The following is a 54,063-nucleotide window of genomic DNA, read 5'->3' on the forward strand; positions in this document are numbered from 1 at the left end:
ACCTGGGGGGGGGGCCATCTCGCGGTGGGACTGCAGCGACGGGTGGCTGCGGCTTACAAAACGATCCGGCGCATGCTGTCGGCCGCGCCCCCCTGGGCCGCCGCGCCCGACTGCAGGAGTACTGCGGGAGTTGCGCTCAGCCCTTGTCGGACTTGAGGGCTTCCATCGCCCGCTCGGTCACGTCGGTGACCTTGCCGAGCGCCGAGATGGTGACCACCAGGTTCTGGGCCCGGTAGTAGTCGATGATCGGCTCGGTCTGCGTGTGGTAGACCTCCAGCCGGGTACGAACCGTGTCCTCGGTGTCGTCGTCGCGCTGGAACAGCTCGCCGCCGCAGGTGTCGCAGACACCCTCGGTCTTCGGCGGGTTGTACGCCACATGGAAGACGTGCGACCCGTCGTTCCGGCAGATCCGGCGGCCCGCGATGCGCTTGACCACCTCGTCCTCGGGGACCTCCAGGTCCAGGACGGCGTCCAGCTTGGTGCCCTCGTCCTTGAGCATGGCGTCAAGGGCCTCGGCCTGTCCCACATTGCGGGGGAAGCCGTCCAGCAGGAAGCCGTTCTCGGCGTCGGGCTGGGACATGCGGTCCTTGGCCATCCCGATGGTGACCTCGTCCGGTACCAACTGCCCCGCGTCCATGTAGGCGCGGGCCTGCCTGCCAAGGTCGGTGCCCTGGCTGATGTTGGCGCGGAAGAGATCGCCCGTGGAGATCTGCGGAATCGACAGGTTCTTGGCAAGGTACGCAGCCTGCGTTCCCTTGCCGGCACCGGGCGGCCCGACGAGGACGATTCGCATCAGCGGAGGAACCCTTCGTAATTGCGCTGCTGGAGCTGACTCTCGATCTGCTTCACGGTCTCCAGCCCCACACCCACGATGATCAGGATGCTCGTCCCGCCGAACGGGAAGTTGGCGTTCGCACCACCGAAGCCGGCCAACGCCATCGTCGGCACAAGAGCGATCAGACCCAAGTACAGCGAGCCCGGCCAAGTGATCCTGTTGAGCACGTAGCTCAGGTACTCGGCAGTAGGTCGACCAGCCCGGATACCCGGGATGAACCCACCATACTTCTTCATGTTGTCCGCGACTTCCTCGGGGTTGAACGAAATCGCCACATAGAAGAAGGCGAAGAAGACGATCAACAGGAAGTACGCGGTGATGTAGTACGGGTGGTCGCCCTTGACGAAGTTGTCCTTGATCCAGGTCGCCCAGCCCGCGGTGGAATTGGAGAACTGGACGATCAGGGCCGGGATGTAGAGCAGCGAAGAAGCGAAGATGACGGGGATCACACCCGCCTGATTCACCTTCAGCGGAATGTACGTCGAGGTGCCGCCGTACGACCTGCGGCCGATCATGCGCTTCGCGTACTGCACCGGGATACGGCGCTGGGCCTGCTCGACGAAGACGACGAGGCCCACCATCACGAAGCCGATCAGGATGACGGTGCCGAACTCGATCCAGCCGTCGGCCAGCTTGCCGCTGGTCTTGATGGCCCACAGGGCGCCGGGGAAGCTGGCGGCGATCGAGATGAACATCAGGATCGACATGCCGTTGCCGATGCCGCGGTCGGTGATGAGCTCACCGAGCCACATGACGGCGGCGGTACCCGCGGTCATGGTGATCACCATGACGATCGTGGTGAAGATCGACTGGTTCGGCACGATCTGGTCGGCGACCGGGCAGCCGCTGAACAGTGCGCCACTGGTGGCGGTGGCCACCAGGCCGGTGCCCTGGAGGATGGCGAGTGCGACGGTCAGATAACGCGTGTACTGCGTGATCTTGGCCTGGCCGGACTGCCCCTCCTTCTTGAGCGCCTCGAGTCGGGGAATGACCACGGTCAGCAGCTGAAGAATGATGCTGGCCGTGATGTACGGCATGATGCCGAGCGCGAAGATCGTGATCTGCAGCAGTGCACCACCGCTGAACATGTTCACCAGGCCGAAGAGGCTGTTGTTGCCCTTGCTGGCCTGATCAACACACATCTGGACGTTCTCGTAGCTCACTCCCGGTACGGGGATGTGTGCCCCGAGCCGGTAGATCACGATGATGCCGAGCGTGAAGAGCAGCTTCTTGCGCAGGTCGGGCGTCTTGAACGCCCGGGCGAACGCGGTGAGCACGGTGCCTCCTGCGACCCCCGCGCAATGCGTAGAGGTGACGGTCTTGAGGATCGACGAATACGTAACGGTCAAAGATCCCCGGGCGGGAGCCCAGGGGGTTACCACACAACAACGCACGCCACCTTACCGGCGACCATGCCCCCCTAGGAACGACCAACCGGGGATGCCCCAAATGAGAGGCATCCCCGGTCGGATGTTCAGGCCATCGAGTTGTCTCAGACGAGCTCGGTGACGGTGCCGCCGGCGGCGGCAATCTTCTCCTTGGCGGAGCCGGAGACGGCGTCAACCGAAACCTGCAGCGCCACGGAGATCTCGCCCTGTCCGAGGACCTTGACGAGGTGGTTGTTGCGCACCGCACCCTTGGCGACCAGGTCGGCCACGGTGACCTCTCCACCCTCGGGGTAGAGCGTCGCGAGCTTGTCCAGGTTCACGACCTGGTACTCGGTGCGGAACGGGTTCTTGAAGCCCTTGAGCTTCGGGAGGCGCATGTGGAGGGGCATCTGGCCACCCTCGAAGCGCTCCGGAACCTGGTAGCGGGCCTTGGTGCCCTTGGTGCCACGACCGGCGGTCTTACCCTTGGACGCCTCACCACGACCCACACGGGTCTTGGCGGTCTTGGCGCCCGGGGCGGGCCGGAGGTCATGGGCCTTCAGCGGCTTGTTCTCCGCCATGTCAGTCGACCTCCTCAACCGTCACGAGGTGGCGGACGGTGTGAGCCATGCCGCGGAACTCGGGACGGTCCTCCTTGACAACCACGTCGTTCAGGCGCTTGAGCCCGAGCGAACGCAGGGTGTCGCGGTGGTTCTGCTTGCTGCCGATGTACGACTTCGTCTGCGTGATCTTGAGGCGAGCCATTACGCACCCGCTCCCGCACGCGCACGCAGCAGGGCCGCGGGGGCGACGTCCTCGAGCGGCAGACCGCGGCGGGCCGCGATCTCCTCGGGACGCTGCAGGCCCTTGAGGGCCTCCACGGTCGCGTGCACGATGTTGATCGCGTTGTCGGAGCCGAGCGACTTCGACAGGATGTCGTGAACGCCGGCGCACTCCAGAACGGCGCGCACCGGGCCACCGGCGATCACACCGGTACCGGGGGAAGCAGGCTTCAGCAGGACGACGCCCGCAGCCTTCTCGCCCTGGATCGGGTGAGGAATGGTGCCCTGGATACGCGGAACCTTGAAGAAGTTCTTCTTGGCTTCTTCCACGCCCTTGGCGATGGCCGCGGGAACTTCCTTGGCCTTGCCGTAGCCGACACCGACGGTGCCGTCACCATCGCCCACCACGACCAGCGCGGTGAAGCTGAAGCGACGACCACCCTTCACAACCTTGGCGACGCGGTTGATCGCGACGACGCGCTCAACGTACGCGGTCTTCTCGGCGGCAGCTGCGCCGCCGTCACGGCCCTTCCGGTCCCGCCGCTCGCCGCCACCGGCACCGCTTCCGCGGCGCTGGGGTCCAGCCATTGGATTTACCTCTCTCTGTTACGTCCGCTGTGCGTAGGAACCGGGGCTTAGAACTTCAGCCCGGCTTCACGGGCGGCGTCAGCCAGAGCGGCAATCCGCCCGGCGTACTGGTTACCACCGCGGTCAAACACGACGGCCTCGACGCCTGCGGCCTTGGCGCGCTCAGCGACCAGGGCGCCGACCTGCTTGGCCTGGGTGCTCTTGTCGCCCTCGCCACCACGGATGGAGACGTCCAGGGTCGACGCCGACGCGAGCGTGTGGCCCGCGATGTCGTCGATGACCTGAGCGACCATGTGGCGGTTGGACCGCGTCACGACCAAGCGCGGACGCTCCGGCGAACCGGAGATGTGCTTGCGGACACGGATGTGGCGACGCTTGAGGGCGGCACGCTTGTAGGCGTCGCCCTTGGCGATCTTCACGCCGTATGCCATGGCTACTTACCAGCCTTTCCGACCTTGCGGCGGATGACCTCGCCGGCGTACTTGACGCCCTTGGCCTTGTACGGGTCAGGCTTCCGCAGCTTGCGGATCTTGGCCGCGGTCTCGCCGACCTTCTGCTTGTCGATGCCCTCGACCGAGAACTTCGTGGGGGACTCCACCTTGAAGGTGATGCCCTCCGGTGCCTCGATCAGGATCGGGTGGCTGTAGCCCAGGGCGAACTCCAGGTTGGAGCCCTTCGCCTGGACGCGGTAACCGACACCGCTGATCTCGAGCGCCTTGGTGTATCCCTGGGTCACACCGGTGATCATGTTCGCCACCAGCGTGCGGGACAGGCCGTGAAGGGCCTTGTTCTGACGCTCGTCGTTCGGGCGGGTGACGCTGAGGAAGCCGTCCTCGCCCTTGGTGACCTCGATCGGCGACGCGACGGTGTGCGTGAGGGTGCCCTTGGGGCCCTTCACCGCGACCGTGCGGCCATCGATGGTGACGTCCACACCGGCGGGAACCTGGATGGGGAGCTTGCCGATTCGCGACATGAGCTATTCCTCCGTTCCCGACTACCAGACGTAGGCGAGGACTTCCCCACCTACGCCCTTCTTGCTGGCCTGCTGGCCGGTCAGGAGACCGTGGGACGTGGAGATGATCGCCACGCCCAGGCCGCCGAGGACCTTCGGCAGGTTGGTGGACTTTGCGTACACACGCAGACCCGGCTTCGAGATGCGCTTGATGCCGGCGATCGAACGCTCGCGGTTCGGGCCGAACTTCAGCTCCAGGACGAGGTTCTTGCCGACCTCGGCGTCCTCGACCTTCCAGCCGGTGATGAAGCCCTCCTGCTGGAGGATCTCCGCGATGTGCGACTTGATCTTGCTGTGCGGCATCACGACGGAGTCGTGGTACGCCGAGTTCGCGTTGCGCAGACGCGTGAGCATGTCTGCGATGGGATCAGTCATGGTCATGAATTGGCCTTCGGCCTCTCTCGCCGGGGTTTCCTGTATGCGCCATCCCTCTCCCCACTCAGTGGCGGGACGGGTGCGGTGCGGGGACCTACGGCGTAGTAAGTCGGTCTTGGGCGGCAGGCGCCCAACCCCACAAGCCTACGGCATGTGAGGGCGGGCTCCTGCCGACCAGATGCTTACCGAGAGCTTCCGTCAATTCCCAACGCCCGGAGGGCGAAGGAGAATTACCAGGAGCTCTTGGTCACGCCCGGCAGCTCGCCGCGGTGAGCCATCTCACGAAGGCACACGCGGCACAGGCCGAACTTGCGGTAGACGGAGTGGGGCCGGCCGCAGCGCTGGCAGCGGGTGTACCCGCGAACGCCGAACTTCGGCTTACGGGCGGCCTTAGCGATCAGAGCCTTCTTCGCCACGGTCAGTTCTCCTTGAACGGGAAGCCGAGGTGACGAAGGAGGGCACGACCCTCGTCGTCATTGGTCGCCGTGGTGACCACGGTGATGTCCATGCCCCGGACCCGGTCGATCTTGTCCTGGTCGATCTCGTGGAACATGACCTGCTCCGTGAGACCGAAGGTGTAGTTGCCACGGCCGTCGAACTGCTTCGGCGACAGACCACGGAAGTCACGGATACGCGGCAGCGCGAGCGACAGCGTACGGTCCAGGAACTCCCACATCCGGTCACCGCGCAGGGTGACGTGGCAGCCGATCGGCTGGCCCTCGCGCAGCTTGAACTGCGCGATGGACTTGCGGGCCTTGGTGACGGCCGGCTTCTGGCCGGTGATCGTGGTGAGGTCGCGCACGGCGCCGTCGATCAGCTTGGAGTCGCGGGCGGCGTCGCCCACACCCATGTTGACCACGATCTTGATCAGGCCGGGGATCTGCATGACGTTCTCGTAGGAGAACTCCTCACGCAGCTTGCCGGCGATTTCCTCGCGGTACTTCGTCTTCAGACGCGGAGTGGTGGTGGTAGCCATCAGATGTCCTCACCCGTCCGCTTGGCAACGCGGATCTTGTTGCCTTCGTCGTCGAAGCGGTAACCGACGCGCGTGACGACCTTGTTGCCGTCCTTCTCCACGACGAGCTGAACGTTGCTCACGTGGATGGGGGCCTCGGTCGTGACGATGCCACCGGTCTGCGAACCGCGAGCGGTCTGGCCGGCCTTGGTGTGCTTCTTGACCCGGTTGACACCCTCGACGAGGACGCGGTCCTGAGCGGGGTAGGCCACGATGACCTTGCCCTGCTTGCCCTTGTCCTTACCGGTGATGACCTGTACCAGGTCGCCCTTCTTGATCTTCATGCTTACAGCACCTCCGGCGCGAGCGAGATGATCTTCATGAACTTCTTCTCGCGCAGTTCCCGGCCCACCGGGCCGAAGATGCGGGTGCCGCGGGGGTCACCGTCGTTCTTCAGAATGACGGCGGCGTTCTCGTCGAAGCGGATGTACGAGCCATCCTGACGGCGACGCTCCTTGACGGTGCGAACGATGACGGCCTTGACGACGTCACCCTTCTTCACGTTGCCACCGGGGATCGCGTCCTTGACGGTGGCGACGATGACGTCACCGATGCCCGCGTAGCGGCGACCCGAACCACCGAGAACACGGATGGTGAGGATTTCCTTCGCACCCGTGTTGTCGGCGACGCGAAGTCGCGACTCCTGCTGGATCACGTCTATCTCCTGATCGTCTGCCGGTTCCCGGCGGGGAGTTCCGTGAGTGCTTCACGAAACTCCCCGCCGAGCCTGGCGGAACCTGCCCGAGGGGAATGCCCCTCAGGAATTACTTGGCCTTCTCGAGGATCTCGACGACGCGCCACCGCTTCGTGGCGGACAGCGGCCGGGTCTCCATCAGGAGGACGCGGTCGCCGACGCCTGCGGCGTTCTGCTCGTCGTGCGCCTTGAGCTTGTTCGTACGGCGGATGACCTTGCCGTACAGCGCGTGCTTGACACGGTCCTCGACAGCGACGACGACGGTCTTGTCCATCTTGTCGCTGACGACCAGACCCTCACGGGTCTTGCGGAAACCGCGGTCGCCCGCGACAGCGTCGCTCTTGCTTGCAGTCGTCTCAGTCACAGTCTTCTCGCTCATCAGACGCTCTCCACCGTCTCGATGCCCAGCTCGCGCTCGCGCATCAGGGTGTAGATCCGGGCGATGTCCTTACGGACGGACTTGAGCCGGCCGTGGTTCTCGAGCTGTCCCGTCGCCGCCTGGAAGCGGAGGTTGAACAGCTCTTCCTTGGCCTCGCGGAGCTTGTTGAGCAGCTCCTCGTTGCCCAGCTCGCGCAGCTCGGACGCCTTGGTTCCGGCCGACATCACGCCTCACCTGCCTCGCGCCGAACGATGCGGCACTTCATCGGAAGCTTGTGAGCTGCGCGGGTGAGCGCCTCACGAGCAATCTTCTCGTTCGGGTAGGACAGCTCGAACATCACCCGACCCGGCTTGACGTTCGCGATCCACCACTCGGGAGAACCCTTACCGGAACCCATGCGGGTCTCGGCCGGCTTCTTCGTCAGGGGACGGTCCGGGTAGATGTTGATCCAGACCTTGCCGCCACGCTTGATGTGACGGGTCATCGCGATACGAGCTGCCTCGATCTGACGGTTCGTCACGTACGCCGGGGTCAGCGCCTGGATGCCGTACTCGCCGAACGCAACCTGCGTGCCACCCTTGGACATACCGCTGCGCTTCGGGTGGTGCTGCTTGCGGTGCTTGACCCTACGGGGGATCAGCATTTCGGTCAGGCCTCCGTTCCGGTGCTCTCGGCAGCCGGAGCGGCAGCGGCGGGAGCCTCGGCCTTGGGGGCCTCGGCAGCCGGAGCCGACTGCTGCTGCGGCTTGCGACCGCGACCGCCACGCTCGCCACCACGGCCACCGCGGCCGGCCGGGCGGTCAGCGCCGCCACGGGCCGGGCGGTTGCCGGCGCGGGCAGCGGCGTTCTCGGCGCGGACCTCGGCGATGTTCTTGACGTCGCCCTTGTAGATCCAGACCTTCACGCCGATGCGGCCGAAGGTCGTCTTGGCCTCGAAGAAGCCGTAGTCGACGTTCGCGCGGAGCGTGTGCAGGGGCACACGGCCCTCGCGGTAGAACTCCGAGCGGGACATCTCGGCGCCGCCGAGGCGGCCACCGCACTGGATCTTGATGCCCTTGGCGCCGGCCTTCATCGAGCTCTGCATGCTCTTGCGCATGGCACGACGGAAGGAGACGCGGGAGGAGAGCTGCTCGGCGACGGCCTGGGCCACCAGCTGAGCGTCCACCTCGGGGTTCTTGACCTCGAGGATGTTCAGCTGGACCTGCTTGCCGGTCAGCTTCTCCAGCTCGCCACGGATGCGGTCGGCCTCGGCGCCGCGGCGGCCGATGACGATGCCCGGGCGGGCGGTGTGGATGTCAACGCGGACGCGGTCGCGGGTGCGCTCGATCTCGACCTTCGAGATGCCGGCCCGCTCCATGCCCTTCGTCATCATGCGACGAATGGCGACGTCTTCCTTGACGTAGTCCTTGTACAGCTTGTCGGCGTACCAGCGGGACTTGAAGTCCGTGGTGATGCCGAGCCGGAACCCGTGCGGGTTTACCTTCTGGCCCATTACCGGGTTCCTTCCTTGCTGCTGACGACCACGGTGATGTGGCTGGTCCGCTTACGGATCCGGTAGGCACGGCCCTGAGCACGCGGACGGAACCGCTTCAGGGTCGGGCCCTCGTCCACGTACGCCTCGCTGATGACCAGCGAAGAGGCGTCGGTGTGGTCGTAGTTGTGTGCGGCGTTGGCGATGGCGCTGTCCAGCACCTTGCCAACCGGCACGCTCGCGGCCTGCGGGGCGAAACGCAGGACCGCCTGAGCCTCCGTGGCATCCATGCCACGGATGAGGTCCACCACGCGGCGGGCCTTCATGGGCGTGACGCGGATGTACCGCGCCTGGGCCCTGGCTTCCATGGTTGTCCCTTCGGTGTAAGTCATAGTCGTTTCCACCCCGCGGTTAGCGGCGCTTCGACTTCCGGTCGTCCTTGACGTGGCCGCGGAAGGTGCGAGTCGGCGAGAACTCGCCGAGCTTGTGGCCGACCATCGACTCGGTGACGAACACCGGGACGTGGATCTTGCCGTTGTGCACCGCGATGGTGTGACCCAGCATGGCCGGGACGATCATCGAGCGACGGGACCAGGTCTTGATGACGTTCTTGGTGCCTGCCTCGTTCTGTACGTCCACCTTCTTGATGAGGTGGCCGTCGACGAAGGGCCCCTTCTTGAGACTGCGCGGCATCTAAACCCGCTCCTAGCGCTTCTTGTTCGTCTTGCGGCGGCGGACGATGTACTTGTTCGATGCCTTCTTCGGCGAACGAGTACGACCCTCCTTCTGACCCCACGGCGAGACCGGGTGGCGACCACCGGAGGTCTTGCCCTCACCACCACCGTGCGGGTGGTCAACCGGGTTCATCGCGACACCACGGACGGTCGGGCGGACGCCCTTCCAGCGCATGCGGCCGGCCTTGCCCCAGTTGATGTTCGACTGCTCGGCGTTGCCGACCTCACCGATCGTGGCGCGGCAGCGGGCGTCGACCAGGCGGATCTCACCCGACGGCATACGAAGGTGGGCCATGGTGCCCTCCTTCGCCAGCAGCTGCACGGAGGCACCCGCGGAACGGGCGAACTTCGCGCCGCCGCCGGGCCGCAGCTCGATGGCGTGGAGGGTCGTACCGACCGGGATGTTGCGCAGCGCCAGGTTGTTGCCGGGCTTGATGTCGGCGGCCGGGCCGTTCTCGACACGGTCACCCTGCGACAGGCCACGCGGCGCGATGATGTAGCGCTTCTCGCCGTCCGCGTAGTGCAGGAGCGCGATGCGCGCGGTGCGGTTCGGGTCGTACTCGATGTGCGCGACCTTGGCCGGCACGCCGTCCTTGTCGTGACGACGGAAGTCGATCACGCGGTAGGCGCGCTTGTGGCCACCGCCCTGGTGGCGAACGGTCACACGACCGGCGTTGTTACGGCCGCCCTTGCTGTGCAGGGGGCGGACCAGCGACTTCTCCGGCGTGGACCGCGTGATCTCGACAAAGTCGGCGACGCTGGAGCCACGACGGCCCGGGGTCGTCGGCTTGTACTTGCGGATACCCATTTCTCAGTCCTCGTCCGATTCCGGACGATCCAGACCGCCCTTAGGCGGTCGGACCGCCGAAGATGTCGATACGGTCGCCCTCGGCGAGGGTCACGATGGCGCGCTTCGTGTCGGCGCGCTTGCCGAAACCGGTCTTGGTGCGCTTGCGCTTACCCTGCCGGTTGATCGTGTTGACCCCGGTGACCTTGACCGAGAAGACCGCTTCCACGGCCTGCTTGATCTGGGTCTTGTTGGAGCCGGGCGCGACGATGAACGTGTACTTGTTCTCGTCGAGCAGCGCGTAGCTCTTCTCGGACACAACCGGCTTGACGAGAACGTCGCGCGGGTCCGAGTACGTCTTGCTGGTAACGGTCGCCTCGCTCATCAGGCGTCGCTCCCTTCGGTCTCAGCGGTCTGGGGGCCAGACACGAAGGACTCGAAGGCGGCCTGGGTGAAGACCACGTCGTCAGAGACGATCACGTCGTACGTGTTCAGCTGGCCCGGCTCCAGGATGTGCACCTGGGGCAGGTTGCGGGCGGACAGCCACGCGGCCTCGTCGGCACGGTCGACGACCAGGAGCAGGTTCTTGCGCTCCGAGATCTTGCCGAACAGCGTCTTCGCGGCCTTCGTGGAGACTGCACCGTCGACCACGCCGGTGACGACGTGGATACGGGAGTGGCGTGCCCGGTCGGAGAGGGCACCGCGCAGGGCGGCGGCCTTCATCTTCTTCGGGGTCCGCTGCGAGTAGTCACGCGGCTGCGGGCCGTGGACGACGCCACCGCCGGCGAACTGCGGCGCACGGGTCGAACCCTGGCGCGCGCGGCCGGTGCCCTTCTGGCGGTACGGCTTGCGGCCACCACCACGGACTTCGCCGCGGGTCTTGGTCTTGTGCGTGCCCTGGCGGGCAGCAGCCAGCTGAGCGACAACGACCTGGTGGATCAGCGGAACGCTGGTCTTCGCGTCGAAGATCTCCGAGGGGAGCTCGACGGTACCGGCCTTGTCGCCTGCCGGCGAAAGGATGTCAATGGTGCTCATTACCTCAAGCCCCCTTGGCCGCGGTACGGACCAGGACGAGGCCGCCGTTCGGACCGGGGACTGCGCCCTTGATGAGGAGCAGACCCTTCTCCGCGTCAACCGCGTGGATGGTCAGGTTCTGGGTGGTGACACGCTCGTTGCCCATGCGACCCGCCATGCGCATGCCCTTGAAGACACGGCCGGGGGTGGCACAGCCACCGATGGATCCGGGCATGCGGTGCACACGGTGGGCACCGTGGGACGCCTTGCCACCCTTGAAGTTGTGACGCTTCATCACACCGGCGAAGCCCTTGCCCTTGCTCTTGCCCGTGACGTCAACCTTGACGCCGGACTCGAACACCTCGGCAGTAACCTCCTGGCCCAACGTGTACTCGCTGGCGTCAGGGGTGCGGAGCTCCACCAGGTGGCGGCGCGGGGTCACGTCGGCCTTGGCGAAGTGGCCCTTGAGGGGCTTGTTCACCTTGCGCGGGTCGATCTCGCCGAAGGCGATCTGGACCGCCTCGTAGCCGTCGCTGTCATTGGTGCGGACCTGGGTGACGACGCAGGGCCCGGCCTTGACGACGGTCACCGGGACGACCCGGTTGTTCTCGTCCCAGACCTGGGTCATGCCGAGCTTCTCGCCCAGGACGCCCTTAATGTTCTTAGCCATCTCGCGCGTCACCTCAGAGCTTGATCTCGATGTCGACGCCCGCCGGCAGGTCGAGACGCATCAGCGAGTCAACCGTCTTCGGCGTGGGGTCGAGGATGTCGATGAGGCGCTTGTGCGTGCGCATCTCGAAGTGCTCGCGCGAGTCCTTGTACTTGTGCGGCGACTTGATGACGCAGTACACGTTCTTCTCAGTGGGCAGCGGCACCGGGCCCGCGACCGACGCACCAGTGCGGGTCACCGTCTCGACGATCTTCTTCGCCGAGGAGTCGATGACCTCGTGGTCGTAGGCCTTGAGCCGGATGCGGATCTTCTGTCCCGCCATGGCTACTAGTAGTCCTGTCTCTCGTAACGCTCTGGAACCCGGGGGTTCTCAGGACTCCGTCTCCGACCCACGCGGTCGGGCGTGTCGCATCCCCTCTACGCAGATCTCCCGAAGGATTTCCCAACCAAGGGGGTGCGGGCCCGAGGACCGCGAGACCGGGGGCGGAACACCCACCGGGTGCCTGGCCGGTGCCCCACTGACGCTTCCCGGAAGATTCCCGTACGTCCGACCCGCATGGGGTCGACGAGTACTGTGGGACTCGCTTCCGGTCCTCCCGGCGGGAGGCGCGCAGCATTGACACTCAACCGAGCAACCTGAGCAGTGTGCCACACGGGGTGTGAGCCTGGCCAATCGGGCCGAGAATCTTACCCCGCGTGACCGCTCGGTCAAACGCGGGCGCGCAGCGGGAGCAGTGCCGGGCACCGCTCATCGTAATTCGGTCGAGCGCCGTACGACCCCGCCCCTACAGTGACCGGCCGGGCACGCCGTCGTCGTACGGCCCGCCGACGGCTTCGACGCACCGGACTTCGGGCGCCAGGTGGCGAAGTGGGTGCGGCCCGGCCACGTACGGACCAGTACGCACTGGATGCACGCCTCCGTCGTGGAGAACGGGCTCGGCCCGGCCGCCGCCCTGTGGGCCGTACGGTCGGGGGCACCGGTCGACGCGGCGGCACTGGCCGCCGCGACGGGTGCGGCACCGGGGGACGCCAGGGCTGCCGTGGCGATAGGCGATTCCCTCGACGCGTCGGGCCGGACCAGCGACGACCGGCTGACCGGCGTACTGGCCGCGCTGCTGCACCGCGGACGGCGTACGGAGCTGATGCCCGCGCTGGCGGGGACGCTGGGGATGCCACTGGCCCGGCGCATCGCGGATCTCGTCGGCCTGCACCCCGCACTGCTCCGCCCGTACCCGGACGAGGAGCGCCGGACCGGCCTGGTCCGGATGTCGTTCGCCGCCGATCTGCCGCTGCTGCACGCCCTGGCCGCCGCGGTGGCCGACACCGACGGGGCGCGCGAGCAGGTGGCGTGGTCGGCGCTGCACGCGGAGGACGTACGGGAACCGGACGGGCTGCGCGAGGCATTCGCCGATCTGGAGCCCGCGGCCGCCGACCGCTGCCGGGCGCAGGCCCGTGAGGCGTACGCGCTGGGCCGGGTCACCACCGCCGAGGAGGCCGTCGCCGCGACCTGGCGCTGGCGGACCGGGCACTTCCCTCGCCTCGTCCACCTGATCGGCCCGTCCGGCAGCGGCAAGAGCACCTTCGCCCGCGCCCTGCCCGGCACCGACACGTACCTCTCGCTCGACGACCTGCGCCAGGCCAGGGGCTCGCGCGCCGACCAGAAGGCCAACGGAGAGGTGCTGCGCGGAGGGGCTTGACCGGCTGGACGCGGCTCTAGCTGCGGGCTCCACGGTCGTCTGGGACGCCACCTCGCTCAACGTGCACCAGCGCTCCCTGGTGCACGCGGTCGCCCGGCGCAGGGACGCCCTGCTCACCCATGCCGTGGCCCTGGTCGACGAGGCGGAGAATGCGTACCAGCGAGGAGATCTACCACCGGGTCCGCTGGGACTCCCGGTTCGACCCGGCGCGCTTCGTGCTGGGCGTCGCGCAGCGCGGGACCGTGCCCAAGCGGGTGCCGCTGCCCCGGTTCACGCCCGGCGGGGACATTCCCTGGCACCGGGTGCTGTTCTTCGAGGCGGACGGCGAGGTGGTATGAGACCGGTCCTCGGGCGTGGACCGGATCGACGCGACGGATGCGGGGCGGGTACGCACCCGGCGCAGGCTGCCGTCCCCGTACTTCACCTCTCGTACGCCGCACGCGTTCTCCGGACCGGCCGGGGCCTGGACGCAGGTGCCCGAGGACGCGTCGGCGCCAATGCAGTTGCTTTACGCGCCCGCCCAGTTCACAGGGCTCCTCTGCGCTTCGGCTTCGCCGCCGCAGGCGCTCGTCGCCATAACCCGCAGCTGCCAGGCCCCGGGATACACTGCTCCGCCCCACCCGACCGGAGGTCATTTCAGTGTTCCCCGCACGGGTACTTGCCGGTGCCCCGTTGGCTCTGGTGGTTCTCGCCCTGTCCGGCTGCTCTTCACTCTGGCACTGCACCGACACGACGGCGGAGCGCAGTGAGGCCGGTGCCAGGGTGCAGGTCGAGGACACATCTGGGCAGCCTCTCGGTGTAACCGCCGAGGTCGTTGACTGGCGCCTTGAGCCCCACCCGCAAGTGCGCTCCGAAGGTGACCGGGTCCACTTCCACTACCGCTTCGACGGCGCCGACGAGAGATCCGGCCCTGCAGTGGATGCCTGCGCGGTCGACAATGAGCGCATGGCGTTGGGGTGTCAGACGGTTTATTCGTCCCAGGCGTTCGGGCCGGATGGTGCCCTCACGGGCGACGACTGGCTGGCCGTCGAGCACCCTGAGCAGGTTGCCGGAGTGCTATTGATTCCCAATGACCAGTCCTACGACGGACGAACCTGCGAGACGGACATCAAGGACGGTGGCGGGCCGCATCCTCCAGAACGAGCCAGCACGGGGGACCAGCTGTAAGGAGGTCAAGGCGGCTGAGCGCGAGGCACGGGTCTGCCGGCGCCCCGGTGTTTGCGCTGTTTGGTGGTCTGGTTGTGTGCCCATCGCCCCGGTCGACCTTGCTGCGGCCGCTCCGAGTCCTCAAGATCGGCCACCGCATCGGCTTCTTGATCGCTCGGGGCCAGTCCCGGCCAGACCGCGCCGAACGGCGTCCCGCCTGTGGAGGGACCGTCGAACGTGTTGCCGTTGCTCACCGAGTCCGGCACGTCGAACTGCGTGCCGTCCAGCGCCAGGAGGCGCAGGCGGGCGCCCCGGACTCCCGTATCTGGCCGCGCCCGCTCACCGCCGACGATCTGGCGGGATACGCGATCGGCTGGGCACCACGCCGCCCGGCAGGCACCGGCTGGCGGAGATCGAGGCGGAGCTCTTGCGCGGCATCCCGGACGCCTCGCTGACCCGGGTGGAACTGTCCGCTCTCCGGCCGACCGGAGACCCGGCGTTCGCCCTCTGATGGACTGGTCGACGGCCCCTCCCGTACCGCGGGAGTGCGATCGATGACGGACATGGCCGTGGGAACAGACTGGACTGAAATCGATTCGGACGGTGCCGCTCCGGCTCATGGCCAGCTCGTCACCGTACGAAATCGCCCTTGGGTGGTCACCGAGGTCACCCGCTCCGCGGTGAGAACGGCGTCCAGGACGGGATCTTCTGACAGCAACTCGCCCTCGCCCAGGCGTTTGCCCAGGGCGAGGGCGAGCGTACGAACGGGATCAGCGCCCGGCGGCGTACGAGACGAAGCCAGCCCACGCATCTGACGCGAAGGCGAGCCGGGCCCCCTGCGCGTTCTTGGAGTCACGCACGAGCACCGCTTCGGGGGCCACCGCGACCTCGACGCAGTCACCTTCGTTACCGTTGCTGCTGTAGCTGCTCTTGAACCAGGCCGACTCGGAAACGTCCTGCGTGGAAGTCCTGCGGATCATGTCTCTCCCAGCACTCGCTCGATGAGGGCCAGAGTCTCTCGGGGCGTGAGAGCCTCGGCCCGGATGATGCCATACCGCAGTTCGAGGATACGGAGTTGTTTCGCATCGGTCACCCGGCGCCCACCGAACGCTCCGTGCGAACGCCCCACCGCTGTACCGTCCTTGAACTTCAGCACGTCGATGTCTCCGTCCATGCCAGGATGCGCCTCGCGGTGGGTGGGCATCACTTGAAGGGTGACGTTGCGCAATTGCCCGATCTCCAGCAGACGTTCGAGCTGCCGCCGCCACTCCATCGTGCCCCCAATGGGCCGTCTGAGCGCCGACTCCTCCTGGACGAAACTGAGAGCAGGTCCGGGCGACCGCTCGAAGATCGACTGCCGGGCCATACGCGCGGCCACCATCCGTTCCACCTCGTCCTGCGAGTACGCGGGCTGCCTGGCCTCGAACAGTGCCCGCGCATGGCCGGGAGTCTGCAACAGCCCGTGCAGGCCGTGCGCCACATAGGCCGCGATCTCGACCGCCTTCGCTTCCACGCTCGCCAGATCCCTGATCTTCTTCGGGTACCGGACCTCCGCCACGTCCAGCTTCATCGCGGCGATCTTCCCGCCCGCCCCCAGCACCTCGTCCGCCCTGTCCAGCAGCTCCGGCCGGGGGATGCGGCGGCCACCCTCCACCTTGTAGACCTGATCCTCCCCGTACCCGATCGCGGCCCCGAACTCGCCGGCCCGCAGCCCGGCCGCCTCCCGCCACGCCTTGATCTGGCGCCCCACCGCCGCAACCACGGCCGCCCCCGACTCGTCATCGGGATCGACATCCCAACCCGGCTCGTCCGCCCCGCCGTCACCGCGCTCCGTACCGGTCTCATCCACGCTCATCCGTGCCCCACTTCCGACGCGTTTTGCCGTTCTTGGCTCAACCCCTGGTGTCCCCAACACGTCACCCCGGACAGCCGGGACAGCACTGGACAAGCACGGGACAATCACCGTACGCAAGGGGCTCGTTGCTCTTCACGGTACGTACGCCCGGCCACGCTGAGAGACGTGACCCAAGAAATCACCCGAACCGAACATTCCGCTCCCACCCGCCAGTTCACGGTGCTGCTCTCCCCCACCCGCCGGGGCGCCAGACTCGCCCGCCTCCTGGCCACGGCATATCTGGGCGATTGGGGGATCGTCTGCGAACCGGCCGCGCACATCGTTGCCGAGCTGGCCGCCAACGCCGCCGTCCACGGCCACGTACCGGGCCGGGACTTCCAACTCGCCCTCACCGCCCACCGCGACGAGCTCCTGCGGATCGAGGTGACCGACACCCGGGGCGAGCAACTGCCCGCCGTTTCCACGCCCGACCAGTACGCGGAGAACGGGCGCGGTCTGCTGATCGTCGAGGCACTCGCCGACCGCTGGGGCATCGACGTGGGACCCGTCCCGCGCAAGACGATCTGGGCCGAACTCGACCTCGTACCGCGTCCGCTCCACCGGGTCGCGGAAACCCACGACCCGGTGAACCACGTCCCCGCGCTCCACGACGCATAAAGCTTTAAAGAACCTGGAGAAATTACCCTCCCCACCCAAACCCACCCCCGTCACTCACTCGGGTGACATGGGGCAACTGGGCTGGATTTCATGCGGGTTGGCTGGCATATGCTCGCCGCGACAACTCCAGACATGCGACGGCCCCCGACCGAGATTCGCACTCTCAACCGGGGGCCTGACCACCGAGGAAGTAAGGGCTTCCCGATGGATACCCCGCAGATTACCGCGCCCCCATGCGCCCCGTCCCCCGTACCCGGAGACCCCACACCGTCATCCGGCGTCGTCCACGTCAACTTCCGGCATGCCGCAGGCTTCACCGTCATCGGCAACCACCTCACCCAGCACCGCGGGCTCTCCCTCGCCGCGATCGGGCTCGCCGCCCACATCCAGTCGCTCCCCGCCGGAGCCAGGATCGGCATCAAGCGCCTCGCCGAACGCTTCCCCGAGAGCGAGACCCGCATCGCCGCCGCCCTGCGCGAACTCGAAGCCCACGGCTACCTCCACCGCAGCCGCGAACGCCTTCCCGACGGCCGCATCGTCACCCGCACCGTCTCGTACAACCAGCCGAGTGCCAACGCGTCCACCGCCGCAGCGGCGCAGCCACGGACCAGGCGCAGCAAACCGGCAACCCCGCTGCCCACACCACAGCCACCACGCGAAACCGCCCCCGAACGGCGCCCCACCCCGGCACCCACACCGCAACCGCAGGCGCTGCCGCTGCCCGCCCCCGTCCTCGTACCGGCCGCCGCCGCGCGCACCACACCGCCACCCCCGCTCCCCCAACCCCAAGAGCTCACACCGGAGCTCCAGCGCGCGGCCACCGCCCTCCTCGCCGACCTACGCCGCCACGCACCTCAACTCGTCCTCTCCGAACACGACATCCGCACCCTCGCCCCCGGCGTCGCCACCTGGCTCGAACACGACGCCCACCCCGACACCATCCGCCACGCCCTCACCGCCGATCTCCCGAACCCCCTGAAGCACCCGGCCAAGTTCCTCCGCCACCGGATCACGGCGCGCCTGCCACCACCACTGCCAAACACCGAGGAGCTCTCACCCCCACACCGCAACACCGCCGTCGTCCCGCTCCAGAACTGCGACCGCTGCAACCGCGCCTTCCGCTCCCGCCACCCCGGCCACTGCCGCGACTGCCGCGACTGCCGGTCAGACCTCCACACAGCCGCCTGACGGAAACACCACTCAACCCGAACGGACCTCCATGGTCAGCTCGCCCCACGAGGCAATGCACCGCATCTTCCAGGAATACCCCGGACTCTTCTCCCGCGTCTCCGAGGCGCTCGGAATCGACATCCCACCACCCACCTCAGCCACCACCCTGCCCACCGACCTCACCGAAGCCCGCCCCGTCGAACGCCGGGTGGACACCCTCCTGCGCATCGAAACAGAACACGACGGACCCTTCCTCCTCGCCATCGAAGCCCAAGGCAAGAAGGACCCCCGCAAAACCACCAGCTGGCCCTACTACGTCAGCTACCTCCACAACAGATACGGACTGCCCACCCTGTTACTCGTCGTCTGCCAGGACCACACCACCGCCGAATGGGCCGCACGCCCCATCTCCATCGGCATCCGCCAATGGCAGACACTCACCCTGAACCCCCTCGTCGCAGGCCCGCACAACATGCCAGTCATCACCGACGTGACCGAAGCCCGCAAAGACCTCGCACTCGCCACCCTGGCCGCCATCACACACGCCGACAATCCGGACGTCGATGCCATACTGAAAACCCTGTCCGCAGCACTACGGGACACACCGGAAACAATCGCCGACCCCCTCGTCGAACTCACCGCACAAGGCCTGGGCAACCGCCCAGCCGCACAACAGTGGAGGAATCTGGTGGCCGTGGACCTCTCTTTCTACAAGTCCTTCATGTCGGAAGAAATCCGGGACGAAGGCCGCGTGCAAGGCCGATCCGAGGACATCCTGCTCGTGCTGGAACAGCGCGGCATCACCGTTCCCGACAAGGTTCGCGAGCGGATCACTGATTGCGGCGACCCCGAGACTCTGCGCCAGTGGCTCATGCGAGCCGTCACCGCCACCTCTGCCGAGGAGATCTTCACCGAGGGGTAGCTCGTCCCGGTGGCTGCGCCCCGTCCACCCACAGGCCCGCATCCCGTTCACCGGCCCCCACGTCCAAGGGCCGGAGCAGGACGCGGGCCGCGGTACGTCGTGGGGCCGTCGCCGTCGGCGGATGACGGAGTGGGCAGTCCTCGGCGACACCGGCCTGCCCGCCCGGGCCGCACCCGTAGCAGCCCAGGCAACCCACCCCCGGGAATCTCCGTCTATCCCCCCGCAGCCGCGGCGCACCCCCCGCCGCGGTCTGCACGGGACCGATACGCAGCGCAGGGCCGCACAGCCGCCCGCTGCGGGGGAAGTGGACGGAGCACGGTGTGACGGACGAACCTGCGCTGCGCGCATCTCGCACGGGAGTGTCGCGGCGCACCCTGCTGGCGGCGGCCGGTGCGATGAGCCTGGCGGTCCTCGGCGCCTGCACCGTGCCCGCCTCGCCCCGCCGCCGCAACCCCACCGCCGATCCGATGCCCGGCCTGCCGATCAGCGCCTCGCACCCGGCCCTGATGATGCAGATCCTCGCCCATCCGGACGACGACCTGTACTTCATGAACCCGGACACCCAGCAGGCCCTCGACGCCGGGACACCGCTGGTCTGCGTCTATCTGACCGCGGGCGAGGCCAACGGCGTCAACCGCGTCCCCGGCCGGCCACTGCCCGCCCCCGACAAGGCGGCGTACTCCTCCTCTCGTCACCAGGGGCTCCGCCAGGCGTACGCGACGCTGCTCGGCCTCGGCAGGTTCACGGAGTGGCAGAAGTCCGTCATCGATCTCCATGGCAACCATCGCGCCGAGATCAACCGCCTCGGAAACGGCGGCCACAGGGTCGAGCTGATCTTCATCAACACCGCCATGCACACCTCGTACGGGCGCCTCGGGCTGCCCAGCCTCTGGCAGGACCGGCGGCTCGCCCTGCCCACCGTCGTAGCCGACAACTCTCCGCTCCAGAAAGCGGGTTCGTACACCTACGACGGGCTCATCGACGTCCTGGAGGGGCTGTTCGACCGATATCGGCCGAGCATCGTGCACACCCTGGACCCGGACCCCGACATCCAGCACAGCAGCGAGCTCGTCCGGCGACGGGACAGCGAGCAGAAGGGCTACTCCGACCACCCCGACCACACCGCGGCGGCGTTGTTCACCTGGACGGCACTGATCCGATGGGTGGCCCGGACCACCGCCGTGGGCGGCGGCGTGCCGAGCTTCGCCACCACGGCGTTCCGGGCCTACTACAACCGGCACTGGCCCAAGAACCTGCCGCCCGCCGTGCTGGCCGAGAAGGCATCGCACCTGGTGCCGTACGGGGGCTCGGCCGAATGGCAGTGCGGCAACCCGGCGGGCTGCGGGGACTACGGCGTGGGCGGCAACCGACCGCTGACCAACCGGAAGGGCTGGGTACGGGCCACCCACTACCGCTACCCGGGCCCACGGCCCGTCGTCGCCACCGGCCCGGACGGCCGGCTCGTCGCGTACGGGGTGCTGGGGCTGCGGGCGGTGCGCTGGCGCGAGAGCGCGCCGGGCAGCGGGATGTGGCGCACGCCGGACGACCTCGGCGGCGGCCCGCTCGCGCCGGTCCTGGGCGGCGCACTCCTGCCGGACGGGCGGCAGCTGCTCTTCGGGCTGCGGTTCGCCGCGCTCGGTGGACGCGGCGGGGACAACGAACGCGAGATCGTCGTGCTGGAACAGCACTCCCCCGGCGGCGACTTCCGTGCCTGGCAGGGGCTGGGCAACCCTGAGCGGAACGAGGACGCCGGGCGCCGGATCGGCGTCCCGGTCGCGGTCGCCGCTCCCGACGGGCGGATCCATCTCTTCGTACGGAACGCGGAGAAGGGCCTCAGCACCCGGGTACGGGACACGGCGGGTCGGTGGAGCGGGTGGCGGGACATGGGCGGCGGCGAGGTCCAGGACGGGCTGAATGCCGTGGTGGACGACGCGGGGTGTGTCCATGTCTTCGCGGCGGGCCGGTTCGCGGTGCATCACTGGACGCAGGACGCGCCCGGCGACCCGGTCACCGCGCACACCCAGATCGGCGGGGTACCGGTGCCCGGCGACGGCCCGGCCGCGCTGCCCGGGACGGGCGGGACCGTCGAGCTGTTCTACCGCGCGGCCGCGAAGGCCGCTCTGACGACCGTACGGACCGGGGAGACGGCTGCGGAGACCGGCATCGACGGGTACGGGCGGCTGGTCGCGGACCGGAAGGGCTTCGACGGGTACGGACCGGTGTCCGCCGCGGGGTCACCGAGCGGACCGGTGCTGCTCGGCCGCACCGCCAAGGGCCTGATCCAGCTCCGTACGCCCACGGGGACCTCCGTACGGAGACAGGGACCGGTGGCGCTGGACAGCCCGGCCCTGCACGTAGGGAAGGGCGGGCGGCCGACGGTGGTGGCCCTGGGGCCCGACGCCCTGCCCTGGCTCTGGCGCCCCTGAGAGCCCCCTCTCCCGGAAGGGGTTTTCCCCCGGCCGCACCACATGCCGAAGGGCCCCGGTCCACCGCTCGCGCGGCGGGCCGGGGCCCTTCTTGGTGCTCTGTGCGGAGCAACCAGGTCAGACAGTCAGGTAATTACTTGACGATCTTGGTGACCTGGCCGGCGCCCACGGTCCGGCCACCCTCACGGATGGCGAACTTCAGGCCCTCTTCCATGGCGACCGGCTGGATCAGCGCGACGTTCATGACGGTGTTGTCGCCCGGCATGACCATCTCGGTGCCCTCGGGAAGGGTCACAACGCCCGTCACGTCCGTGGTACGGAAGTAGAACTGCGGGCGGTAGTTGTTGAAGAACGGGGTGTGACGGCCACCCTCGTCCTTCGACAGGATGTAGGCCTGGGCCTCGAACTCGGTGTGCGGCGTGACCGAACCGGGCTTGATGATGACCTGGCCGCGCTCGACGTCCTCGCGCTTGATGCCACGGAGGAGCAGACCGACGTTCTCACCGGCCTGGCCCTCGTCGAGCAGCTTGCGGAACATCTCGATGCCGGTGACCGTGGTGGTGGTCTTCTCGGTCTTGATACCGACGATGTCGACGGTCTCGTTGACCTTCAGGACACCACGCTCGATACGACCGGTGACGACGGTGCCACGACCGGTGATCGTGAAGACGTCCTCGATCGGCATCAGGAACGGCTTGTCGACGTCACGCTCGGGCTGCGGGATAGCCTCGTCGACGGCCTTCATCAGGTCGAGGACGGACTGGCCCCACTCCTTGTCGCCCTCGAGCGCCTTGAGCGCCGAGACCTTGACGACCGGAACGTCGTCGCCCGGGAACTCGTACTCGGAGAGGAGCTCACGGACCTCGAGCTCGACGAGCTCCAGGATCTCCTCGTCGTCCACCATGTCGGCCTTGTTCAGGGCGACGACGATGTACGGAACGCCGACCTGGCGGGCCAGGAGCACGTGCTCCTTGGTCTGCGGCATCGGGCCGTCGGTGGCGGCGACCACGAGGATGGCGCCGTCCATCTGCGCCGCACCCGTGATCATGTTCTTGATGTAGTCGGCGTGCCCCGGGCAGTCGACGTGCGCGTAGTGACGCTGCTCCGTCTGGTACTCGACGTGCGCGATCGAGATGGTGATACCGCGCTGGCGCTCCTCGGGAGCCTTGTCGATCTGGTCGAAGGCCGAGGCCTCGTTCAGGTCCGGGTACGCGTCGTGCAGCACCTTGGTAATGGCGGCCGTGAGGGTCGTCTTACCGTGGTCAATGTGACCGATGGTGCCGATGTTGACGTGCGGCTTAGTCCGCTCGAACTTCGCCTTCGCCACTGGGTCCTCCTGTGGAGTGGTTCTGTACGCCTTGCTTCATCGGCGCCAGGTGATCTTTGCTGGAATGCCGGGGCCGGGGGCATTCACCGCAAAGCTTGCGCTCCGCGACGAATGCCCCACCAGGCTCCGGTGACAAGCCTAAAGCGTGAGCTCGGGAGAGTTACTCGCCCTTGGCCTTCGCGATGATCTCCTCGGCGACGTTCCGCGGAACCTCGGCGTAGGAGTCGAACTGCATCGAGTAGCTTGCGCGACCCGAGGTCTTGCTGCGGAGGTCTCCGACGTAGCCGAACATCTCCGAAAGGGGCACGAGGCCCTTCACGACGCGAGCGCCGCTGCGCTCCTCCATGGCCTGGATCTGGCCACGGCGGGAGTTGATGTCACCGATGACATCGCCCATGTAGTCCTCGGGCGTGGTCACCTCGATGGCCATCATCGGCTCCAGGAGCACGGGGGACGCCTTGCGGGCACCCTCCTTGAACGCCTGCGAACCAGCGATCTTGAACGCCAGCTCGGAGGAGTCGACCTCGTGGTAGCCACCGTCGAGAAGGATGACGCGGACGCCGACCATCTCGTAGCCGGCCAGGATGCCGAACTGCATGGCTTCCTGAGCACCCGCGTCCACCGAGGGGATGTACTCACGGGGGATGCGGCCACCGGTGACCTTGTTGACGAACTCGTACGAGGACTCGCCGCCCTCGATGGGCTCGATCGCGATCTGCACCTTGGCGAACTGACCGGTACCACCGGTCTGCTTCTTGTGGGTGTAGTCGATGCGCTCGACGGCCTTGCGGATCGTCTCGCGGTACGCGACCTGGGGCTTGCCGACGTTGGCCTCGACGCGGAACTCGCGCTTCATGCGGTCGACGAGCACCTCGAGGTGAAGCTCACCCATACCACCGATGATGGTCTGGCCGGTCTCCTCGTCGGAGTGCACCTGGAAGGACGGGTCCTCCTCGGAGAGGCGCTGGATGGCGACACCCAGCTTCTCCTGGTCACCCTTGGACTTGGGCTCGATGGCGACCTGGATGACCGGCGCCGGGAAGTCCATGGACTCCAGGATCACCGGGTTCTTGTCGTCGCACAGCGTCTCACCGGTGGTGGTCTGCTTCAGGCCCATGACGGCGATGATGTCGCCGGCGCCCACCGACTCGATCTCCTCACGCTTGTTCGCGTGCATGCGGTAGATCTTGCCGATGCGCTCCTTCTTGCCCTTGACGGAGTTCAGCACTGCGGTGCCGGACTCCAGGCGGCCCGAGTAGACCCGGACGAAGGTGAGCTTGCCGAGGTGCGGGTCGCTCATGATCTTGAACGCGAGGGCCGCGAGCGGCTCGTCGTCGGACGGCTTGCGCTTGACGATCTCCTCCGGGTCCTTGACGCCGTGGCCCTCGATGGCCTCGACGTCCAGGGGGGAGGGGAGGTAGCGCACGACGGCGTCGAGCAGGGGCTGGACGCCCTTGTTCTTGAACGCGGTGCCGCAGAACACGGGGGTGACGGTCGTCTCGCCGCCCTTGCCCGAGTTGATGGTGATGCGACGGATGCCCTCGTAGAGCTGCTCCGCGGAAGGCTCTTCGCCCTCCAGGTAGAGCTCCATGAGCGTCTCGTCGTTCTCCGCCGCGTCCTCAAGGAGCTTGGCGCGGTACTCCTCGGCCTTCTCCGCGAGGTTCGCGGGGATGTCGACGATGTCGTACGCCTCGCCCTTGGTGGCTTCCACCGGGTAGACGAACGCCTTCATCGTCACGAGGTCGATGACGCCCGTGAAGTCGGCCTCGGCACCGATCGGGAGCTGCATCACGATCGGGGTCGCGCCGAGGCGGTCCGTGATCATGTCGACGCAGCGGAAGAAGTCGGCACCGGTACGGTCGAGCTTGTTGACGAAGCAGATACGCGGCACGCCGTAGCGGTCCGCCTGACGCCAGACGGTCTCGGACTGCGGCTCGACGCCCGCCACACCGTCGAACACGGTGACGGCGCCGTCGAGGACGCGGAGCGAACGCTCCACCTCGACGGTGAAGTCCACGTGACCCGGGGTGTCGATGATGTTGATGGTGTGGTCAACATCATCGAGCGGCCAGTGGCAGGTCGTCGCGGCAGACGTGATCGTGATGCCGCGCTCCTGCTCCTGCTCCATCCAGTCCATCGTGGCAGCGCCGTCGTGGACCTCACCGAGCTTGTACGAAACGCCGGTGTAGAACAGGATCCGCTCGGTGGTGGTCGTCTTGCCCGCGTCGATGTGGGCCATGATCCCGATGTTGCGGACCTTGGCCAGGTCAAGCGAAGTGGTGGCCATAAGGCTCAATCTTCTCTCGGTCTCGATGTGGGTAGCGACTACCAGCGGTAGTGCGCGAAGGCCTTGTTGGACTCGGCCATCTTGTGGGTGTCCTCGCGCTTCTTGACGGCAGCGCCAAGACCGTTGGAGGCGTCGAGCAGCTCGTTCATGAGGCGCTCGGTCATGGTCTTCTCGCGGCGGGCGCGGGAGTAACCCACGAGCCAGCGCAGCGCGAGGGTGGAGGCGCGACCGGGCTTGACCTCGATCGGCACCTGGTAGGTGGCGCCACCGACACGGCGGGACTTGACCTCGAGCGAGGGCTTGACGTTCTCAAGCGCGCGCTTCAGCGTGATGACCGGGTCGTTGCCGGTCTTCTCGCGGAGGCCTTCCATGGCGCCGTACACGATCCGCTCGGCGGTGGAACGCTTGCCGTTGAGCAGGATCTTGTTGATCAGCGAGGTGACAAGAGGAGAACCGTAGACCGGGTCGATGATGACCGGGCGCTTCGGGGCGGGGCCCTTACGAGGCATTCTTACTTCTCCTTCTTGGCGCCGTAGCGGCTGCGGGCCTGCTTGCGGTTCTTGACACCCTGGGTGTCGAGCGAGCCGCGGATGATCTTGTAACGAACACCCGGCAGGTCCTTCACACGGCCACCACGCACGAGCACGATGGAGTGCTCCTGCAGGTTGTGTCCCTCACCCGGGATGTAGGCCGTGACCTCGATACCGGAGGTCAGACGCACACGCGCGACCTTACGGAGTGCCGAGTTCGGCTTCTTCGGGGTGGTCGTGAACACACGCGTGCAGACACCGCGGCGCTGGGGCGAACCCTCGAGTGCGGGCGTCTTGTTCTTCTCGACCTTGTCCTGCCGGCCCTTCCGGACCAGCTGCTGGATCGTAGGCACTACTTCTCCGGTTTCTGTGTGCCGTTCGTGAAACTAACCTGGAACGTCACCGACCCACGCGGTCGGGTGTGTCGAATGCTGCAGACTCCCGCCGCAAGGCAGGGAAGGATGCAGATTGCGGTGGCCAGTGACGGACTCGCCATGCGGTTGAGGACACGCACAGGAGCCCAGGCACACCCCAGGCACAAGGTCTGAGCGTACCTACCTCATCGACTCCGGTCAAAACAAATGCTGCCCGCGGCGACACGCCGCACGTCTGCGACCTCAGCGCGTGACGACCACGGCTGTGATGAACCCGGCCAGGAGCAGCACCCAGCCGATGATCGACACCCAGCCCAGCACGAGCCCGGCGACCGCCAGGCCGTCGCCCGCCTCGTCACTGCGCCGAATCTCCTTGCGCGCCATGTGTCCGAGAACCACCGCGGGCACCCCCGTCACAAAGGTCACCGGAGCCAGTACGCCGAACATCAGCGAGCCCTTGGCCTTGCCGTTCGTCCTGGTCTGCGGCTCGGGCAGGAAGGTCGCCGGCACCGCGGGACCGAAATATCCGGCGGGCGCGAGCTGGGCGAACGCGGGACCCTGCGGCAGATCGCCGACGAGCAGGGTCAACTCCCCCACCGTACGGGCCGCGTGGGCCCGCGCGACCCGCTTCTCCAACTCGTCGTTGTCGAGGCGCCCCTCCGCGAAACCGGCCCGCAGCACATCGACAGCGCGCTCGCGCTCCGCGTGCGAGGCCAGCATCGACGGGCTCTGCGCAGACAGCCGGTCGGGCTGCCTCGACGGATACGACACGAACATCTCCCCCGGACGGTCGGCATCCCCATAATCCGTCACCCCTGCGTGACGGGATCGACTTTACGCCTGCTCGCACAGGCCGGAGGGCGGCCACCCCGTCCATAAACGGGGTGACCGCCCTCCGGTCGGTCAAGCGACTCGCTTACTGGTTGTACGGACCGTAGTCGTAGTCCTCCAGCGGAACGGCCTGGCCGGAGCCCGTGCCGAACGGCGAGTAGTCGATGTCGTCGTAGCCGACGGCCGAGTACATCGCGGCCTTGGCCTCCTCGGTCGGCTCGACCCGGATGTTGCGGTAGCGGGACAGGCCCGTACCGGCCGGGATGAGCTTACCGATGATGACGTTCTCCTTGAGGCCGATCAGGGAGTCCGACTTGGCGTTGATCGCCGCATCGGTCAGGACCCTGGTCGTCTCCTGGAAGGACGCCGCCGACAGCCACGACTCGGTGGCGAGCGAGGCCTTGGTGATACCCATCAGCTGCGGACGGCCGGAGGCGGGGTGACCGCCCTCGGTGACCACACGACGGTTCTCGGTCTCGAACTTCGAGCGCTCGACGAGCTCGCCCGGCAGCAGCTCCGCGTCGCCGGACTCGATGATCGTCACACGGCGCAGCATCTGCCGGATGATGATCTCGATGTGCTTGTCGTGGATCGACACACCCTGCGAGTTGTAGACCTTCTGGACCTCGCCGACCAGGTGGACCTGGACCGCGCGCTGACCGAGGATCCGCAGCACGTCGTGCGGGTTGGTGGCACCCACGGTGAGCTTCTCGCCCACCTCGACGTGGTCGCCCTCGCCCACCAGCAGACGGGCGCGCTTCGAGATCGGGAACGCCGTCTCGTCGCTGCCGTCGTCCGGGGTGACGACGATCTTCTTGGTCTTCTCGGTCTCCTCGATACGGACGCGGCCTGCCGCCTCCGAGATCGGGGCGACACCCTTGGGCGTACGGGCCTCGAAGAGCTCGACGACTCGGGGCAGACCCTGGGTGATGTCGTCACCGGCCACACCACCGGTGTGGAAGGTACGCATCGTCAGCTGGGTGCCGGGCTCACCGATGGACTGGGCGGCGATGATGCCGACCGCCTCACCGATGTCGACCAGCTTGCCGGTGGCGAGCGAGCGTCCGTAGCAGAAGGCACAGGTGCCGACCGCGGACTCACAGGTCAGGACCGAACGGGTCTTGACCTCCTCGACGCCGGCGCCCACCAGGGCGTCGATCAGGACGTCACCGAGGTCGACGTTGGCAGGCGCGATGACCTTGCCGTCGACGACGACGTCCTCGGCGAGCATGCGGGCGTAGACCGAGGTCTCGACGTCCTCCGTCTTGCGGAGCACACCGTCCGCACCCTTGACGGCGATCTTCAGCTTGAGGCCGCGGTCGGTGCCGCAGTCCTCCTCGCGAATGATCACGTCCTGCGAGACGTCCACCAGACGACGGGTCAGGTAACCCGAGTCGGCGGTACGCAGGGCGGTGTCCGCCAGACCCTTACGGGCACCGTGCGTGGAGATGAAGTACTCCAGAACGGTGAGGCCCTCACGGAAGGACGCCTTGATGGGACGCGGGATCGTCTCGTTCTTGGCGTTCGACACCAGACCACGCATACCGGCGATCTGCCGCATCTGCATCATGTTTCCTCGGGCACCCGAGTCAACCATCATGAAGATGGGGTTCGTCTTGGGGAAGTTCGCGTTCATCGCCTCGGCAACCTCGTTGGTCGCCTTGGTCCAGATCGCGATGAGTTCCTGCGTGCGCTCGTCCTTGGTGATCAGACCGCGCTCGTACTGCTTCTGGACCTTCTCGTCCTGGGCCTCGTAGCCGGCGACGATCGCCTTCTTGGCCTCGGGGACCACGACGTCGGAGATGGCCACGGTGACACCGGAACGGGTCGCCCAGTAGAAGCCCGCCGCCTTCAGGTTGTCGAGCGTCGCCGCCACGATGACCTTGGGGTAGCGCTCGGCGAGGTCGTTGACGATCTCGGAGAGCTGCTTCTTGCCGACGGAGTAGTCGACGAACGGGTAGTCCTCGGGCAGCAGCTCGTTGAAGAGCGCGCGGCCCAGCGACGTACGCAGCCGGAACGTGTCGCCCTGCTGGTACGGCCGCTCCCCGATGCCGCCGTCCCCTTCCTCGGCGACCGGCGGCACCCAGCCGCGCGGCGGGATGGTGCCCACCGGGAAGCGGATGTCGACCTTCGCCTGGAGCGACAGCTCCCGGGCGTCGAAGGCCATGATCGCCTCGGCCGTGGAACCGAAGGAACGGCCCTGTCCGACGACGTTGCGCTCCTCCTCGTCCGTGGTGAGGAAGAACAGGCCCAGCACCATGTCCTGGGTCGGCATGGTGACGGGACGGCCGTCGGCCGGCTTCAGGATGTTGTTCGAGGACAGCATCAGGATGCGGGCCTCGGCCTGCGCCTCCGCGGAGAGCGGCAGGTGCACGGCCATCTGGTCACCGTCGAAGTCCGCGTTGAACGCGGTGCAGACGAGCGGGTGGATCTGGATGGCCTTGCCCTCGACCAGCTGCGGCTCGAAGGCCTGGATGCCGAGGCGGTGCAGCGTCGGTGCACGGTTCAGCAGCACCGGGTGCTCGGCGATGACCTCTTCGAGGACGTCGTACACCACGGTGCGGCCGCGCTCGACCATGCGCTTGGCCGACTTGATGTTCTGCGCGTGGTTCAGGTCGACCAGGCGCTTCATCACGAACGGCTTGAAGAGCTCCAGCGCCATGGCCTTCGGCAGACCGCACTGGTGCAGCTTGAGCTGCGGGCCGACGACGATCACGGAACGCGCGGAGTAGTCCACACGCTTACCGAGAAGGTTCTGGCGGAATCGGCCCTGCTTGCCCTTCAGCATGTCGCTGAGGGACTTGAGCGGGCGGTTGCCGGGACCGGTGACCGGGCGACCGCGGCGGCCGTTGTCGAACAGCGCGTCGACGGCCTCCTGCAGCATCCGCTTCTCGTTGTTCACGATGATCTCGGGGGCACCGAGGTCGAGAAGACGCTTGAGGCGGTTGTTGCGGTTGATCACACGGCGGTACAGGTCGTTCAGGTCGGAGGTCGCGAAGCGGCCACCGTCCAGCTGCACCATCGGACGCAGGTCCGGCGGGATGACCGGCACGCAGTCGAGCACCATGCCCTTGGGCTTGTTGCTGGTCTGCAGGAACGCGGAGACGACCTTGAGGCGCTTGAGCGCACGGGTCTTCTTCTGGCCCTTGCCGGTGCGGATGATCTCGCGGAGGCGCTCGGCCTCCTCGTCGAGGTCGAAGGACTCCAGGCGCTTCTGCAGGGCGGCGGCGCCCATGCAGCCGTCGAAGTACGTGCCGAAGCGGTCACGCAGCTCGCGGTAGAGCAGCTCGTCGCCCTCCAGGTCCTGGACCTTGAGGTTCTTGAAGCGGCTCCACACCTCGTCGAGACGGTCGATCTCGCGCTGCGCACGGTCGCGCAGCTGCTTCATCTCGCGCTCGGCACCCTCGCGCACCTTGCGGCGCACGTCGGCCTTGGCGCCCTCGGCCTCCAGCTCGGCCAGGTCGGTCTCGAGCTTCTTGGCCCGGGCCTCCAGGTCGGCGTCGCGACGGTTCTCGATCTGCTGACGCTCGACGGAGACGTGCGCCTCCAGCGAGGGCAGGTCGCGGGTGCGGCGCTCCTCGTCCACGAACGTGATCATGTACGCGGCGAAGTAGATGACCTTTTCGAGGTCCTTCGGCGCGAGGTCGAGGAGGTAGCCCAGACGCGACGGGACGCCCTTGAAGTACCAGATGTGGGTGACGGGAGCGGCAAGCTCGATGTGACCCATGCGCTCACGGCGCACCTTGGCGCGCGTGACCTCGACGCCACAGCGCTCACAGATGATGCCCTTGAAGCGGACACGCTTGTACTTGCCGCAGTAGCACTCCCAGTCCCGGGTCGGACCGAAGATCTTCTCGCAGAAGAGTCCGTCCTTTTCGGGCTTGAGCGTGCGGTAGTTGATGGTCTCCGGCTTCTTCACTTCGCCGTGGGACCAGGTCCGGATGTCGTCCGCGGTGGCAAGGCCGATCCGCAGCTCGTCGAAGAAGTTGACGTCGAGCACTTGTCGTCAATCCCTCTTTCGGGGGTTCGAGCCCCCTCGCGTCACGCGAGAAATCGGGGCACTTCAGCAATGGTCTGAACGGGTCCGGGGAGAGCCGGCCGGATCACGGGGATCCGGCCGGCCAACCCGTCAGACCTCTTCGACGCTGCTCGGCTCGCGCCGGGACAGGTCGATACCGAGCTCCTCCGCCGCGCGGAAGACGTCCTCGTCCGTGTCGCGCATCTCGATGGACATGCCGTCCGAGGACAGCACCTCCACGTTGAGGCAGAGCGACTGCATTTCCTTGATGAGCACCTTGAAGGACTCGGGAATGCCGGGCTCGGGGATGTTCTCGCCCTTGACGATCGCCTCGTAGACCTTCACGCGGCCGGTCACGTCGTCGGACTTGATCGTCAGCAGTTCCTGGAGGGCGTATGCGGCGCCGTATGCCTCAAGGGCCCACACCTCCATCTCACCGAAGCGCTGTCCACCGAACTGAGCCTTACCACCCAGCGGCTGCTGGGTGATCATGGAGTACGGACCCGTCGAACGCGCGTGCAGCTTGTCGTCGACGAGGTGGTGCAGCTTGAGGATGTACATGTACCCGACCGAGACCGGGTCCGGGAACGGCTCGCCGGAGCGGCCGTCGAACAGCTTGGCCTTGCCGGAGGGCTGCACCAGGCGGTTGCCGTCGCGGTTCGGGATCGTGGCCTCGAAGAGACCGGAGATCTCGTCCTCGCGCGCACCGTCGAAGACGGGGGTCGCCACGTTGGTGCCGGGGGCGACCTGGTCGGCGCCGATGGCCTGCAGGCGCTTGGCCCACTCGTCACCGAGGCCGGAGACGTCCCAGCCGCGGCTGGCGAGCCAGCCGAGGTGGATCTCCAGGACCTGTCCCGGGTTCATTCGGGACGGGACACCCAGCGGGTTGAGGATGATGTCGACCGGGGTGCCGTCCTCCAGGAACGGCATGTCCTCGATCGGGAGGATCTTCGAGATGACGCCCTTGTTACCGTGACGGCCGGCGAGCTTGTCACCGTCGGTGATCTTGCGCTTCTGCGCGACGTAGACGCGGACCAGCTGGTTCACGCCCGGCGGCAGCTCGTCGCCCTCTTCGCGGTCGAAGACGCGGACGCCGATGACCTTGCCGATCTCACCGTGCGGCACCTTCAGCGAGGTGTCGCGCACCTCGCGCGCCTTCTCACCGAAGATCGCGCGGAGCAGGCGCTCCTCGGGGGTCAGCTCGGTCTCACCCTTGGGCGTGACCTTGCCGACGAGGATGTCGCCGGCGACGACCTCGGCACCGATACGGATGATGCCGCGCTCGTCGAGGTCGGCGAGGACCTCCTCGGAGACGTTCGGGATGTCCCGGGTGATCTCCTCCGGGCCGAGCTTGGTGTCACGGGCGTCGACCTCGTGCTCCTCGATGTGGATCGAGGAGAGGACGTCGTCCTGCACGAGGCGCTGCGACAGGATGATCGCGTCCTCGTAGTTGTGACCCTCCCACGGCATGAACGCCACGAGCAGGTTCTTACCGAGGGCCATCTCACCGTTCTCGGTGGCCGGACCGTCGGCGAGGACCTGGTCGGCGACGACCCGGTCGCCCTCGGAGACGACAACCTTCTGGTTGACCGAGGTGCCCTGGTTGGAGCGCATGAACTTGGCGATGCGGTACGTGGTGTACGTGCCGTCGTCGTTGGTCACGGTGATGTAGTCCGCGGAGACCTCCTGGACCACACCGTCCTTCTCGGCCTTGAGCACGTCGCCGGCGTCGGTGGCGCAGCGGTACTCCATGCCGGTGCCGACGAGCGGCGCCTCGGACTTGATGAGCGGCACGGCCTGACGCATCATGTTCGCGCCCATGAGCGCGCGGTTGGCGTCGTCGTGCTCGAGGAACGGGATCATGGCGGTCGCGACCGACACCATCTGGCGCGGCGAGACGTCCATGTAGTCGACATCGGCCGGCGGGACGTAGTCGACCTCGCCACCACGGCGGCGGACCAGCACCCGGGACTCGGCGAACCGGAGTCCGTCGTTCAGCGGGGCGTTGGCCTGCGCGATGACGAACCGGTCCTCTTCGTCGGCGGTCAGGTAGTCGACCTCGTCGGTGACCTGGCCCTCGACGACCTTGCGGTACGGCGTCTCGATGAAACCGAACGCGTTGATCCGGCCGTAGGAGGCGAGCGAGCCGATCAGACCGATGTTCGGGCCTTCAGGGGTCTCGATCGGGCACATGCGGCCGTAGTGCGACGGGTGCACGTCACGGACTTCGAAGCCGGCCCGCTCACGGGAGAGACCACCCGGGCCCAGCGCGTTGAGACGACGCTTGTGCGTCAGGCCCGACAGCGGGTTGTTCTGGTCCATGAACTGGGACAGCTGGCTGGTGCCGAAGAACTCCTTGATGGAGGCGACGACCGGCCGGATGTTGATCAGGGTCTGCGGCGTGATCGCCTCGACGTCCTGGGTGGTCATGCGCTCGCGCACGACACGCTCCATACGGGCGAGACCCGTACGGACCTGGTTCTGGATCAGCTCGCCGACGTTGCGGATACGACGGTTGCCGAAGTGGTCGATGTCGTCGGTCTCGACCATGATCGAACGACCGGACTCGCCGACCGTCTCGGTCTCACCGGCGTGCAGCTTCACCAGGTACTTGATGGTGGCGATGACGTCGTCGGTGGTGAGCACGCCGGCGTCCAGCGGCTCGTCCGCGCCGAGCTTCTTGTTCACCTTGTAGCGGCCGACCTTCGCCAGGTCGTAGCGCTTCGGGTTGAAGTAGAGGTTCTCCAGCAGCGTCTGCGCCGCCTCGCGCGTGGGCGGCTCGCCCGGACGCAGCTTGCGGTAGATGTCGAGCAGCGCGTCGTCCTGGCCCTGGGTGTGGTCCTTCTCCAGGGTGGCACGCATGGACTCGTACGCGCCGAACTCCTCGAGGATCTGCTCGGTCGTCCAGCCGAGAGCCTTCAGGAGAACGGTGACGGACTGCTTGCGCTTGCGGTCGATGCGCACACCGACCATGTCGCGCTTGTCGATCTCCATCTCCAGCCAGGCACCACGGGACGGGATGACCTTGGCGGAGAAGATGTCCTTGTCGGACGTCTTGTCGATGGAGGAGTCGAAGTAGACACCCGGCGAGCGGACCAGCTGCGACACGACGACACGCTCGGTGCCGTTGATGACGAAGGTGCCCTTGTTGGTCATGAGCGGGAAGTCGCCCATGAAGACCGTCTGGGACTTGATCTCGCCGGTCTCGTTGTTGGTGAACTCGGCCGTGACGAAGAGCGGGGCGGCGAACGTGAAGTCGCGCTCCTTGCACTCGTCGATCGAGTTCTTCGGGGGCTCGAAGCGGTGGTCGCGGAACGTAAGCGACATCGACCCGGAGAAGTCCTCGATCGGTGAAATCTCCTCGAAGATTTCCTCCAGGCCGGACTTGGTGGGGACGTCTTGTCCACTGTCCAGAGCAGCCTCGACGCGAGCCTTCCAGGCGGCATTGCCGAGGAGCCAGTCAAAGCTCTCGGTCTGCAGCGCGAGGAGGTTCGGAACCTCGAGGGGCTCCTTGATCTTTGCAAAGGAGATGCGCAGCGGGGCGGTGCTGGCACCGTTGTTCGTATTCGCGGTCGAGGCGTTGCGCGAGGCGGCCAAGAGGGGGTCCTTCCGAGGGCTCGGACTCACTACGCGCGTACCGGTCCCAAGTTGTACACGGAGACAGAAATCCCAGGTCAGAGACGTTCGGTCATCGGTGCTCAAGCGAGGGCATGCCCCTGGTGACGGGCAGGAGGCAGCTAACAGGCAGCGCAAAGGGTCAGTGTAGCCAAACGGCACACTGATGTCCAGTCGGGGTTCTCAGAGACCCACGTATCTCTCAACAGCTGTTCTCAACACCTATGACTAGCTGTGCGCGCGGTGCGCTCTTCTTTACTGCCCTCTTCGTCCACGATCCATGCCTCGAATTCGGATCGATGTGTGACGACGCGTCCTGAGAATTGCGCGCCGCGTGCGGTTCGTCAAGGCCCCCCTGCCGGGACAGCGCCCCGGGGCCCCTCACCCGGCCGCCTCCCGGCACCGGTCGGCCGGCCCCGAGAGGCAACGGCGATGATCACCATACTCGTCGCCGCCGGAAGAGCAAGGCAGCCGCCGCGGGTACGCCGAAGGGCGACCACCCGGATGGGTGATCGCCCTTCGTGTTTTGACGTCCGTGCCGTGCGGCACGGGCAGTCAGAAGGAGTCAGCTGACTCCCTGAGTCACTTGACCTCGACGGAAGCGCCGGCGGCCTTGAGGGACTCGGCAGCCTTCTCGGCGGCCTCCTTGGCGACCTTCTCGAGGACCGGCTTCGGGGTGCCGTCGACGAGGTCCTTGGCCTCCTTCAGACCCAGCGAGGTCAGCTCACGCACGACCTTGATGACCTGGATCTTCTTCTCGCCGGCGCCGGTGAGGATGACGTCGAACTCGTCCTGCTCCTCGACGGCCTCAGCGGCGGCACCGGGGGCACCCGGGGCGGCAACGGCGACCGCGGCGGCGGCGGTGACGTCGAACTTCGCCTCGAAGGCCTTCACGAACTCGGAGAGCTCGATGAGGGTCATCTCTTCGAACTGCGCGAGCAGGTCGTCCTGGGACAGCTTCGCCATGATGGCGTCCTTCCACTAATTCGGCAGGTGCCGGATGTACATGTAGGCGGGCGTACGTTCGGCCCGCTGCGACCGTCGCCCTAGGGGGCGGCGATCATTGCGCGAGCCGAATTACTCGGCACCGCCCTGCTCGGCCTGCTTGGCACGAAGCGCCTCCGCGGTGCGGACGAACTTCGACGGGAGCGCCTGGAAGACCTGAGCAGCCTGAGTCTGCTTGCCCTTCATGGCGCCCGCCAGCTTGGCGAGCAGAACCTCGCGGGACTCGAGGTCCGCGAGCTTCTTGATCTCATCCGCGGTCAGTGCCTTACCGTCAAGGACACCGCCCTTGATGATGAGGTTGGGGTTGTCCTTGGCGAAGTCACGAAGACCCTTCGCCGACTCCACCGGGTCACCGGTGATGAAGGCAACCGCCGTCGGACCAGTGAACTGGTCGTCCAGCGAAGTGATCCCGGCCTCGTTGGCCGCAATCTTGGTCAGCGTGTTCTTCACCACGGCGTACTGGGCGTTCTCACCGAGCGAACGACGCAGCGTCTTGAGCTGCGCCACGGTGAGACCCCGGTACTCGGTCAGCACAGCGGCGTTCGAGCTGCGGAACTGGTCCGTCAGCTCGGCTACCGCGGCAGCCTTGTCGGGCCTTGCCATGAGCGTCGGCCTCCTTCCGGGTGATGAGGACCGCTCAGAAGGGGCCGGGAAAGACGAACGCCCCGGCACAGGTGCCAGGGCGTAGCTCGACCGAATGAAATCCGGGAGCTCTCCACAGTCACCTGCGCGGGTCGCCCGTACTCGACGGATCCTTCGGTCGCTGTTCCCTCTTGCGAGAGCGCAGCAACGACCAGCGGTCTTTGGCTTCTGTTGGAGAGTACGCGACCGATGTCGCGCCGGGCAAATCCGCCCCTCTCCGGGGGTACGGAGGTCCGGGCCGGCCGACGGCCGGGGAGCTGTGCCGCCCGGTTGCCGGCGGCTCTCAGTTCGTGCCCGCGCCGGATCCCTGCTGCTGCTTCACGAGGTCGGTGAAGTCGACCGTGTCACCGGCCGAGGGCTTCTCGACCGAGATCTTCGTGCCGTAGTCGCTGTAGTACACCGTCGAATTGAGTTCGCCGGTCTTCATCTGGCCGCGCTCGGTCTTCTTGACCAGGAGATCGTTCTTGTCGACCCAGATGTCGATCTTCTCCGTGGTGATCCCGACGTCGCTCAGCTGCTTCTTCAGCTGAGCGAGCTGGTCGGCGTCGAGCTCGGAGTTCTTCGCGGTCAGCGCGGCGACGTCGACGGTGCCGGAGTAGTGCGTCGCGGAGACTCCGCGTACATCCTCCTGGCCGACCCTCTTCACGTCACCGGAGGCCAGCAGCGACTTCAGCCCCTGGTCGGGCGTGGTGTTCTGCATCTGCTGCTTCATCGCCTCGCCGGAGGCACCGGCGAGCTTGGCGAGGTCGGCGTAGCCGTAGTTGATCCAGTGCTTGCCGCCTGCCTGCTTGGCGAAGGCCTCGCCCATGTTGACGGCGTAGCCGTCCTTGAAGTAGCGGGCCTGCATGGTGCCGGTGCCACCGTTCTGCTTCATGGCATCCGCCATGGTGCCGCCGGTGTACGTGATCTCCATGGTGCCGGTGAGACCGTCGGTCCAGTCGATGGTGCCGCTCTGCTTCATGGACATGGTGGTGCCCATCTGGGTGGTGCCCTCGACCTTCGCCGAGCTCTCCCCACCGGTCTTCTTCTGCACATCGCGCAACGCGGCGATCGGGTCGGCCTTCACCGCGGCACCGCCGCGGTTGTCACTGCCCTTGTCGTCCGATCCGCCACAGGCCGCGACCGACGTCAGTGCCGCCGCCACCGCCACCGACAGACCCACGCGTCGCACGGTCCTGGTCCTCATGTCCGTTTCCACCCCTCGTTCGGCTATCGAAGTCTCACGCTAACGCACAGCTCCGACACAGCCACCGGATACATACGGATACGAGGACGGGCCCCGCACCTCGAAAGGTTGCGGGGCCCGTCAATGTCACACGTGACGCGGCTTGCTGCCGAGCGCGGGGGCTCAGACGGCGGCCGGGTCCTCCTCGACGAGGAGGTTACGGGTGCGGTTGGCGTCCAGCGGGATGCCGGGGCCCATCGTGGTGGCCAGGGTGGCCTTCTTGATGTAGCGGCCCTTGGCGGCGGACGGCTTCAGACGGAGGATCTCCTCCAGCGCCGCTGCGTAGTTCTCCACCAGCTTGGTGTCGTCGAACGAGACCTTGCCGATGATGAAGTGCAGGTTCGAGTGCTTGTCGACGCGGAACTCGATCTTGCCGCCCTTGATGTCGTTGACAGCCTTCACGACGTCGGGGGTGACGGTGCCGGTCTTCGGGTTCGGCATCAGACCACGCGGACCGAGCACGCGGCCGAGGCGGCCGACCTTGCCCATGAGGTCCGGGGTGGCGACGACGGCGTCGAAGTCCAGACGGCCCTTCGCTACCTCGTCGATGAGCTCGTCGGCGCCGACGATGTCGGCGCCCGCGGCTTCCGCGGCCGCAGCACGGTCACCGGTCGCGAAGACCAGGACCCGGGCGGTCTTGCCGGTGCCGTGCGGGAGGTTCACGGTGCCACGGACCATCTGGTCGGCCTTGCGCGGGTCGACACCCAGGCAGAACGCGACCTCGACGGTGCCGTCGAACTTGGTGGAGGCGGTCTCCTTGGCGAGACGGACGGCCTCGAGCGGGGCGTAGTTGCGCGCCCGGTCGACCTTGGCGTCCGCAGCGCGGAGGTTCTTGCTGCGCTTCACTTCTGCTCCTGTGGTTTCAGGGTGTGGAGTCGTGGTGCGGGCCAGCGCTTGGCCCTACCACTGAGGACGTGAGGGGCTGAATCAGCCTTCGACCGTGATGCCCATGGAACGGGCGGTGCCAGCGATGATCTTCGACGCGGCGTCGAGGTCGTTGGCGTTCAGGTCGGGGAGCTTCGTCGTGGCGATCTCACGGACCTGGGCGGCCGTCAGCTTGGCAACCTTGGTCTTGTGCGGCTCGCCGGAGCCCTTCTCCACGCCCGCGGCCTTGAGGATCAGCTTCGCGGCCGGCGGAGTCTTGGTGACGAAGGTGAAGGAACGGTCCTCGTAGACCGTGATCTCCACCGGCACGACCATGCCACGCTGCGACTCGGTCGCGGCGTTGTAGGCCTTGCAGAACTCCATGATGTTGACGCCGTGCTGGCCGAGCGCGGGGCCGACCGGCGGGGCCGGGTTGGCCGCACCGGCATTGATCTGGAGCTTGATAAGCCCCGTGACCTTCTTCTTCTTGGGAGGCATTGCTCTCTCCGGGTCCTAGTGAGAGTGTTTCGCCGCCGCCCGGATCATCCGGATGGAGGCATACCGCACAACGATAACGGGTATAGCTGCGCGACCAAAAACCGAGCAGGTCAGACCGGCTGCGAAGCCGGTCTGACCTGCTCAGTAGGCATGTATCCAGAAACTGGCGGGAATCCGCTAGTTCTTCTGGATCTGGTCGAAGCTGAGCTCGACCGGGGTCTCGCGGCCGAAGATCTCGACGAGACCCTTGACCTTCTTCGAGTCGGCGTTGATCTCGTTGATCGTCGCCTGCAGGGTCGCGAACGGCCCGTCGGTGACGGTGACCGAGTCGCCCACCTCGAAGTCGAGCACCTGCACCTCGACCTTGCGGGACGGAGCCGGCTTGCCCTCGGCCTCGGCGGCCTCGCGGGCGGCCTTCTCCTCGGCCTCCGGGGCGAGCATCTTGACGATCTCGTCCAGGGTCAGCGGGTACGGGTCGTAGGCGTTGCCCACGAAACCGGTGACGCCGGGGGTGTTGCGGACGACGCCCCAGGACTCGTTCGTCAGGTCCATGCGCACCAGGACATAGCCCGGCAGCTTGTTCTGGCGGACGTTCTTGCGCTCGCCGTTCTTGATCTGGACGATCTCTTCCTCGGGCACTTCGGCCTGGTAGATGAACTCCTCGACGTTGAGCGAGACGGCGCGCTGCTCCAGGTTGGCCTTCACGCGCTTCTCGTAACCGGCGTACGTGTGGATGACGTACCACTCGCCGGGGAGACCGCGCAGCTCCTCGCGCAAGGCCGCGACGGCGTCGACGGGGGCGGCCGGCTCGGCCTCCTCGTCGGCCCCGGCGGGCTCGTCGTCGTTCACGTCGCCCTCGGAACCGGCCTCGGCGTCGTCGGCGTCGTTGGTACGCAGGGCCGCCTCCTCGGCGGGCTCACCTGCGGCGGCGTCGGCAGCGTCGGCCTGGTCCGGCTCCTCGGCGTCCGCCGCCTCGACGATGCCGAGCTCGTCCTTGGCGGACTCGAAGGCGCCCGCCGTCGGCTCGACGGCGTCGTTCAGGTTCGGGTCAGACACGGTGGCTGCTTCTTCCTGGATACAAATGGGTGGAACATGCGAAAGGGGCGCCCATGAGGCGCCCTCCGCGGGATCAGCCGAAGACGTACTTCACGACCCGCTGGAATCCGAAGTCAATCACGGTCACCAGACCGATCATGACGACGACGAACACAATCACCACAGTGGTGTATGTCGTCAGCTGATTACGAGTCGGCCAGACAACCTTGCGCAACTCGGCGACGATCTGGCGGTAGAACAGCGCGAGGCGGCCCAGGGGGCCCTTCTTTCCGCGCTTGCCGCCCTTCCGAGCCTTCTTCTTCGACTCGGGTACTTCATCCTCGGCATCAGGCATGTCGATGGAGCCCACGGCGTCCGTCACGCTTCTCACCTGATTCCGGGTCATGGCCGTGCCGCGCCCGGTGGAGCCGCACGGCGGTGCATTGAAGTACGTACATGCGCACACTTCCTGGCGAAGGAGTGTGTAGCAGGGCCGGAGGGACTTGAACCCCCAACCGCTGGTTTTGGAGACCAGTGCTCTACCAATTGAGCTACGACCCTTTGTGGTTTCCACCAACCTACCGCATCTTCCCGGAAACTCCGGGTGTGGGAACGGTTCAGCCGGTGAAGGCCAACGACAGGTGAGTGTACGTGTTCAGCGGCCCGGCGTCGAACAGATAGCTCCCGACAGCTCCTGGCCGCATCTTGTCCGCATGCTGTCCGAGTCGTGTCCGGTCCCTGAAACCGCTGGGCCGACAGGGATCGAGGTCTGGGACCATGGGGCCATGAGCGCTGCAACTTCTCCGTCCGGGCGCCGGGTCTCCGCCCGCATCGGTGCCATCTCCGAGTCCGCCACCCTCGCCGTCGACGCCAAGGCCAAGGCCCTCAAGGCCGCCGGCCGTCCGGTGATCGGCTTCGGCGCCGGTGAGCCCGACTTCCCGACCCCCGGCTACATCGTCGAAGCCGCGGTCGAGGCATGCCGCAACCCGAAGTACCACCGCTACACCCCGGCGGGGGGGCTTCCGGAGCTCAAGGCCGCCATCGCGGAGAAGACGCTGCGCGACTCCGGCTACCAGGTCGACGTCTCCCAGATCCTGGTGACCAACGGCGGCAAGCAGGCCATCTACGAGGCGTTCGCCGCGATCCTCGACCCGGGCGACGAGGTCATCGTCCCGGCCCCGTACTGGACCACCTACCCCGAGTCGATCCGGCTGGCCGGCGGCGTCCCGGTGGAGGTCGTGGCCGACGAGACCACCGGCTACCGGGTCTCGGTCGAGCAGCTGGAGGCGGCGCGCACCGAGCGCACGAAGGTCGTCCTGTTCGTCTCCCCGTCGAACCCGACCGGCGCCGTGTACAGCGAGGCCGAGGCCGAGGCGATCGGCCGCTGGGCCGTCGAGCACGGCCTGTGGGTGCTGACCGACGAGATCTACGAGCACCTGGTCTACGGCGACGCGAAGTTCACCTCGCTGCCGGCGATCGTGCCCGAGCTGCGCGACAGGTGCATCGTGGTCAACGGCGTCGCCAAGACGTACGCGATGACCGGCTGGCGGGTGGGCTGGATCGTCGGCCCGAAGGACGTCGTCAAGGCCGCGACCAACCTCCAGTCGCACGCCACGTCCAACGTCTCCAACGTCGCCCAGGTCGCCGCGCTGGCCGCCGTCTCCGGGAGCCTGGACGCGGTCGCCGAGATGCGGACCGCCTTCGACCGGCGCCGCCGGACCATCGTCCGGATGCTCAACGAGATCGACGGTGTGCTGTGCCCCGAGCCCGAGGGCGCGTTCTACGCGTACCCCTCGGTCAAGGAGCTGCTCGGCAAGGAGATCCGCGGCAGGCGTCCGGCCACCTCGGTCGAGCTGGCGGCGCTCATCCTGGACGAGGCCGAGGTCGCGGTCGTTCCGGGCGAGGCCTTCGGCACGCCGGGCTACCTGCGACTCTCGTACGCCCTGGGCGACGACGACCTCGTCGAGGGCATCTCGCGGCTCCAGAAGCTGCTGGGCGAGGCCAAGGCCTGACGCCTCCGTAGTGCGCACAAGCGGGTCCCCGGCCGAGCCGGGGACCCGCTTGTGCGTTCAGGCAAGCGCTCGTTCGATGAATCCGGCTGCCTGGACCGAGATCCTTGCGGCAGGATCTTGGAGTGACTCCTCCCCCTACAAGAGGGGGCTTCTCATGTGGTCGACTATTGGCCGCATGACGGACAAGCCCTGCCCGACGCCTTTCGGCACAGTGCGGAGCGTAACAGCTACAGAAGGTGATCGGACATGGATCGTGACGTCCGGCTGTTGCCCAAGGCCCACCTGCACCTGCATTTCACCGGGTCGATGCGGCCCACGACCCTGCTCGAACTCGCCGACAAGTACGGCGTGCATCTGCCGGACGCCCTGACCGGCGGCGAGCCGCCCCGGCTGCGGGCGACGGACGAGCGCGGATGGTTCCGCTTCCAGCGTCTCTACGACATCGCCCGGTCCTGTCTGAGGGCCCCGGAGGACATCCAGCGGCTCGTGCGCGAGACCGCCCAGGAGGACGTCGCGGACGGCTCCGGCTGGCTGGAGATCCAGGTCGATCCCACGTCGTACGCCCCGCTGCTCGGCGGGCTGATCCCGGCGATCGAGATCATCCTGGACGCGGTGGACGGCGCCTCGCGCGAGACCGGTCTGCCGATCCGGGTGGTGATCGCGGCGAACCGTATGAAGCACCCGCTGGACGCCCGCACACTGGCCCGGCTCGCGGTGCGGTACACGGACCGGGGCGTGGTCGGATTCGGGCTCTCCAACGACGAGCGCCGCGGTATGGCCCGGGACTTCGACCGGGCCTTCGCCATCGCCCGGGACGGCGGTCTGCTGGCGGCCCCGCACGGCGGCGAGCTGGCCGGCCCGTCGAGCGTGCGGGACTGCCTGGACGACCTCGACGCGGCCCGGATCGGGCACGGCGTGCGGGCCGCCGAGGATCCCCGGCTGCTGCGCAGGCTGGCGGAGCGCGGGGTGACCTGCGAGGTGTGCCCGGCGTCGAACGTGGCACTGGGGGTCTACGAGAAGCCCGCCGACGTGCCCCTGCGCACGCTGTTCGAGGCCGGGGTGCCGATGGCGCTGGGCGCGGACGATCCGCTGCTCTTCGGTTCCCGGCTGGCCGCGCAGTACGACCTCGTACGGCGCCACCACGCGTTCACGGACGAGGAGCTCGCGGAACTGGCCCGGCAGTCGGTACGGGGCTCCGCGGCACCCGCCGCGATTCGGGCGGAACTCCTGGCGGGCATCGACGACTGGCTGTCGAAGCCCGCGAGCTGAGGCCCTCGTCCCGGCCGGTTCCCCGGGGCGGGCGCGCCCTACGCCACGAGGCCCCGCGCCAGCATCCCGGCCACGGACGCGGCGAACTCGTCGAGGGACTGCGGCGGCCCCCCGCCCTCCGTGGCGTCGTAGGCGAACGCCCGCTGCGCGCAGGCCCCCAGGAGCAGCGACGCGGCCGCGTAGGTGTCCGCGTCGGCCCGCACCCGGCCGGCCGCCCGCTCGGAGCGCAGATACGCATCCAGGCCGCGAATGGGCACGTGCGGGCCGGTGCCCAGCTCCCTCATCGCCTCGTTGTGGCGCTGCCTGAGCCTGGGCTCGGCGTACAGCGAGGCGGCGATCGGGAAGCTCTGCTCGTAGAAGAGGGCGGCCTGCCGGGCGATCTCGGTGAGGTTCTGCTCGACGGTCCGCTCCCCCGCCCCCGGCGACACGATGAGCCGCTTCAGCAGCGGGGTGAGCTTGGGCAGCCGCTCTTTGAGCACGGCCACGAACAGCTCCTCCTTGCTCGGGAAGTGCTTGTAGAGCGCGGCCTCCGAGCAGCCGGCGGCCCGGGCGATCTCCTTGGTGGTGGCGCGGGCCAGGCCGATGGTGAGCATCAGCTGGTGGGCGGCGTCGATGATGCGGACGCGGGCCGACTTCTGCTCCATGTGCACTCCAATGAAGCTTGACGAGGTGGTGAGTACCCACTCACTCTAGGGGTGAGTGGGTACTTACTCACCCCGGGAGGGCACGCAATGAGGATCACGGTGTTCGGCGCGACGGGCGGCGTCGGCCAGGAGGTCGTCCGCCAGGCGGTGGCGGCGGGGCACGAGGTGACGGCGGTGGTCCGGGATCCGGCGCGGCTGCCCGTCCCGCTCTCCGACGTACAGGTCCACGCGGCAGCGCGCCTGGACGACCCGGAGGCGTTGCGGGAAGCGGTTGCGGGCCGGGACGCGGTGCTCTCCGCGCTCGGCTCGCGGGGCCGGAAGGCGGGCGGGGTCGCCGAGCGGCTCACCCGGTCGGTGCTGGCGGCGATGGAGGCCGAGGGGGTGCGGCGGCTGCTGGTGGTCAGCGCGGCGCCGGTCGGCCCCCGGCCCACCGACGACCCGGTCGTGGACCGGGCGGTCCGCAGGGTGGTCGGGGCGATCCTCAAGGAGGTCTACGCGGACCTGACGCGGATGGAGGCCGCGTTGGCCGGGAGTACCACGGACTGGACGTCCGTACGGCCTCCGAAGCTCACCAACGGGCCGTTGACGGGGAAGTACCGGACGGCGGTCGGCGGCAGTCCGCGCAGCGGCCGGACCATTTCACGGGCCGACGTGGCGCACGCGATGCTGGCACTGATGGACGATCCGGCCGCGGTGAAGCAGGGCGTGGGCGTGGCGTACTGAGCCGCGTCTCCTACAGGCTCACGCCGACTGTCACGGGTTCGTTGACGAGCGTGACGCCGAATGCCTTGTGCACCCCGGCGACGACCTCACGGGCGAGTGCGAGAAGGTCCTCGGTGGTCGCGCCGCCGCGGTTGGTGAGCGCGAGGGTGTGCTTGGTGGAGATACGGGCCGGTCCCGTGCCGTAGCCCTTGGTGAATCCGGCCTTGTCGATGAGCCAGGCCGCGGAGGTCTTGGTGCGTCCCCCGTCCGCGGGGAAGGCGGGGGGCGTCACCTCGGGCCCGAGCAGGTCCATGGCGCGGGCGCGGAACGCCTCGTACTCCGCCGCCTCCAGGATCGGATTGGTGAAGAAGGAACCGGCCGACCAGGAGTCGTGGTCCTCCGGGTCCAGCACCATGCCTTTGCCGGCGCGGAGGCCGAGCACCGTTTCACGGGCGGCCGCGGCGGGCACGCGCTCGCCCTGCTCGACACCCATGGCACGGGCCGTCTCGGGGTACTTCAGGGGCGCGGACAGGCCGCCCGCGTCCTCCAGTTCGAAGCGGACACGCAGCACCACGAAGCGGTCGGGTTCGGCCTTGAAACGACTGTGCCGGTACGAGAACGCGCACTCGGCGTTCGGAATGGTGACCGTTTCACGTGCGTAGCGGTCGTAGGCGACGACCTCGGTGATGGTGGAGGACACTTCCTGGCCGTAGGCGCCGACGTTCTGGATCGGCGTCGCACCGGCGGATCCTGGAATTCCGGCCAGGCACTCGATGCCCGCGAGACCGGCTTCGACGGTGCGGGCGACGGCGTCCGTCCAGACCTCTCCGGCGGCCAGCTCCAGCGTCGTACCGTCCAGGGCGACGCCCCGGGTCGCAATGCGCAGGGCGGTGCCGTTGAAGCCCTTGTCGCCGATGACCAGGTTGCTGCCGCCCCCGATGACCAGGAGCGGGGTGCCGCTCCCATCGGCCTCGCGCACGGCTTCGATCACCTCGGCGTCGGTCGTCGCCGTGAGAAGGCGGTCGGCGGGGCCGCCGAGCCGGAAGGTGGTCAGGGGGGCGAGGGGCGCGTCGTGGAGTTCCTGCACGGGGACAAGGGTACGGTCCCGGACACCGCGACGCCACTGGCCATCGCGGGCAGGCTCTGAGGGGCACCGCCCCAGGACGGTGCCCCTCACCCGCGCTCGACAGGCTCTCAGCCGAGCCGCACCACGGCACGGGACATGCCCAGCACCTTCTTGCCCTCGCTCATGGCCGTCAGGTCCACCCGCACCCGCTTGTCGTCCAGCAGTGCGGCCACCTTGGCGCTGACCTCGATCAGGGCGCCCTCGTCGTCGTTCGGCACGACGACCGGCTTGGTGAACCGGACCCCGTACTCGACGATCGCGCCCGGGTCGCCGGCCCAGTCCGTGACCACCCGGATCGCCTCGGCCATGGTGAACATGCCGTGCGCAATCACATCGGGCAGCCCGACCTCGCGGGCGAACTTCTCGTTCCAGTGGATCGGGTTGAAGTCACCGGACGCGCCCGCGTACTGCACCAGCGTCGCCCGGGTCACCGGGAAGGACTGCGCCGGAAGCTCCGTACCGACCTCGACCGACTCGTAGGCCACCTTCGCCGTCATCACGCCTCCTCGGCAGCGCGCGCCACCAGCTTCGTCCACGCGGTCACGACGTGCTCTCCGGACTCGTCGTGGACCTCGCCGCGGATGTCCAGGACGTCATTGCCCGCCAGGGACTTGATGTCCTCGATCGTCGAGGTGACCGTCAGCCGGTCCCCCGCCCGCACGGGGCGCACATAGGTGAACTTCTGGTCACCGTGCACCACGCGGCTGTAGTCCAGGCCCAGCTGCGGGTCCTGCACCACCTGCCCGGCGGCCTTGAAGGTGATCGAGAAGACGAACGTCGGCGGCGCGATCACGTCGCTGTGACCGAGCGCCTTGGCCACCTCGGGGTCGACGTACACCGGATTGGTGTCGCCCACCGCCTCGGCGAACTCGCGGATCTTCTCCCGGCCGACCTCGTACGGCGGGGTGGGCGGATAGGTCCGCCCCACGAAGGACTGGTCGAGCGCCATGAGCTCGCTACCTCCTGATGAAAGATGAAAAGGCCGAAGAACAGCCCTCATACAACGACACGAGGCCGCCCCCAGTGGGGACGGCCTCGTGTACGAGCCTGTTTCAGCGCGTTTCGCGGTGCGCGGTGTGCGAGTTGCAGCGCGGGCAGTGCTTCTTCATCTCAAGACGGTCCGGGTTGTTGCGCCGGTTCTTCTTGGTGATGTAGTTCCGCTCCTTGCACTCCACGCAGGCCAGCGTGATCTTCGGGCGGACGTCGGTGGCAGCCACGTGAGTGCTCCTTGGACGGACGGATGGACGGATGAACGCAAAAAAGAGTAGCCGATCGAAGGACCGACCCCACAATCGGCTACCGTAAGTAGCGGTGACCGGACTTGAACCGGTGACACAGCGATTATGAGCCGCTTGCTCTACCGACTGAGCTACACCGCTTTGATGACGATTCCCCCCGCCGAAGCGGGGGTTCTCGATCACCAGAGCCCCAATGCGGAATCGAACCGCAGACCTTCTCCTTACCATGGAGACGCTCTACCGACTGAGCTATTGGGGCGAGCGATGAAGACATTACACGGTTGGTCGCCGATCGCCCAAATCCGTTTCGAGGCCCCGTCCGGCGGCCGTGGCGGACGCCCCGCCGATCCCTTGATCAGCCGCCTTCCACCCGCCTTCCACCCGCCCGCCGGCCGCCCTCCGGCCCGCCCATCAGCGGCCTCGCGGTCCGCCCTCGGCCGTTTGCGGCCGCCCGGACAGCGCCACGACCACGGCATGAGCCACTGCGGCCCAGCCGCACACCCGTGCCCCGGTTACCCCCAGGGCCACGCCGGTACGACTATTGCGCTCCTCCTCGAACCGGGCCGAACACGCCCCTAGGCTCGACTCACTCTGCGTGACCTTGTATCCCTTCCCAGGAGCGCGATGCCCGACAGCCAGCCGGACGACCACGCCGCCGACGCGGCCGACGCGGCCAGCAGCCACGACACCGGCGCCACCGCCGGGACCGGCACCCTGGTGCTCTGCGGCGCCCGTCTCACCGACGGCCGCATCGTGGACGTACGGCTCGGCGGCGGCCGCATCGAGGCCGTCGGCACCGCGGGCAGCCTGACCGCGACCGGCCCGCGGGTGGACCTGCGCGGCTATCTGCTGCTCCCCGCCCCGGCCGAACCCCACGCCCACAGCGACACCGCGCTCACCGCCGGCGGTACGGGCCCGGACAGCGCCCCAGGACCCGTCTCGCACCGCCCCGAGGACATCCAGCGCCGCGCCACCGAGGCGGCCCTGCTCCAGCTCGGGCACGGCGCCACCGCACTGCGCGCGCACGTGCGGATCGGATCCGTCCAGGGCCTCGCCTCCCTCGATGCCGTGCTGCAGGCGCGAAGTTCGCTGCGCGGACTCGTCGAACTGACCCCGGTCGCCGTACCCCGCCTGCTCACCGGCGTCGCGGGCGCCGACAACCTGGTCATGCTGCGTGACGCGGTGAAGATGGGGGCCGGCGCGGTCGGCGGCTGCCCCGACCTCGACCCGGACCCCGCGGGGTACGCGGAAGCCGTCCTGGAGATCGCCGCCGAGCAGGGCTGCCCCGTCGATCTGCACACGGACGGTGCCGATCCGGCCCGGCTCGGGCGGCTGGCCGCCATGGCCGGCGGGCTGCGGCCCGGCGTCTCCGTCGGCCCGTGCGCCGGCCTCTCCCGGCTGCCCGCTCCGGCCGCGGCCCGGGCCGCCGACCAGCTCGCCGCGGCCGGGGTGACGGTCATCTGCCTCCCCCAGGGCGGCTGCTGCGGGGTGGAGGGCCGGGGCACCGCCCCCGTACGGCTGCTGCGGGCGGCCGGGGTGCGGATCGCGGCGGGCAGCGGGGCGCTGCGGGACATCGCGAACCCGGTGGGACGCGGGGATCCGCTGGAGGCCGCCTACCTGCTGGCCTCGCAGAGCGGGATGTGCGCCGACGAGGCGTACGGGGCGGTGTCGTCGGTCGCACGGAAGGCGATGGGGCTGCCGGGGATCCGGGTCGAGGCGGGCTTCCCGGCCGAGCTGCTCGCCGTGCGCGGGGAGCAGCTCTCCGGCGTGCTGTCGCTCGCCTACAGCCGGATCGTGGTGCATCGCGGCCGGGTGGTGGCGCGGACGAGCGCGGTGCGCGAGTACTGCGACTCGGAGACCGTCGTCGCCCTCGGCCTGCCCCGCCAGGGACGGCCGGATTCCGGTCCCTGCGGCGGTCCCTGAGCGCGGCGGCCCGCCGCGGCGTACGGTCGGGACCATGCGCATTGTCATCGCAGGTGGACATGGTCAGATCGCGCTGCGGCTGGAGCGGCTGCTCGCCGCGCGCGGGGATGAGGCCGTGGGCGTCATCCGTAATCCGGAACAGAGCGCGGACCTCCGGGCGGCGGGGGCCGAACCGGTCGTCCTGGATCTCGAATCGGCCTCCGTGGAGGAGGTGGCCCAGGTGCTGCGCGGCGCCGACGCGGCGGTCTTCGCGGCCGGCGCGGGCCCGAACAGCGGCTCGGCGCGCAAGGAGACGGTGGATCGCGGCGCGGCGGTGCTGTTCGCGGACGCGGCCGAACGGGCGGGGGTACGGCGCTATGTCGTGGTCTCGTCGATGGGCGCCGACCCCGGCCACCCGGGCGACGAGGTCTTCGACGCATACCTGCGGGCGAAGGGCGCCGCGGACGTGTACGTGCGCTCCAGGAGCGCACTCGACTGGACGATCCTGCGCCCCGGAATGCTGACGAACGACGCGGGCACGGGGATGGTCCTCCTGACCGCCTCGACCGGCCGCGGCCCGGTGCCGCGCGACGATGTGGCGGCGGCACTGCTGGAGCTGCTGGACACCCCGGCGACGGCGGGGCTGACGCTGGAGCTCATCTCGGGGAACATGCCGGTGTCGGTCGCGGTGAAGGACGTGGCGGGAAACTGAGCCGCACCCCGCGGGGCGGTCCGGCCGGTGGTCACGGCAAGTGGCCCACCGCCCCCGGTCAGCAGCGCGGTGCCGGGCGGACCGTGATGCCGTGGCGCTCCAGCAGGGCGGCGGTGACGCCGTCGCCCTCGCGGAGTTCGCCCGTGAACGTCCCGTCGTAGACCGTGCCACGCCCGCAGGAGGGGCTGCGCGGCATCAGCAGCGCCTCGGTGCACCCGGACCGGCGCGCGGCGTCCAGCGCCCGCCGGGCGCCGTCCACGAACTCCTCCGTCACATCGCACCCGGTGTCGTCGACCACGCGGGCGCGCCCGTCCAGCACGTCGTGGCCGTCGCCGCCGACGATCTCGGCGGGGCGGCGCGGAGTGGGCAGCCCTGCGGCGACCTCGGGGCAGAAGGCGACGGGGCGGCGGTCCGCGACGGCCTCGGCCACGGCGGCGGATTCCTTCCCGCGGCCGTCGAAGCGGCAGGGCACACCGCTCAGGCAGGCGCTGACCAGCACGGATTCCATGTTCACGCCCTTCGCAGCAGAAACCTCGGCAGAAACAAAGAAGGCCCCTGTCCTAGGACAGGGGCCTTGCCATGTGGCGGCGCCAGGGTTCGAACCTGGGTAGGCTGAGCCGGCAGATTTACAGTCTGCTCCCTTTGGCCACTCGGGCACACCGCCAGGGATTGCTGCCGTGAGAACCGCTTTTCGGCGGCGCTCCGTGGCAACGACGTAAACGATACCTGATGCCCGGGGGTGCTCCGCCACCGGATTGATCAGCGGTCCGATCGGGCGTGGGTGGCTAGGCTTTGACCGGTGGCGCGGGGCCGGAAGGCCCACAACCGCCCGTATGCACCCCGTTTCCCAGCACCCCGATACAAGGAGCCACACGTCATGGCCGACTCCAGTTTCGACATCGTCTCGAAGGTCGAGCGGCAGGAGGTCGACAACGCCCTCAACCAGGCCGCCAAGGAAATCTCGCAGCGTTACGACTTCAAGGGCACCGACGCCTCGATCTCCTGGTCCGGCGAGAAGATCCTGATGGAGGCGAACGGCGAGGAGCGGGTCAAGGCGATCCTCGACATCTTCCAGTCCAAGCTGATCAAGCGCGGCATCTCGCTGAAGTCGCTGGACGCGGGCGAGCCGCAGCTGTCCGGCAAGGAGTACAAGATCTTCGCCACGATCGAGGAAGGCATCTCCCAGGAGAACGCCAAGAAGGTGGCGAAGACCATTCGCGACGAGGGCCCGAAGGGCGTCAAGGCGCAGGTCCAGGGCGACGAGCTGCGGGTCAGCTCGAAGAGCCGGGACGACCTGCAGGCCGTGCAGGCGCTGCTGAAGGGCAAGGACTTCGACTTCGCCGTGCAGTTCGTGAACTACCGGTAGCTCCCGGGCGGTTCCCCGGCGGTCCTGCGCCTCGCGGGTGCGGGGTGGTGCGGCGCCTCCCGCTCCGCACCACCCCGCACACGGGATGCGATGTCCGAATACCGCCGGTCGCGGCGCCGCCGGGGACGCAGACTCGACCGTGCCGGACGACGATCCCGTCGGATTCCGGCGGATCGGGCAAGGAGAGGGACGAGTCATGACCATGTACGCAACGGTCGACAGCCCGCTGGGCGAACTGCTGCTGGTCGGCGAGGAGGCCACCGGCGCGGCCGGAGGGGTCGCGCTCGCCTCGATCTCACTGCCCGGCCAGAAGGGTGCCGCGGTCGTCCAGGACGCATGGAGCCACGCGCCGGAGGCCTTCGCGGGGATCGCCGCACAGCTGCGGGAGTACTTCGAGGGGCGGCTGACCCGTTTCGACATCGTGTACGCGGACGGCCGGGGCACCGACTTCCAGCGTCGGGTCTGGGCGGCGCTGGACACCGTCCCGTACGGGGAGACCATGTCGTACGGCCGGATCGCCGAACGGATCGGTATGCCCGGGGCGGGCGTGCGGGCCGTGGGAACGGCGATCGGGCGCAATCCGCTGCTGATCGTGCGTCCGTGCCACCGGGTGATCGGCGCGGACGGGGCCCTGCGGGGCTACGCGGGCGGCCTGGAGCGCAAGGAACAGCTTCTGGGGCTGGAAGGCGCCCTGGCGGTGCACTGACATGTCCGGGCTCTTTCCGCGACCGCGGACCGTCGTCGCACCGGGGGCCGTGCACGTACCCGAATGGCTGTCGCCGGGGCGTCGGCGGGAGTTGGTGGCCGCCTGCCGGGAGTGGGCGCGGGGGCCCGTACCACTGCGGCACACGGCGCTGCCGGGCGGCGGAGTGATGTCCGTCCGGACGGTCTGTCTGGGGTGGCACTGGCAGCCGTACCGGTACTCGCGTACGGCCGACGATGTGAACGGTTCCCGGGTCGCCGAGTTCCCCGACTGGCTGGCGGAGCTGGGACGGGAGGCGCTGGCCGACGCGTACGGGGACGAGGGGCCGGTCCGGGCGTATGCGCCGGACACCGCCCTCATCAACTTCTACGACGACGCGGCGCGGATGGGTATGCACCAGGACAAGGAGGAGCGGTCGGATGCTCCGGTGGTGTCGCTCAGCATCGGTGCCACCTGCGTCTTCCGCTTCGGGAACACCGAGAACCGCGGAAAGCCGTACACGGATGTGGAGTTGGCCTCCGGCGACCTGTTCGTCTTCGGCGGGCCTTCGCGTTTCGCCTTCCATGGTGTGCCGAAGATCCGCCCGGGAACGGCGGATCCTGCGACGGGGATGCGCCGCGGCCGGCTCAACCTGACCCTGCGTGAGACCGGGCTGGACGCCCACGGCCATGGGCGCTGACGGGCGTCAGCGACGGTCGCGGGAGTTCCCGAAGAGCAGCCGGTAGGCGATCAGCAGGACCAGCGAACCACCGATGGCCGAGACCCAAGTGGCCGTGTCGTAGAAGTCGTTGGATATGGGGCGGTCGAGGAAGCGCGACGATATCCAGCCACCGAGGAAGGCACCGACGATCCCGATGAGGGTGGTGCCGACCAGGCCGCCCGGGTCGCGGCCCGGGAGCAGGAACTTGGCTATGGCGCCGGCAAGCAGTCCCAGAATGATCCAACCAATAATGCTCATGCGTGCGAACCTACCCGTCACTCGTTCCTGATATCCAGGACGCCGCTGCCGGTCCGCCGGTTGCTCCGCACGGCCCGCGGTCCGGGGTCCGCGGTGCGTGAGCGGGCCGCTCCCCGACCGCCCAGGGTCATACGCGGGCGCTGGAATCCGGCCAGGGCGCCATCTCTGCCCCTGGACAATCCCCGTCAGCGGACAATCCCCATCGGCGCGTGTGCCGGGGACCATGACCGGCCCCTCCCGCCCCTCCCGCCCCTCCGGTTCCGGCTCCCGGCGTCCGGGCCCGATACTGGCATTGGGCAGGACCGACGGACGAACGAGACGGAGCACAGCGACCATGAAGCCTCTTCAGTTGATCCTCAACATCCTCTGGGTGGTGTTCTGCGGCTTCTGGATGGCCCTCGGCTACGCGGTCGCGGCACTCATCTGCTTCATCCTCATCGTGACCATCCCCTTCGGCATCGCCTCGATGAGGATCGCGGGCTACGTCCTGTGGCCGTTTGGCCGGACGACCGTGGAACGGCCCGACGCGGGGGCGCCCTCCTGTGTGGGCAATGTGATCTGGCTCGTCTTCGCCGGTTGGTGGCTGGCGCTGGGCCACCTGCTGACGAGCATCCCGCTGTTCGTGTCGATCATCGGCATCCCCTTCGGCTGGGCGAACCTGAAGATGATCCCCATCTCCCTCATGCCGCTGGGGCGAGAGGTGGTCACGACCGACGAGGCGTTCGGAGCACGGTGACACCGGAGGTCCCACGCCGGCGGTGACACCGCAGGTCGGCGGTGCAGCGGGCGGTCCCCCCGATGCGGGGGACTGCTCCGCTGCGCACGGCCGGGGCCGCGAGTCCGGCGAGCGCCCTGCACGAGGACGGCCGGTCGCTCTGCGGCACAGGAGACGCCCCGATGAAGGCCATGCTCCGGATTCTGTTCACCGTTGCTTGCGCCGCAGCCGTCCGCTTCACCGGCTTCGGTGACGGCTCAGAGCCTGGCCGTCCTCACGGCCGATGACCCGCCATCTGCTCCAGTCGGGCGATGCGCTCCGCCATCGGCGGATGCGTCGAGAACATCTTGGACATTCCCTGGCCGGGGCGGAAGGGGTTCGCGATCATCATGTGGCTCGCGGTCTCGATCCTCGGCTCGGGGGGCAGCGGGAGCTGTTTCGTTCCTGCGTCGAGCTTTCGCAGGGCACTGGCGAGGGCCAGCGGGTCGCCGGTCAGCTGGGCGCCCGAGGCGTCGGCCTGGTACTCGCGGGAGCGGCTGACGGCCAGTTGGATGATGGAGGCCGCCAGTGGGCCGAGGATCATGATCATCAGCATGCCCAGGATGCCGGGGCCCTCGTCGTCGTTGGACCGGCCGACCGGAATCAGCCAGGCGAAGTTGACCAGGAACATGACGACGGAGGCGAGCGCTCCGGCGACGGACGAGATCAGGATGTCGCGGTTGTAGACATGGCTCAGCTCATGGCCGAGGACACCGCGCAGCTCTCGCTCGTCCAGGATCTGGAGGATGCCATCGGTGCAGCAGACCGCGGCGTTGCGCGGGTTGCGGCCGGTGGCAAAGGCGTTGGGCGCCTGGGTCGGTGAGATGTAGA

The 54,063-nt window shown here is 67.9% G+C and carries 61 protein-coding genes, 4 tRNA genes and 2 pseudogenes (1 of these 67 only partly in view); 16 read left to right on the forward strand and 51 right to left on the reverse strand.

Features of this window, described 5'->3' with window-relative positions:
- Positions 1-136: 136 nt before the first annotated feature.
- The 23 genes from ACF08M_RS09040 to rpsJ all read right to left on the reverse strand — a co-directional run bounded on the left by ACF08M_RS09040 (position 137) and on the right by rpsJ (position 12,044).
- Entirely contained in the window at positions 137-793 is a 657-nt protein-coding gene (locus ACF08M_RS09040) for an adenylate kinase (RefSeq protein ID WP_392184585.1), read from the reverse strand.
- The gene (gene secY / locus ACF08M_RS09045) at positions 793-2,112 is read right to left on the reverse strand and encodes a preprotein translocase subunit SecY (RefSeq protein ID WP_388583425.1); all 1,320 of its coding nucleotides are present in this window, start codon (positions 2,110-2,112) and stop codon (positions 793-795) included. The genes ACF08M_RS09040 and secY overlap by 1 nt, the downstream gene beginning before the upstream one ends.
- A gap of 215 nt (positions 2,113-2,327) precedes the next feature.
- Positions 2,328-2,783, reverse strand: a complete 456-nt coding sequence (gene rplO / locus ACF08M_RS09050; protein WP_018550610.1) for a 50S ribosomal protein L15 — start codon at positions 2,781-2,783, stop codon at positions 2,328-2,330.
- Between the two features lies 1 nt (position 2,784).
- On the reverse strand, positions 2,785-2,967 hold the full coding sequence (gene rpmD, locus ACF08M_RS09055) for a 50S ribosomal protein L30 (RefSeq protein WP_030914154.1): 183 nt from the start codon (positions 2,965-2,967) through the stop codon (positions 2,785-2,787).
- Positions 2,967-3,572 (reverse strand): 30S ribosomal protein S5, encoded by a 606-nt coding sequence (gene rpsE, locus ACF08M_RS09060; protein ID WP_072485533.1) that lies wholly within the window; start codon positions 3,570-3,572, stop codon positions 2,967-2,969. Before rpsE ends, rpmD begins: the two co-directional genes overlap by 1 nt.
- Before the next feature lie 47 nt (positions 3,573-3,619).
- Entirely contained in the window at positions 3,620-4,003 is a 384-nt protein-coding gene (gene rplR, locus ACF08M_RS09065) for a 50S ribosomal protein L18 (RefSeq protein ID WP_093540756.1), read from the reverse strand.
- Positions 4,004-4,005: 2 nt separating this feature from the next.
- The gene (gene rplF, locus ACF08M_RS09070; RefSeq protein WP_266747962.1) at positions 4,006-4,545 is read right to left on the reverse strand and encodes a 50S ribosomal protein L6; all 540 of its coding nucleotides are present in this window, start codon (positions 4,543-4,545) and stop codon (positions 4,006-4,008) included.
- Between the two features lie 21 nt (positions 4,546-4,566).
- Positions 4,567-4,965 carry a 30S ribosomal protein S8 gene (gene rpsH, locus ACF08M_RS09075; protein ID WP_037688013.1) on the reverse strand — a complete coding sequence of 133 codons (399 nt, stop codon included), beginning with the start codon at positions 4,963-4,965 and terminating at the stop codon, positions 4,567-4,569.
- Positions 4,966-5,189: 224 nt separating this feature from the next.
- Positions 5,190-5,375, reverse strand: a complete 186-nt coding sequence (locus ACF08M_RS09080; protein ID WP_003948630.1) for a type Z 30S ribosomal protein S14 — start codon at positions 5,373-5,375, stop codon at positions 5,190-5,192.
- 2 nt (positions 5,376-5,377) lie between these two features.
- Positions 5,378-5,935 (reverse strand): 50S ribosomal protein L5, encoded by a 558-nt coding sequence (rplE, locus tag ACF08M_RS09085; protein WP_392184586.1) that lies wholly within the window; start codon positions 5,933-5,935, stop codon positions 5,378-5,380.
- Positions 5,935-6,258, reverse strand: coding sequence for a 50S ribosomal protein L24 (rplX, locus tag ACF08M_RS09090; protein WP_003966949.1), 324 nt, complete (start codon positions 6,256-6,258; stop codon positions 5,935-5,937). Before rplX ends, rplE begins: the two co-directional genes overlap by 1 nt.
- Positions 6,259-6,260: 2 nt before the next feature.
- A complete protein-coding gene (gene rplN, locus ACF08M_RS09095; protein WP_003966950.1) occupies positions 6,261-6,629 on the reverse strand; it encodes a 50S ribosomal protein L14 in 369 nt (122 codons plus the stop codon).
- A 109-nt stretch (positions 6,630-6,738) separates the two neighbouring features.
- A complete protein-coding gene (gene rpsQ, locus ACF08M_RS09100) occupies positions 6,739-7,047 on the reverse strand; it encodes a 30S ribosomal protein S17 (RefSeq protein WP_361441421.1) in 309 nt (102 codons plus the stop codon).
- Positions 7,047-7,271, reverse strand: coding sequence for a 50S ribosomal protein L29 (rpmC, locus tag ACF08M_RS09105; protein WP_014047786.1), 225 nt, complete (start codon positions 7,269-7,271; stop codon positions 7,047-7,049). The genes rpsQ and rpmC overlap by 1 nt, the downstream gene beginning before the upstream one ends.
- Positions 7,271-7,690 (reverse strand): 50S ribosomal protein L16, encoded by a 420-nt coding sequence (gene rplP, locus ACF08M_RS09110; protein ID WP_072485538.1) that lies wholly within the window; start codon positions 7,688-7,690, stop codon positions 7,271-7,273. The genes rpmC and rplP overlap by 1 nt, the downstream gene beginning before the upstream one ends.
- Positions 7,691-7,695: 5 nt before the next feature.
- Positions 7,696-8,538 (reverse strand): 30S ribosomal protein S3, encoded by an 843-nt coding sequence (gene rpsC, locus ACF08M_RS09115; RefSeq protein ID WP_093540760.1) that lies wholly within the window; start codon positions 8,536-8,538, stop codon positions 7,696-7,698.
- Positions 8,538-8,885, reverse strand: coding sequence for a 50S ribosomal protein L22 (rplV, locus tag ACF08M_RS09120; RefSeq protein WP_004571827.1), 348 nt, complete (start codon positions 8,883-8,885; stop codon positions 8,538-8,540). The genes rpsC and rplV overlap by 1 nt, the downstream gene beginning before the upstream one ends.
- A 43-nt stretch (positions 8,886-8,928) precedes the next feature.
- Positions 8,929-9,210 carry a 30S ribosomal protein S19 gene (gene rpsS, locus ACF08M_RS09125; protein ID WP_003966956.1) on the reverse strand — a complete coding sequence of 94 codons (282 nt, stop codon included), beginning with the start codon at positions 9,208-9,210 and terminating at the stop codon, positions 8,929-8,931.
- 12 nt (positions 9,211-9,222) lie between these two features.
- A complete protein-coding gene (rplB, locus tag ACF08M_RS09130; protein WP_392184587.1) occupies positions 9,223-10,059 on the reverse strand; it encodes a 50S ribosomal protein L2 in 837 nt (278 codons plus the stop codon).
- 40 nt (positions 10,060-10,099) lie between these two features.
- Positions 10,100-10,423, reverse strand: coding sequence for a 50S ribosomal protein L23 (gene rplW, locus ACF08M_RS09135; protein ID WP_093897250.1), 324 nt, complete (start codon positions 10,421-10,423; stop codon positions 10,100-10,102).
- On the reverse strand, positions 10,423-11,073 hold the full coding sequence (gene rplD, locus ACF08M_RS09140; protein ID WP_093897249.1) for a 50S ribosomal protein L4: 651 nt from the start codon (positions 11,071-11,073) through the stop codon (positions 10,423-10,425). Before rplD ends, rplW begins: the two co-directional genes overlap by 1 nt.
- A gap of 4 nt (positions 11,074-11,077) precedes the next feature.
- On the reverse strand, positions 11,078-11,722 hold the full coding sequence (gene rplC / locus ACF08M_RS09145) for a 50S ribosomal protein L3 (protein ID WP_093897290.1): 645 nt from the start codon (positions 11,720-11,722) through the stop codon (positions 11,078-11,080).
- 13 nt (positions 11,723-11,735) lie between these two features.
- Positions 11,736-12,044 carry a 30S ribosomal protein S10 gene (gene rpsJ, locus ACF08M_RS09150; protein WP_003948644.1) on the reverse strand — a complete coding sequence of 103 codons (309 nt, stop codon included), beginning with the start codon at positions 12,042-12,044 and terminating at the stop codon, positions 11,736-11,738.
- A 490-nt stretch (positions 12,045-12,534) separates the two neighbouring features.
- Here rpsJ and ACF08M_RS09155 point away from each other — a divergent pair.
- The 3 genes and pseudogenes from ACF08M_RS09155 to ACF08M_RS09165 form a co-directional block, all read left to right on the forward strand.
- Positions 12,535-13,606 (forward strand): annotated as a pseudogene (locus tag ACF08M_RS09155) (AAA family ATPase); the annotation flags it as partial.
- Positions 13,569-13,910 (forward strand): annotated as a pseudogene (locus ACF08M_RS09160) (DUF504 domain-containing protein); the annotation flags it as partial. The pseudogenes ACF08M_RS09155 and ACF08M_RS09160, both read left to right, overlap by 38 nt.
- A gap of 148 nt (positions 13,911-14,058) precedes the next feature.
- On the forward strand, positions 14,059-14,586 hold the full coding sequence (locus ACF08M_RS09165) for a hypothetical protein (RefSeq protein WP_392184588.1): 528 nt from the start codon (positions 14,059-14,061) through the stop codon (positions 14,584-14,586).
- Between the two features lie 749 nt (positions 14,587-15,335).
- Here the strand turns inward: ACF08M_RS09165 and ACF08M_RS09170 are convergent.
- Both ACF08M_RS09170 and ACF08M_RS09175 read right to left on the reverse strand, forming a co-directional pair.
- Positions 15,336-15,545, reverse strand: a complete 210-nt coding sequence (locus tag ACF08M_RS09170) for a DUF397 domain-containing protein (protein WP_392184589.1) — start codon at positions 15,543-15,545, stop codon at positions 15,336-15,338.
- Positions 15,542-16,420 (reverse strand): helix-turn-helix domain-containing protein, encoded by an 879-nt coding sequence (locus ACF08M_RS09175; RefSeq protein WP_392184590.1) that lies wholly within the window; start codon positions 16,418-16,420, stop codon positions 15,542-15,544. The genes ACF08M_RS09170 and ACF08M_RS09175 overlap by 4 nt, the downstream gene beginning before the upstream one ends.
- A 165-nt stretch (positions 16,421-16,585) precedes the next feature.
- On the opposite strand from ACF08M_RS09175, the gene ACF08M_RS09180 reads away from it, so the two are divergent.
- From ACF08M_RS09180 to ACF08M_RS09195, 4 genes are all read left to right on the forward strand, one after another.
- Positions 16,586-17,077 (forward strand): ATP-binding protein, encoded by a 492-nt coding sequence (locus tag ACF08M_RS09180; RefSeq protein ID WP_392184591.1) that lies wholly within the window; start codon positions 16,586-16,588, stop codon positions 17,075-17,077.
- Between the two features lie 204 nt (positions 17,078-17,281).
- Complete coding sequence (locus tag ACF08M_RS09185; RefSeq protein WP_392184592.1) at positions 17,282-18,265, forward strand: helix-turn-helix domain-containing protein; 984 nt, start codon at positions 17,282-17,284, stop codon at positions 18,263-18,265.
- Positions 18,266-18,296: 31 nt separating this feature from the next.
- Complete coding sequence (locus tag ACF08M_RS09190) at positions 18,297-19,169, forward strand: hypothetical protein (protein WP_392184593.1); 873 nt, start codon at positions 18,297-18,299, stop codon at positions 19,167-19,169.
- Between the two features lie 395 nt (positions 19,170-19,564).
- Positions 19,565-21,595 carry a PIG-L family deacetylase gene (locus ACF08M_RS09195; protein WP_392184806.1) on the forward strand — a complete coding sequence of 677 codons (2,031 nt, stop codon included), beginning with the start codon at positions 19,565-19,567 and terminating at the stop codon, positions 21,593-21,595.
- 133 nt (positions 21,596-21,728) lie between these two features.
- Here the strand turns inward: ACF08M_RS09195 and tuf are convergent, their stop codons facing one another.
- From tuf to ACF08M_RS09270, 15 genes are all read right to left on the reverse strand, one after another.
- Complete coding sequence (tuf, locus tag ACF08M_RS09200; RefSeq protein ID WP_392184594.1) at positions 21,729-22,922, reverse strand: elongation factor Tu; 1,194 nt, start codon at positions 22,920-22,922, stop codon at positions 21,729-21,731.
- Positions 22,923-23,082: 160 nt separating this feature from the next.
- On the reverse strand, positions 23,083-25,209 hold the full coding sequence (gene fusA / locus ACF08M_RS09205) for an elongation factor G (RefSeq protein WP_392184595.1): 2,127 nt from the start codon (positions 25,207-25,209) through the stop codon (positions 23,083-23,085).
- Between the two features lie 38 nt (positions 25,210-25,247).
- On the reverse strand, positions 25,248-25,718 hold the full coding sequence (rpsG, locus tag ACF08M_RS09210; RefSeq protein WP_093897234.1) for a 30S ribosomal protein S7: 471 nt from the start codon (positions 25,716-25,718) through the stop codon (positions 25,248-25,250).
- Positions 25,719-25,720: 2 nt separating this feature from the next.
- Positions 25,721-26,092, reverse strand: a complete 372-nt coding sequence (gene rpsL, locus ACF08M_RS09215) for a 30S ribosomal protein S12 (protein ID WP_003948652.1) — start codon at positions 26,090-26,092, stop codon at positions 25,721-25,723.
- A gap of 264 nt (positions 26,093-26,356) precedes the next feature.
- Positions 26,357-26,884: a DUF1707 and DUF4190 domain-containing protein gene (locus ACF08M_RS09220; RefSeq protein WP_392184596.1), complete on the reverse strand. Its 528-nt coding sequence runs from the start codon at positions 26,882-26,884 to the stop codon at positions 26,357-26,359.
- 145 nt (positions 26,885-27,029) lie between these two features.
- Complete coding sequence (locus tag ACF08M_RS09225; protein WP_392184597.1) at positions 27,030-30,944, reverse strand: DNA-directed RNA polymerase subunit beta'; 3,915 nt, start codon at positions 30,942-30,944, stop codon at positions 27,030-27,032.
- A 129-nt stretch (positions 30,945-31,073) separates the two neighbouring features.
- Positions 31,074-34,559 (reverse strand): DNA-directed RNA polymerase subunit beta, encoded by a 3,486-nt coding sequence (gene rpoB / locus ACF08M_RS09230; protein ID WP_392184598.1) that lies wholly within the window; start codon positions 34,557-34,559, stop codon positions 31,074-31,076.
- A 600-nt stretch (positions 34,560-35,159) separates the two neighbouring features.
- Complete coding sequence (gene rplL / locus ACF08M_RS09235) at positions 35,160-35,543, reverse strand: 50S ribosomal protein L7/L12 (RefSeq protein ID WP_362440680.1); 384 nt, start codon at positions 35,541-35,543, stop codon at positions 35,160-35,162.
- A 111-nt stretch (positions 35,544-35,654) separates the two neighbouring features.
- Positions 35,655-36,185: a 50S ribosomal protein L10 gene (rplJ, locus tag ACF08M_RS09240; protein ID WP_266358738.1), complete on the reverse strand. Its 531-nt coding sequence runs from the start codon at positions 36,183-36,185 to the stop codon at positions 35,655-35,657.
- Positions 36,186-36,507: 322 nt separating this feature from the next.
- Entirely contained in the window at positions 36,508-37,410 is a 903-nt protein-coding gene (locus ACF08M_RS09245; RefSeq protein WP_392184599.1) for a hypothetical protein, read from the reverse strand.
- A 162-nt stretch (positions 37,411-37,572) separates the two neighbouring features.
- Positions 37,573-38,295, reverse strand: coding sequence for a 50S ribosomal protein L1 (gene rplA, locus ACF08M_RS09250; protein ID WP_362195902.1), 723 nt, complete (start codon positions 38,293-38,295; stop codon positions 37,573-37,575).
- 81 nt (positions 38,296-38,376) lie between these two features.
- Complete coding sequence (gene rplK / locus ACF08M_RS09255; protein ID WP_006126872.1) at positions 38,377-38,811, reverse strand: 50S ribosomal protein L11; 435 nt, start codon at positions 38,809-38,811, stop codon at positions 38,377-38,379.
- Positions 38,812-38,988: 177 nt separating this feature from the next.
- A complete protein-coding gene (gene nusG / locus ACF08M_RS09260; protein WP_392184600.1) occupies positions 38,989-39,867 on the reverse strand; it encodes a transcription termination/antitermination protein NusG in 879 nt (292 codons plus the stop codon).
- 73 nt (positions 39,868-39,940) lie between these two features.
- The gene (gene secE / locus ACF08M_RS09265) at positions 39,941-40,228 is read right to left on the reverse strand and encodes a preprotein translocase subunit SecE (RefSeq protein WP_362195896.1); all 288 of its coding nucleotides are present in this window, start codon (positions 40,226-40,228) and stop codon (positions 39,941-39,943) included.
- Between the two features lie 106 nt (positions 40,229-40,334).
- A tRNA-Trp gene (locus ACF08M_RS09270) sits at positions 40,335-40,407 on the reverse strand.
- 224 nt (positions 40,408-40,631) lie between these two features.
- Here ACF08M_RS09270 and ACF08M_RS09275 point away from each other — a divergent pair.
- Positions 40,632-41,858 carry a pyridoxal phosphate-dependent aminotransferase gene (locus ACF08M_RS09275; RefSeq protein WP_392184601.1) on the forward strand — a complete coding sequence of 409 codons (1,227 nt, stop codon included), beginning with the start codon at positions 40,632-40,634 and terminating at the stop codon, positions 41,856-41,858.
- Between the two features lie 246 nt (positions 41,859-42,104).
- Positions 42,105-43,127 carry an adenosine deaminase gene (locus ACF08M_RS09280; RefSeq protein ID WP_392184602.1) on the forward strand — a complete coding sequence of 341 codons (1,023 nt, stop codon included), beginning with the start codon at positions 42,105-42,107 and terminating at the stop codon, positions 43,125-43,127.
- A gap of 38 nt (positions 43,128-43,165) precedes the next feature.
- Here ACF08M_RS09280 and ACF08M_RS09285 read toward each other — a convergent pair whose 3' ends face one another.
- Positions 43,166-43,771 (reverse strand): TetR/AcrR family transcriptional regulator, encoded by a 606-nt coding sequence (locus ACF08M_RS09285; RefSeq protein WP_392184603.1) that lies wholly within the window; start codon positions 43,769-43,771, stop codon positions 43,166-43,168.
- 87 nt (positions 43,772-43,858) lie between these two features.
- Here ACF08M_RS09285 and ACF08M_RS09290 point away from each other — a divergent pair, with 87 nt between their 5' ends.
- Positions 43,859-44,494, forward strand: a complete 636-nt coding sequence (locus tag ACF08M_RS09290) for an NAD(P)-dependent oxidoreductase (protein ID WP_392184604.1) — start codon at positions 43,859-43,861, stop codon at positions 44,492-44,494.
- A gap of 10 nt (positions 44,495-44,504) precedes the next feature.
- Here the strand turns inward: ACF08M_RS09290 and ACF08M_RS09295 are convergent, their stop codons facing one another.
- The 6 genes from ACF08M_RS09295 to ACF08M_RS09320 form a co-directional block, all read right to left on the reverse strand.
- Complete coding sequence (locus ACF08M_RS09295) at positions 44,505-45,560, reverse strand: UDP-N-acetylmuramate dehydrogenase (RefSeq protein ID WP_392184605.1); 1,056 nt, start codon at positions 45,558-45,560, stop codon at positions 44,505-44,507.
- A gap of 107 nt (positions 45,561-45,667) precedes the next feature.
- Positions 45,668-46,096, reverse strand: a complete 429-nt coding sequence (locus ACF08M_RS09300; RefSeq protein WP_392184606.1) for a MaoC family dehydratase — start codon at positions 46,094-46,096, stop codon at positions 45,668-45,670.
- Complete coding sequence (locus tag ACF08M_RS09305; RefSeq protein ID WP_392184607.1) at positions 46,096-46,548, reverse strand: MaoC family dehydratase N-terminal domain-containing protein; 453 nt, start codon at positions 46,546-46,548, stop codon at positions 46,096-46,098. Before ACF08M_RS09305 ends, ACF08M_RS09300 begins: the two co-directional genes overlap by 1 nt.
- A gap of 103 nt (positions 46,549-46,651) precedes the next feature.
- Positions 46,652-46,816 (reverse strand): 50S ribosomal protein L33, encoded by a 165-nt coding sequence (rpmG, locus tag ACF08M_RS09310; RefSeq protein ID WP_003956487.1) that lies wholly within the window; start codon positions 46,814-46,816, stop codon positions 46,652-46,654.
- 89 nt (positions 46,817-46,905) lie between these two features.
- A tRNA-Met gene (locus ACF08M_RS09315) sits at positions 46,906-46,978 on the reverse strand.
- Positions 46,979-47,023: 45 nt separating this feature from the next.
- Positions 47,024-47,096, reverse strand: a tRNA-Thr gene (locus ACF08M_RS09320).
- Between the two features lie 365 nt (positions 47,097-47,461).
- On the opposite strand from ACF08M_RS09320, the gene ACF08M_RS09325 reads away from it, so the two are divergent.
- Together ACF08M_RS09325 and ACF08M_RS09330 are read left to right on the forward strand one after the other, a co-directional pair.
- The gene (locus ACF08M_RS09325; protein WP_392184608.1) at positions 47,462-48,760 is read left to right on the forward strand and encodes an amidohydrolase family protein; all 1,299 of its coding nucleotides are present in this window, start codon (positions 47,462-47,464) and stop codon (positions 48,758-48,760) included.
- A 34-nt stretch (positions 48,761-48,794) separates the two neighbouring features.
- On the forward strand, positions 48,795-49,451 hold the full coding sequence (locus ACF08M_RS09330; protein WP_392184609.1) for an SDR family oxidoreductase: 657 nt from the start codon (positions 48,795-48,797) through the stop codon (positions 49,449-49,451).
- 58 nt (positions 49,452-49,509) lie between these two features.
- Here ACF08M_RS09330 and ACF08M_RS09335 read toward each other — a convergent pair whose 3' ends face one another.
- Both ACF08M_RS09335 and ACF08M_RS09340 read right to left on the reverse strand, forming a co-directional pair.
- Positions 49,510-49,959, reverse strand: a complete 450-nt coding sequence (locus ACF08M_RS09335) for a DUF523 domain-containing protein (protein ID WP_392184610.1) — start codon at positions 49,957-49,959, stop codon at positions 49,510-49,512.
- A 74-nt stretch (positions 49,960-50,033) separates the two neighbouring features.
- A tRNA-Tyr gene (locus tag ACF08M_RS09340) sits at positions 50,034-50,115 on the reverse strand.
- Between the two features lie 213 nt (positions 50,116-50,328).
- Here ACF08M_RS09340 and ACF08M_RS09345 point away from each other — a divergent pair.
- The 3 genes from ACF08M_RS09345 (at position 50,329) to ACF08M_RS09355 (ending at position 52,199) form a co-directional block, all read left to right on the forward strand.
- The gene (locus ACF08M_RS09345; RefSeq protein ID WP_392184611.1) at positions 50,329-50,817 is read left to right on the forward strand and encodes a YajQ family cyclic di-GMP-binding protein; all 489 of its coding nucleotides are present in this window, start codon (positions 50,329-50,331) and stop codon (positions 50,815-50,817) included.
- 196 nt (positions 50,818-51,013) lie between these two features.
- A complete protein-coding gene (locus ACF08M_RS09350) occupies positions 51,014-51,523 on the forward strand; it encodes a methylated-DNA--[protein]-cysteine S-methyltransferase (protein WP_392184612.1) in 510 nt (169 codons plus the stop codon).
- A 1-nt stretch (position 51,524) separates the two neighbouring features.
- Positions 51,525-52,199 (forward strand): alpha-ketoglutarate-dependent dioxygenase AlkB family protein, encoded by a 675-nt coding sequence (locus ACF08M_RS09355; protein WP_392184613.1) that lies wholly within the window; start codon positions 51,525-51,527, stop codon positions 52,197-52,199.
- Between the two features lie 6 nt (positions 52,200-52,205).
- Here the strand turns inward: ACF08M_RS09355 and ACF08M_RS09360 are convergent, their stop codons facing one another.
- A complete protein-coding gene (locus tag ACF08M_RS09360) occupies positions 52,206-52,478 on the reverse strand; it encodes a GlsB/YeaQ/YmgE family stress response membrane protein (protein ID WP_392184614.1) in 273 nt (90 codons plus the stop codon).
- A gap of 334 nt (positions 52,479-52,812) precedes the next feature.
- Here ACF08M_RS09360 and ACF08M_RS09365 point away from each other — a divergent pair, with 334 nt between their 5' ends.
- On the forward strand, positions 52,813-53,214 hold the full coding sequence (locus ACF08M_RS09365; RefSeq protein WP_392184615.1) for a YccF domain-containing protein: 402 nt from the start codon (positions 52,813-52,815) through the stop codon (positions 53,212-53,214).
- A gap of 253 nt (positions 53,215-53,467) precedes the next feature.
- Here the strand turns inward: ACF08M_RS09365 and htpX are convergent, their stop codons facing one another.
- Positions 53,468-54,063: the 3' portion of a zinc metalloprotease HtpX gene (gene htpX, locus ACF08M_RS09370; protein WP_392184616.1), read on the reverse strand. Its footprint extends 268 nt past the window's final position; the window shows 596 of its 864 coding nt (coding positions 269-864); the start codon falls outside the window, past its right edge; the stop codon is at positions 53,468-53,470.

Origin of the sequence: Streptomyces sp. NPDC015032, assembly GCF_043080425.1 — a bacterium.
Taxonomy (GTDB): Bacteria; Actinomycetota; Actinomycetes; order Streptomycetales; family Streptomycetaceae; genus Streptomyces.

Excerpts from the sequence above, each read along its gene's own strand:
- ACF08M_RS09040 (WP_392184585.1), bottom strand. The coding sequence starts at position 793 with ATGCGAATCGTCCTCGTCGGGCCGCCCGGTGCCGGCAAGGGAACGCAG.
- rplO (WP_018550610.1), bottom strand. The coding sequence starts at position 2,783 with ATGGCGGAGAACAAGCCGCTGAAGGCCCATGACCTCCGGCCCGCCCCG.
- rpmD (WP_030914154.1), bottom strand. The coding sequence starts at position 2,967 with ATGGCTCGCCTCAAGATCACGCAGACGAAGTCGTACATCGGCAGCAAG.
- rpsE (WP_072485533.1), bottom strand. The coding sequence starts at position 3,572 with ATGGCTGGACCCCAGCGCCGCGGAAGCGGTGCCGGTGGCGGCGAGCGG.
- rplR (WP_093540756.1), bottom strand. The coding sequence starts at position 4,003 with ATGGCATACGGCGTGAAGATCGCCAAGGGCGACGCCTACAAGCGTGCC.
- rplF (WP_266747962.1), bottom strand. The coding sequence starts at position 4,545 with ATGTCGCGAATCGGCAAGCTCCCCATCCAGGTTCCCGCCGGTGTGGAC.
- rpsH (WP_037688013.1), bottom strand. The coding sequence starts at position 4,965 with ATGACCATGACTGATCCCATCGCAGACATGCTCACGCGTCTGCGCAAC.
- rplE (WP_392184586.1), bottom strand. The coding sequence starts at position 5,935 with ATGGCTACCACCACCACTCCGCGTCTGAAGACGAAGTACCGCGAGGAA.
- rplX (WP_003966949.1), bottom strand. The coding sequence starts at position 6,258 with ATGAAGATCAAGAAGGGCGACCTGGTACAGGTCATCACCGGTAAGGAC.
- rpsQ (WP_361441421.1), bottom strand. The coding sequence starts at position 7,047 with ATGAGCGAGAAGACTGTGACTGAGACGACTGCAAGCAAGAGCGACGCT.
- rpmC (WP_014047786.1), bottom strand. The coding sequence starts at position 7,271 with ATGTCGGCCGGAACCAAGGCGTCCGAGCTGCGCGAGCTGGGCAACGAG.
- rplP (WP_072485538.1), bottom strand. The coding sequence starts at position 7,690 with ATGCTGATCCCCCGTAGGGTCAAGCACCGCAAGCAGCACCACCCGAAG.
- rpsC (WP_093540760.1), bottom strand. The coding sequence starts at position 8,538 with ATGGGCCAGAAGGTAAACCCGCACGGGTTCCGGCTCGGCATCACCACG.
- rplV (WP_004571827.1), bottom strand. The coding sequence starts at position 8,885 with ATGGAAGCCAGGGCCCAGGCGCGGTACATCCGCGTCACGCCCATGAAG.
- rpsS (WP_003966956.1), bottom strand. The coding sequence starts at position 9,210 with ATGCCGCGCAGTCTCAAGAAGGGGCCCTTCGTCGACGGCCACCTCATC.
- rplB (WP_392184587.1), bottom strand. The coding sequence starts at position 10,059 with ATGGGTATCCGCAAGTACAAGCCGACGACCCCGGGCCGTCGTGGCTCC.
- rplW (WP_093897250.1), bottom strand. The coding sequence starts at position 10,423 with ATGAGCGAGGCGACCGTTACCAGCAAGACGTACTCGGACCCGCGCGAC.
- rplD (WP_093897249.1), bottom strand. The coding sequence starts at position 11,073 with ATGAGCACCATTGACATCCTTTCGCCGGCAGGCGACAAGGCCGGTACC.
- rplC (WP_093897290.1), bottom strand. The coding sequence starts at position 11,722 with ATGGCTAAGAACATTAAGGGCGTCCTGGGCGAGAAGCTCGGCATGACC.
- rpsJ (WP_003948644.1), bottom strand. The coding sequence starts at position 12,044 with ATGGCGGGACAGAAGATCCGCATCCGGCTCAAGGCCTACGACCACGAG.
- ACF08M_RS09170 (WP_392184589.1), bottom strand. The coding sequence starts at position 15,545 with ATGATCCGCAGGACTTCCACGCAGGACGTTTCCGAGTCGGCCTGGTTC.
- ACF08M_RS09175 (WP_392184590.1), bottom strand. The coding sequence starts at position 16,420 with ATGAGCGTGGATGAGACCGGTACGGAGCGCGGTGACGGCGGGGCGGAC.
- ACF08M_RS09185 (WP_392184592.1), top strand. The coding sequence starts at position 17,282 with ATGGATACCCCGCAGATTACCGCGCCCCCATGCGCCCCGTCCCCCGTA.
- ACF08M_RS09190 (WP_392184593.1), top strand. The coding sequence starts at position 18,297 with ATGGTCAGCTCGCCCCACGAGGCAATGCACCGCATCTTCCAGGAATAC.
- ACF08M_RS09195 (WP_392184806.1), top strand. The coding sequence starts at position 19,565 with ATGAGCCTGGCGGTCCTCGGCGCCTGCACCGTGCCCGCCTCGCCCCGC.
- fusA (WP_392184595.1), bottom strand. The coding sequence starts at position 25,209 with ATGGCCACCACTTCGCTTGACCTGGCCAAGGTCCGCAACATCGGGATC.
- rpsG (WP_093897234.1), bottom strand. The coding sequence starts at position 25,718 with ATGCCTCGTAAGGGCCCCGCCCCGAAGCGCCCGGTCATCATCGACCCG.
- rplL (WP_362440680.1), bottom strand. The coding sequence starts at position 35,543 with ATGGCGAAGCTGTCCCAGGACGACCTGCTCGCGCAGTTCGAAGAGATG.
- rplJ (WP_266358738.1), bottom strand. The coding sequence starts at position 36,185 with ATGGCAAGGCCCGACAAGGCTGCCGCGGTAGCCGAGCTGACGGACCAG.
- ACF08M_RS09245 (WP_392184599.1), bottom strand. The coding sequence starts at position 37,410 with ATGAGGACCAGGACCGTGCGACGCGTGGGTCTGTCGGTGGCGGTGGCG.
- rplK (WP_006126872.1), bottom strand. The coding sequence starts at position 38,811 with ATGCCTCCCAAGAAGAAGAAGGTCACGGGGCTTATCAAGCTCCAGATC.
- ACF08M_RS09275 (WP_392184601.1), top strand. The coding sequence starts at position 40,632 with ATGAGCGCTGCAACTTCTCCGTCCGGGCGCCGGGTCTCCGCCCGCATC.
- ACF08M_RS09280 (WP_392184602.1), top strand. The coding sequence starts at position 42,105 with ATGGATCGTGACGTCCGGCTGTTGCCCAAGGCCCACCTGCACCTGCAT.
- ACF08M_RS09285 (WP_392184603.1), bottom strand. The coding sequence starts at position 43,771 with ATGGAGCAGAAGTCGGCCCGCGTCCGCATCATCGACGCCGCCCACCAG.
- ACF08M_RS09290 (WP_392184604.1), top strand. The coding sequence starts at position 43,859 with ATGAGGATCACGGTGTTCGGCGCGACGGGCGGCGTCGGCCAGGAGGTC.
- ACF08M_RS09300 (WP_392184606.1), bottom strand. The coding sequence starts at position 46,096 with ATGACGGCGAAGGTGGCCTACGAGTCGGTCGAGGTCGGTACGGAGCTT.
- ACF08M_RS09305 (WP_392184607.1), bottom strand. The coding sequence starts at position 46,548 with ATGGCGCTCGACCAGTCCTTCGTGGGGCGGACCTATCCGCCCACCCCG.
- ACF08M_RS09325 (WP_392184608.1), top strand. The coding sequence starts at position 47,462 with ATGCCCGACAGCCAGCCGGACGACCACGCCGCCGACGCGGCCGACGCG.
- ACF08M_RS09330 (WP_392184609.1), top strand. The coding sequence starts at position 48,795 with ATGCGCATTGTCATCGCAGGTGGACATGGTCAGATCGCGCTGCGGCTG.
- ACF08M_RS09335 (WP_392184610.1), bottom strand. The coding sequence starts at position 49,959 with ATGGAATCCGTGCTGGTCAGCGCCTGCCTGAGCGGTGTGCCCTGCCGC.
- ACF08M_RS09345 (WP_392184611.1), top strand. The coding sequence starts at position 50,329 with ATGGCCGACTCCAGTTTCGACATCGTCTCGAAGGTCGAGCGGCAGGAG.
- ACF08M_RS09350 (WP_392184612.1), top strand. The coding sequence starts at position 51,014 with ATGACCATGTACGCAACGGTCGACAGCCCGCTGGGCGAACTGCTGCTG.
- ACF08M_RS09355 (WP_392184613.1), top strand. The coding sequence starts at position 51,525 with ATGTCCGGGCTCTTTCCGCGACCGCGGACCGTCGTCGCACCGGGGGCC.
- ACF08M_RS09360 (WP_392184614.1), bottom strand. The coding sequence starts at position 52,478 with ATGAGCATTATTGGTTGGATCATTCTGGGACTGCTTGCCGGCGCCATA.
- ACF08M_RS09365 (WP_392184615.1), top strand. The coding sequence starts at position 52,813 with ATGAAGCCTCTTCAGTTGATCCTCAACATCCTCTGGGTGGTGTTCTGC.